The organism is Agrobacterium sp. 16-172Ci (assembly GCF_053522725.1).
On sequence record NZ_JBNWBW010000007.1, the window covers coordinates 1 to 54,735 of the forward strand.

Annotated in this window: 55 protein-coding genes and 3 tRNA genes (1 of these 58 only partly in view); 32 read left to right on the forward strand and 26 right to left on the reverse strand. The window is 60.0% G+C overall.

Annotated features, from left to right (window positions below; translation table 11 throughout):
* Nucleotides 1-187 (forward strand): hypothetical protein (locus tag ACQZ40_RS09185; RefSeq protein WP_448747817.1); only part of this gene is annotated, 187 nt, incomplete at its 5' end.
* Between the two features lie 76 nt (nucleotides 188-263).
* Here the strand turns inward: ACQZ40_RS09185 and ACQZ40_RS09190 are convergent.
* Nucleotides 264-965: a phosphoglycolate phosphatase gene (locus ACQZ40_RS09190; protein ID WP_448747818.1), complete on the reverse strand. Its 702-nt coding sequence runs from the start codon at nucleotides 963-965 to the stop codon at nucleotides 264-266.
* 190 nt (nucleotides 966-1,155) lie between these two features.
* Here ACQZ40_RS09190 and rpiA point away from each other — a divergent pair, with 190 nt between their 5' ends.
* From rpiA to ACQZ40_RS09210, 4 genes are all read left to right on the forward strand, one after another.
* On the forward strand, nucleotides 1,156-1,851 hold the full coding sequence (gene rpiA / locus ACQZ40_RS09195; protein ID WP_003524809.1) for a ribose-5-phosphate isomerase RpiA: 696 nt from the start codon (nucleotides 1,156-1,158) through the stop codon (nucleotides 1,849-1,851).
* Between the two features lie 16 nt (nucleotides 1,852-1,867).
* Nucleotides 1,868-2,437: a DUF2059 domain-containing protein gene (locus ACQZ40_RS09200; protein ID WP_003524811.1), complete on the forward strand. Its 570-nt coding sequence runs from the start codon at nucleotides 1,868-1,870 to the stop codon at nucleotides 2,435-2,437.
* A gap of 146 nt (nucleotides 2,438-2,583) precedes the next feature.
* Complete coding sequence (gene gor, locus ACQZ40_RS09205) at nucleotides 2,584-3,969, forward strand: glutathione-disulfide reductase (protein ID WP_448747819.1); 1,386 nt, start codon at nucleotides 2,584-2,586, stop codon at nucleotides 3,967-3,969.
* Between the two features lie 248 nt (nucleotides 3,970-4,217).
* The gene (locus tag ACQZ40_RS09210; protein WP_448747820.1) at nucleotides 4,218-5,594 is read left to right on the forward strand and encodes a class II 3-deoxy-7-phosphoheptulonate synthase; all 1,377 of its coding nucleotides are present in this window, start codon (nucleotides 4,218-4,220) and stop codon (nucleotides 5,592-5,594) included.
* A 169-nt stretch (nucleotides 5,595-5,763) separates the two neighbouring features.
* Here the strand turns inward: ACQZ40_RS09210 and ACQZ40_RS09215 are convergent, their stop codons facing one another.
* From ACQZ40_RS09215 to ACQZ40_RS09240, 6 genes are all read right to left on the reverse strand, one after another.
* The gene (locus ACQZ40_RS09215) at nucleotides 5,764-7,503 is read right to left on the reverse strand and encodes a TadG family pilus assembly protein (protein ID WP_448747821.1); all 1,740 of its coding nucleotides are present in this window, start codon (nucleotides 7,501-7,503) and stop codon (nucleotides 5,764-5,766) included.
* A gap of 1 nt (nucleotide 7,504) precedes the next feature.
* A complete protein-coding gene (locus ACQZ40_RS09220) occupies nucleotides 7,505-7,927 on the reverse strand; it encodes a TadE/TadG family type IV pilus assembly protein (RefSeq protein ID WP_078053032.1) in 423 nt (140 codons plus the stop codon).
* A gap of 137 nt (nucleotides 7,928-8,064) precedes the next feature.
* Nucleotides 8,065-8,898: a RadC family protein gene (gene radC, locus ACQZ40_RS09225; protein ID WP_065654999.1), complete on the reverse strand. Its 834-nt coding sequence runs from the start codon at nucleotides 8,896-8,898 to the stop codon at nucleotides 8,065-8,067.
* A gap of 14 nt (nucleotides 8,899-8,912) precedes the next feature.
* The gene (gene map, locus ACQZ40_RS09230) at nucleotides 8,913-9,752 is read right to left on the reverse strand and encodes a type I methionyl aminopeptidase (protein WP_448747822.1); all 840 of its coding nucleotides are present in this window, start codon (nucleotides 9,750-9,752) and stop codon (nucleotides 8,913-8,915) included.
* 31 nt (nucleotides 9,753-9,783) lie between these two features.
* Nucleotides 9,784-10,503 (reverse strand): DNA/RNA nuclease SfsA, encoded by a 720-nt coding sequence (gene sfsA, locus ACQZ40_RS09235; protein ID WP_174036022.1) that lies wholly within the window; start codon nucleotides 10,501-10,503, stop codon nucleotides 9,784-9,786.
* A gap of 32 nt (nucleotides 10,504-10,535) precedes the next feature.
* Nucleotides 10,536-12,395 carry a PHA/PHB synthase family protein gene (locus ACQZ40_RS09240; RefSeq protein ID WP_448747823.1) on the reverse strand — a complete coding sequence of 620 codons (1,860 nt, stop codon included), beginning with the start codon at nucleotides 12,393-12,395 and terminating at the stop codon, nucleotides 10,536-10,538.
* Nucleotides 12,396-12,534: 139 nt separating this feature from the next.
* On the opposite strand from ACQZ40_RS09240, the gene ACQZ40_RS09245 reads away from it, so the two are divergent.
* Nucleotides 12,535-12,960 carry a hypothetical protein gene (locus tag ACQZ40_RS09245; protein ID WP_223215599.1) on the forward strand — a complete coding sequence of 142 codons (426 nt, stop codon included), beginning with the start codon at nucleotides 12,535-12,537 and terminating at the stop codon, nucleotides 12,958-12,960.
* A gap of 549 nt (nucleotides 12,961-13,509) precedes the next feature.
* Here ACQZ40_RS09245 and fnrN read toward each other — a convergent pair.
* On the reverse strand, nucleotides 13,510-14,235 hold the full coding sequence (fnrN, locus tag ACQZ40_RS09250) for a transcriptional regulator FnrN (RefSeq protein WP_448747824.1): 726 nt from the start codon (nucleotides 14,233-14,235) through the stop codon (nucleotides 13,510-13,512).
* Nucleotides 14,236-14,448: 213 nt separating this feature from the next.
* Here fnrN and hemN point away from each other — a divergent pair, with 213 nt between their 5' ends.
* The 8 genes from hemN to ACQZ40_RS09290 all read left to right on the forward strand — a co-directional run bounded on the left by hemN (nucleotide 14,449) and on the right by ACQZ40_RS09290 (nucleotide 22,549).
* Entirely contained in the window at nucleotides 14,449-15,798 is a 1,350-nt protein-coding gene (gene hemN / locus ACQZ40_RS09255) for an oxygen-independent coproporphyrinogen III oxidase (RefSeq protein ID WP_065655004.1), read from the forward strand.
* Nucleotides 15,799-15,912: 114 nt separating this feature from the next.
* Nucleotides 15,913-16,197 (forward strand): acyl carrier protein, encoded by a 285-nt coding sequence (locus tag ACQZ40_RS09260; RefSeq protein ID WP_003495848.1) that lies wholly within the window; start codon nucleotides 15,913-15,915, stop codon nucleotides 16,195-16,197.
* A gap of 88 nt (nucleotides 16,198-16,285) precedes the next feature.
* Nucleotides 16,286-16,765, forward strand: coding sequence for a 3-hydroxyacyl-ACP dehydratase FabZ family protein (locus tag ACQZ40_RS09265; protein ID WP_065655005.1), 480 nt, complete (start codon nucleotides 16,286-16,288; stop codon nucleotides 16,763-16,765).
* A 209-nt stretch (nucleotides 16,766-16,974) separates the two neighbouring features.
* Complete coding sequence (locus ACQZ40_RS09270; RefSeq protein ID WP_080856386.1) at nucleotides 16,975-18,171, forward strand: beta-ketoacyl-ACP synthase; 1,197 nt, start codon at nucleotides 16,975-16,977, stop codon at nucleotides 18,169-18,171.
* 11 nt (nucleotides 18,172-18,182) lie between these two features.
* Nucleotides 18,183-19,466, forward strand: coding sequence for a beta-ketoacyl-ACP synthase (locus ACQZ40_RS09275; RefSeq protein ID WP_059758707.1), 1,284 nt, complete (start codon nucleotides 18,183-18,185; stop codon nucleotides 19,464-19,466).
* Between the two features lie 144 nt (nucleotides 19,467-19,610).
* Nucleotides 19,611-20,639 (forward strand): zinc-binding dehydrogenase, encoded by a 1,029-nt coding sequence (locus ACQZ40_RS09280; RefSeq protein WP_059758710.1) that lies wholly within the window; start codon nucleotides 19,611-19,613, stop codon nucleotides 20,637-20,639.
* Between the two features lie 5 nt (nucleotides 20,640-20,644).
* A complete protein-coding gene (locus tag ACQZ40_RS09285) occupies nucleotides 20,645-21,574 on the forward strand; it encodes a lipid A biosynthesis lauroyl acyltransferase (protein WP_065655008.1) in 930 nt (309 codons plus the stop codon).
* Nucleotides 21,575-21,853: 279 nt separating this feature from the next.
* Nucleotides 21,854-22,549 (forward strand): hypothetical protein, encoded by a 696-nt coding sequence (locus ACQZ40_RS09290; protein ID WP_035240634.1) that lies wholly within the window; start codon nucleotides 21,854-21,856, stop codon nucleotides 22,547-22,549.
* A 31-nt stretch (nucleotides 22,550-22,580) separates the two neighbouring features.
* Here ACQZ40_RS09290 and ACQZ40_RS09295 read toward each other — a convergent pair whose 3' ends face one another.
* A complete protein-coding gene (locus tag ACQZ40_RS09295; protein ID WP_448747825.1) occupies nucleotides 22,581-23,384 on the reverse strand; it encodes a TSUP family transporter in 804 nt (267 codons plus the stop codon).
* 183 nt (nucleotides 23,385-23,567) lie between these two features.
* On the opposite strand from ACQZ40_RS09295, the gene ACQZ40_RS09300 reads away from it, so the two are divergent.
* The 5 genes from ACQZ40_RS09300 to recJ all read left to right on the forward strand — a co-directional run bounded on the left by ACQZ40_RS09300 (nucleotide 23,568) and on the right by recJ (nucleotide 29,736).
* A complete protein-coding gene (locus tag ACQZ40_RS09300; protein WP_448747826.1) occupies nucleotides 23,568-24,527 on the forward strand; it encodes a nucleoside hydrolase in 960 nt (319 codons plus the stop codon).
* Between the two features lie 302 nt (nucleotides 24,528-24,829).
* Nucleotides 24,830-26,050, forward strand: a complete 1,221-nt coding sequence (locus ACQZ40_RS09305) for an LL-diaminopimelate aminotransferase (protein ID WP_059758717.1) — start codon at nucleotides 24,830-24,832, stop codon at nucleotides 26,048-26,050.
* Between the two features lie 60 nt (nucleotides 26,051-26,110).
* The gene (locus ACQZ40_RS09310; RefSeq protein WP_080856383.1) at nucleotides 26,111-27,421 is read left to right on the forward strand and encodes a homoserine dehydrogenase; all 1,311 of its coding nucleotides are present in this window, start codon (nucleotides 26,111-26,113) and stop codon (nucleotides 27,419-27,421) included.
* A gap of 187 nt (nucleotides 27,422-27,608) precedes the next feature.
* Nucleotides 27,609-27,833, forward strand: a complete 225-nt coding sequence (locus ACQZ40_RS09315) for a hypothetical protein (protein ID WP_161987935.1) — start codon at nucleotides 27,609-27,611, stop codon at nucleotides 27,831-27,833.
* Nucleotides 27,834-27,927: 94 nt separating this feature from the next.
* Nucleotides 27,928-29,736: a single-stranded-DNA-specific exonuclease RecJ gene (gene recJ / locus ACQZ40_RS09320; protein ID WP_080629749.1), complete on the forward strand. Its 1,809-nt coding sequence runs from the start codon at nucleotides 27,928-27,930 to the stop codon at nucleotides 29,734-29,736.
* Between the two features lie 142 nt (nucleotides 29,737-29,878).
* Here the strand turns inward: recJ and ACQZ40_RS09325 are convergent.
* The 7 genes from ACQZ40_RS09325 to ACQZ40_RS09355 form a co-directional block, all read right to left on the reverse strand.
* A tRNA-Glu gene (locus ACQZ40_RS09325) sits at nucleotides 29,879-29,953 on the reverse strand.
* A 218-nt stretch (nucleotides 29,954-30,171) separates the two neighbouring features.
* Entirely contained in the window at nucleotides 30,172-30,366 is a 195-nt protein-coding gene (locus ACQZ40_RS09330) for a hypothetical protein (protein WP_448747827.1), read from the reverse strand.
* A 38-nt stretch (nucleotides 30,367-30,404) separates the two neighbouring features.
* Nucleotides 30,405-30,479: transfer RNA gene (locus tag ACQZ40_RS09335), tRNA-Glu, on the reverse strand.
* A 303-nt stretch (nucleotides 30,480-30,782) separates the two neighbouring features.
* Nucleotides 30,783-31,556, reverse strand: coding sequence for an amino acid ABC transporter ATP-binding protein (locus ACQZ40_RS09340; RefSeq protein ID WP_003524857.1), 774 nt, complete (start codon nucleotides 31,554-31,556; stop codon nucleotides 30,783-30,785).
* 11 nt (nucleotides 31,557-31,567) lie between these two features.
* The gene (locus ACQZ40_RS09345) at nucleotides 31,568-32,725 is read right to left on the reverse strand and encodes an amino acid ABC transporter permease (protein ID WP_065655013.1); all 1,158 of its coding nucleotides are present in this window, start codon (nucleotides 32,723-32,725) and stop codon (nucleotides 31,568-31,570) included.
* A 2-nt stretch (nucleotides 32,726-32,727) separates the two neighbouring features.
* Nucleotides 32,728-33,924, reverse strand: a complete 1,197-nt coding sequence (locus ACQZ40_RS09350; RefSeq protein WP_065655014.1) for an amino acid ABC transporter permease — start codon at nucleotides 33,922-33,924, stop codon at nucleotides 32,728-32,730.
* 106 nt (nucleotides 33,925-34,030) lie between these two features.
* Complete coding sequence (locus ACQZ40_RS09355) at nucleotides 34,031-35,053, reverse strand: amino acid ABC transporter substrate-binding protein (protein ID WP_065655015.1); 1,023 nt, start codon at nucleotides 35,051-35,053, stop codon at nucleotides 34,031-34,033.
* Between the two features lie 376 nt (nucleotides 35,054-35,429).
* On the opposite strand from ACQZ40_RS09355, the gene ACQZ40_RS09360 reads away from it, so the two are divergent.
* Complete coding sequence (locus ACQZ40_RS09360; protein WP_448747828.1) at nucleotides 35,430-36,617, forward strand: cystathionine beta-lyase; 1,188 nt, start codon at nucleotides 35,430-35,432, stop codon at nucleotides 36,615-36,617.
* A 2-nt stretch (nucleotides 36,618-36,619) separates the two neighbouring features.
* Here the strand turns inward: ACQZ40_RS09360 and ACQZ40_RS09365 are convergent, their stop codons facing one another.
* Nucleotides 36,620-37,801, reverse strand: a complete 1,182-nt coding sequence (locus ACQZ40_RS09365) for an FAD-dependent monooxygenase (protein WP_448747829.1) — start codon at nucleotides 37,799-37,801, stop codon at nucleotides 36,620-36,622.
* Between the two features lie 30 nt (nucleotides 37,802-37,831).
* Nucleotides 37,832-38,077 (reverse strand): zinc-finger domain-containing protein, encoded by a 246-nt coding sequence (locus ACQZ40_RS09370; RefSeq protein ID WP_035261222.1) that lies wholly within the window; start codon nucleotides 38,075-38,077, stop codon nucleotides 37,832-37,834.
* Nucleotides 38,078-38,247: 170 nt separating this feature from the next.
* On the opposite strand from ACQZ40_RS09370, the gene ACQZ40_RS09375 reads away from it, so the two are divergent.
* From ACQZ40_RS09375 to ACQZ40_RS09385, 3 genes are all read left to right on the forward strand, one after another.
* Nucleotides 38,248-39,024 carry an alpha/beta fold hydrolase gene (locus tag ACQZ40_RS09375; RefSeq protein WP_448747830.1) on the forward strand — a complete coding sequence of 259 codons (777 nt, stop codon included), beginning with the start codon at nucleotides 38,248-38,250 and terminating at the stop codon, nucleotides 39,022-39,024.
* 202 nt (nucleotides 39,025-39,226) lie between these two features.
* Nucleotides 39,227-40,051, forward strand: a complete 825-nt coding sequence (gene cysE / locus ACQZ40_RS09380) for a serine O-acetyltransferase (protein WP_065115719.1) — start codon at nucleotides 39,227-39,229, stop codon at nucleotides 40,049-40,051.
* Nucleotides 40,052-40,192: 141 nt separating this feature from the next.
* Nucleotides 40,193-40,396 (forward strand): DUF3126 family protein, encoded by a 204-nt coding sequence (locus ACQZ40_RS09385; RefSeq protein WP_003524869.1) that lies wholly within the window; start codon nucleotides 40,193-40,195, stop codon nucleotides 40,394-40,396.
* A 55-nt stretch (nucleotides 40,397-40,451) separates the two neighbouring features.
* Here ACQZ40_RS09385 and ACQZ40_RS09390 read toward each other — a convergent pair whose 3' ends face one another.
* Nucleotides 40,452-41,846, reverse strand: coding sequence for a cytochrome P450 (locus ACQZ40_RS09390; RefSeq protein ID WP_448747831.1), 1,395 nt, complete (start codon nucleotides 41,844-41,846; stop codon nucleotides 40,452-40,454).
* A gap of 111 nt (nucleotides 41,847-41,957) precedes the next feature.
* On the opposite strand from ACQZ40_RS09390, the gene ACQZ40_RS09395 reads away from it, so the two are divergent.
* Nucleotides 41,958-42,617, forward strand: a complete 660-nt coding sequence (locus ACQZ40_RS09395) for a TetR/AcrR family transcriptional regulator (protein WP_080856379.1) — start codon at nucleotides 41,958-41,960, stop codon at nucleotides 42,615-42,617.
* Nucleotides 42,618-42,714: 97 nt separating this feature from the next.
* Here ACQZ40_RS09395 and fdhA read toward each other — a convergent pair whose 3' ends face one another.
* Both fdhA and ACQZ40_RS09405 read right to left on the reverse strand, forming a co-directional pair.
* Entirely contained in the window at nucleotides 42,715-43,905 is a 1,191-nt protein-coding gene (fdhA, locus tag ACQZ40_RS09400) for a formaldehyde dehydrogenase, glutathione-independent (protein WP_448747832.1), read from the reverse strand.
* Between the two features lie 161 nt (nucleotides 43,906-44,066).
* Nucleotides 44,067-44,939 carry an ATP-binding protein gene (locus ACQZ40_RS09405; protein ID WP_003524963.1) on the reverse strand — a complete coding sequence of 291 codons (873 nt, stop codon included), beginning with the start codon at nucleotides 44,937-44,939 and terminating at the stop codon, nucleotides 44,067-44,069.
* 206 nt (nucleotides 44,940-45,145) lie between these two features.
* On the opposite strand from ACQZ40_RS09405, the gene yajC reads away from it, so the two are divergent.
* The 5 genes from yajC (at nucleotide 45,146) to ACQZ40_RS09430 (ending at nucleotide 50,012) form a co-directional block, all read left to right on the forward strand.
* Nucleotides 45,146-45,493: a preprotein translocase subunit YajC gene (yajC, locus tag ACQZ40_RS09410; protein ID WP_003524964.1), complete on the forward strand. Its 348-nt coding sequence runs from the start codon at nucleotides 45,146-45,148 to the stop codon at nucleotides 45,491-45,493.
* An 80-nt stretch (nucleotides 45,494-45,573) separates the two neighbouring features.
* A complete protein-coding gene (gene secDF / locus ACQZ40_RS09415; protein WP_003524965.1) occupies nucleotides 45,574-48,147 on the forward strand; it encodes a protein translocase subunit SecDF in 2,574 nt (857 codons plus the stop codon).
* On the forward strand, nucleotides 48,147-48,539 hold the full coding sequence (locus tag ACQZ40_RS09420; RefSeq protein WP_003524967.1) for an Mth938-like domain-containing protein: 393 nt from the start codon (nucleotides 48,147-48,149) through the stop codon (nucleotides 48,537-48,539). The genes secDF and ACQZ40_RS09420 overlap by 1 nt, the downstream gene beginning before the upstream one ends.
* A 23-nt stretch (nucleotides 48,540-48,562) precedes the next feature.
* Nucleotides 48,563-49,408, forward strand: coding sequence for a phytoene/squalene synthase family protein (locus tag ACQZ40_RS09425; RefSeq protein ID WP_065655021.1), 846 nt, complete (start codon nucleotides 48,563-48,565; stop codon nucleotides 49,406-49,408).
* Nucleotides 49,409-49,553: 145 nt separating this feature from the next.
* Nucleotides 49,554-50,012, forward strand: coding sequence for a hypothetical protein (locus tag ACQZ40_RS09430; protein ID WP_059753108.1), 459 nt, complete (start codon nucleotides 49,554-49,556; stop codon nucleotides 50,010-50,012).
* Between the two features lie 20 nt (nucleotides 50,013-50,032).
* On the opposite strand, the gene ACQZ40_RS09435 is transcribed toward ACQZ40_RS09430, so the two are convergent.
* The 3 genes from ACQZ40_RS09435 to lipB form a co-directional block, all read right to left on the reverse strand.
* The gene (locus ACQZ40_RS09435; protein WP_198939155.1) at nucleotides 50,033-50,968 is read right to left on the reverse strand and encodes a DMT family transporter; all 936 of its coding nucleotides are present in this window, start codon (nucleotides 50,966-50,968) and stop codon (nucleotides 50,033-50,035) included.
* A gap of 88 nt (nucleotides 50,969-51,056) precedes the next feature.
* Nucleotides 51,057-52,124: an NAD(P)-dependent alcohol dehydrogenase gene (locus ACQZ40_RS09440; RefSeq protein WP_271046068.1), complete on the reverse strand. Its 1,068-nt coding sequence runs from the start codon at nucleotides 52,122-52,124 to the stop codon at nucleotides 51,057-51,059.
* A 66-nt stretch (nucleotides 52,125-52,190) separates the two neighbouring features.
* Entirely contained in the window at nucleotides 52,191-52,922 is a 732-nt protein-coding gene (lipB, locus tag ACQZ40_RS09445) for a lipoyl(octanoyl) transferase LipB (RefSeq protein ID WP_448747833.1), read from the reverse strand.
* A gap of 189 nt (nucleotides 52,923-53,111) precedes the next feature.
* Here lipB and ACQZ40_RS09450 point away from each other — a divergent pair.
* Nucleotides 53,112-53,196: transfer RNA gene (locus tag ACQZ40_RS09450), tRNA-Leu, on the forward strand.
* Between the two features lie 199 nt (nucleotides 53,197-53,395).
* Here the strand turns inward: ACQZ40_RS09450 and ACQZ40_RS09455 are convergent.
* Complete coding sequence (locus ACQZ40_RS09455; RefSeq protein ID WP_125145676.1) at nucleotides 53,396-53,641, reverse strand: hypothetical protein; 246 nt, start codon at nucleotides 53,639-53,641, stop codon at nucleotides 53,396-53,398.
* Nucleotides 53,642-53,857: 216 nt separating this feature from the next.
* On the opposite strand from ACQZ40_RS09455, the gene ACQZ40_RS09460 reads away from it, so the two are divergent.
* Complete coding sequence (locus tag ACQZ40_RS09460) at nucleotides 53,858-54,283, forward strand: PAS domain-containing protein (protein WP_003524978.1); 426 nt, start codon at nucleotides 53,858-53,860, stop codon at nucleotides 54,281-54,283.
* Nucleotides 54,284-54,359: 76 nt separating this feature from the next.
* Here ACQZ40_RS09460 and ACQZ40_RS09465 read toward each other — a convergent pair whose 3' ends face one another.
* Entirely contained in the window at nucleotides 54,360-54,527 is a 168-nt protein-coding gene (locus ACQZ40_RS09465) for a Thivi_2564 family membrane protein (RefSeq protein ID WP_003502827.1), read from the reverse strand.
* A 111-nt stretch (nucleotides 54,528-54,638) separates the two neighbouring features.
* Between ACQZ40_RS09465 and ACQZ40_RS09470 the strand changes: the two genes are divergently transcribed.
* On the forward strand, nucleotides 54,639-54,735 hold the start of the coding sequence (locus tag ACQZ40_RS09470; protein ID WP_448747834.1) for an OsmC family protein. The gene runs 329 nt beyond the window's last position; 97 of the gene's 426 nt are visible here — the first part of the coding sequence; its start codon is at nucleotides 54,639-54,641; its stop codon lies beyond the right edge, outside the window.

Genomic DNA, 54,735 nt, shown 5'->3' on the forward strand with positions numbered 1-54,735 from the left:
GCCATCGTCGCAACAATCCGGAAGCTCGTCACTATCCTCAACGCCATCGCAAGGACAGATCCAGCATTTGCTTGATCATCCACGGTTGCTTGATCCGGGGGCCAGCGCGATCAAGGACTTGATCGCAAAAGAGTCTTTTCACCGCGCAGACGCGCCGTGGCTGGATGCCGGATCAAGTCCGGCATGACGGAAGAGAGGTTGTTCAGCTCTCATCGACGTCGGAATCGCCGTTCCCTGGCGCTTTACTTGTCTGGTCCAGCCTCTCAGGCGGCTGCTGCACCCTTCGCAACCAGTTCTTCGAACAGCGCCGGCGTCAATTCAGTGAAATCGTCGATCACGACATCCGGCTCCAATTCAACCATCGGCACATCCGAATAACCGAAGGTCACGCCAATCGACGGGACGGCGGCGTTCCTGGCAGCGAGAATGTCGTTGATGCTGTCGCCGACCATGATGGAGCGCAGGACGTCGCCGCCGGCCTTTTCGATGGTGCCGAGAATATGGCGGGCATCCGGCTTGCGGAAGGAGAAGGTGTCGCCGCAGGTGATGGCGGCGAAATAGCGTGTCAGACCGAGTTCTTCGAGCAGCGGCAGAGCGAGGATTTCAGTCTTGTTGGTGCAGACGGCAAGCGTGATGCCGGCTTCCGAGAGCGCATCCAACGTGTTGATGATGCCGGGATAGGGGCGGCTTTCGCCGGGCATTTCGGCGCGGTAATGGGTGATGAAGCGCTCATAGAGCGGCTCGATTTCGGCTTCCGGCAGTTCCGTCTCGCGAAGCGCGAAGGCGCGCTTGATCATGACCCGCGCACCCTGGCCGACGAGGTGGGTCAGGTCGTCATAGGTGACGGGAGCAAGCCCGGTTGCGGCAATGGTGTGGTTGAGGCTCGAGACCAGATCGGCGGCGGTATCGACCAGCGTGCCGTCGAGATCGAAAATGGCGAGCGGGGAGAGCGGGCGGGATGTCACGGGAACTGGCCTCTCGGGAATGCGTGTAACTGATGTATCGGTGCTTTCATTCACGCCAAGCCTAGGCAAACGGGCCTGTCTTTGCAACCGCGTCACAACGTTCTGTTCGTTGCCTTGAAAAAGGCTTTCGTTTGGCTTTCGACCCGTGTAAACAGCACGGCGACGACAAAGTTACCGGAGTTTCAGGCACATGGATGCCCGCCAGATGAAGATCAAGGCCGCCGAGGCCGCATTGTCCCACGTACAGGATGGGATGCGGCTCGGTATCGGCACGGGTTCGACGGCCGAGGAATTCGTCAGACTTCTGGCCGAAAAGGTCGCCGCCGGTCTGAAGGTCGAGGGCGTGCCGACATCCGAGCGCACAGCGCGCCTGTGCGTCGAGCTTGGCGTTCCGCTGAAATCGCTGGATGAATTGCCGGAACTGGATCTGACCATCGACGGTGCGGATGAGGTCGATCATGCGCTGCGTCTCGTCAAGGGCGGCGGCGGCGCGCTGCTGCGCGAAAAGATCGTGGCGGCGGCATCCGCCCGCATGATCGTGATCGCCGACCAGAGCAAGGTGGTGGAGACGCTGGGCGCCTTTCCGCTGCCCATCGAAATCAACCCGTTCGGCCAGGTGGCGACGCGTATCGCCATCGAAAAACTGGCGTCGCGTTCCGGGCTTTCCGGCACGCTGACGATGCGTTCTTCCGGCGACGGCGCCTTCATGACGGATGGCGGGCACCTTATCCTCGACGCATCTTTTGGCCGTATTCCTGATGCAGAAGCGCTAGCACGCGAGCTGAACACGATTCCCGGTGTCGTCGAGCACGGACTTTTCATAAATTTGGCATCGCTTGCCATTATCGCGGGTCCTGAAGGCGCCCGCGTGATGCAGGCAGTATAACAGGAGCGAGATTTTCATGGTCAAACTAGCGGGACTGGGCAAAGCTGCCGCTGCTTCGATCCTCATTTCCGGCATCGTGTTCGGTACTGCCGCACGCGCTCAGGAAATTTCGGAAGCGCATATCGCTGCCGCACGGCAGGCGATTACCTCTCTTGGCGTTACCGACCGTTTCGACGACATTCTGCCGGGTCTGGCGGAGCGTCTGAAGGCCGAGCTCATTCAGGCTTCGCCGAACGTTCAGGACGCGATCACCGAGACCGTCGATGCGAAGGCTCTCGAGCTTGCGCCGCGCCGCGCCGATCTGGAGCGCGAAGCAGCGCTCACCTATGCGCGCGCCTTCACCGTCGAAGAGCTGAACGCCATTTCCACCTTCTACAGCAGCGAAGCCGGCAAGAAGCTCCTGAAGGACGGCCCGATCGCCACGCGCGAACTGATGAAGGCCGCCGACATCTGGGCCGCCGGCATCAACCGCGACCTCAACGCTTCCAGCATGTCGGAACTGCAGAAGGTTGCCGGCGCCGATCTGAAGCCGCTTCCGGCCGATCAGAACGCCACGGGCGGTGCTCCGGCGGCTCCCAAGCCCTGATTGAATGAACAGACAGTTCAGAAATATTCAAAGCCCGGTCGCAAGACCGGGCTTTTCATTTGTGCGTTGCAGCACCTATATGTGCCGTGAAGACGCCACCGTTCGCCTTGAGGCTGATGGCGTCGTTTTGATCAGGGGTTTTGACTATGACAGCTTATGACTACGATCTTTTCGTCATCGGTGGCGGTTCCGGCGGTGTGCGCAGCGGCCGCGTGGCGGCCTCGCTCGGCAAGCGCGTCGCAATTGCCGAGGAATACCGCTATGGCGGAACCTGCGTCATCCGCGGCTGCGTGCCGAAAAAGCTGTTCGTTTATGCCTCGCAATTCCCTGAGCATTTCGAGGATTCGGAAGGATTCGGCTGGAGTGTCGGCGAGCGCAGCTTCGACTGGAAGAAGCTGATCGCGGCCAAGGACAAGGAAATCACCCGTCTCGAAGGGCTCTACCGGAAGGGTCTGGAAAACGCCAAGGCCGATATTTTCGACAGCCGGGCGGAACTGGTCGACGCCCATACCGTGAAGCTGACGAAAACCGGCGAGACCTTCACCGCCGAGCGTATCGTGATTGCCGTCGGCGGCACGCCGAACGAGCACAGGGCGCTGCCCGGCCATGAGCTGACGATTTCGTCCAACGAGGCTTTCGACCTGGAAGAGCTGCCGAAATCGATCCTGATCGCCGGCGGCGGTTATATCGCGGTCGAATTCGCCAATATCTTCCATGGGCTCGGCGTCGAAACGACCCTGATCTACCGTGGCAAGGAAATCCTGTCGCGTTTCGATCAGGACATGCGCAAGGGTCTGCACGAGGCCATGGAGGCCAAGGGCATCAGGATCCTGCTCGGGGATGTTATCGAAGAAGTGACAAAGGGTGAGGGCGCATTGCAGGCCCGCACCAAGAACCATGGCACGCTTGCCGTCGAGACGGTGATGCTGGCACTCGGACGCGATCCGAATACGAAAGGTCTCGGTCTCGAAAATGCCGGTGTGAAGCTCGATGCGCGGGGTGCGATCGTCGTCGACGATTATTCGCGCACGAATGTGCCGAATATCTTCGCTTTGGGCGACGTCACCGACCGGGTACAGCTGACTCCGGTGGCGATCCATGAGGCCATGTGCTTCATCGAAACCGAATACAAGAACAACCCGACCAAGCCGGATCATGAGCTGATCGCGACGGCGGTGTTCTCGCAGCCGGAAATCGGCACCGTCGGTCTTTCGGAAGAGGAAGCCGGCAAGAAATATCCGGAACTGGAAGTTTATCGCGCCCAGTTCCGGCCGATGAAGGCGACGTTGTCAGGCCGTCAGGAAAAGACGATCATGAAGCTGATCGTCAATGCCGCCGACCGCAAGGTCGTGGGCGCGCATATTCTCGGCCATGAGGCGGGCGAGATGGCGCAGCTCCTCGGCATCACGCTGAAAGCCGGCTGCACCAAGGATGATTTCGACCGCACGATGGCGGTTCATCCGACGGCCGCCGAAGAGCTGGTGACGATGTATTCGCCGAGCTATCGCGTCGTGAATGGCGAGCGTGTGTAACGCCGGTACAGGCGTGATATAATCGTCGCCCACATCAGCCTGCCGCCCTTCGAAAGCGAAGTTTTCGAATGGCGGCGGGGTTGTTAAATCGTTTGAATTGACTTTTGTGCGTCTGGAGCGCTCAAAACGGGCAGAATGAGCCGGATGGCTCGGGGATCGGCTATGCAAAGCCGATGCTTGGAGCTATAAGCCGCTCAATTTTTCGAGGCGGCCGCGCGACGTCGCGTGGGCGAGAAAAGGGTGAGAACATGGCACAGAATTGGACCCCCGGCAGCTGGCGGCAGAAACCGATCCAGCAGGTTCCCGAATATCCGGATGCGGCAGCGCTTGCAGCAACGGAAGCCACGCTTGCGACTTATCCGCCCCTGGTCTTTGCCGGCGAAGCCCGCCGCCTGAAGAAGCAGCTCGCCAATGTGGCGGAAGGCAACGCCTTCCTGCTGCAGGGCGGGGATTGCGCCGAAAGCTTCCTTGAGCATGGCGCGGACAATATCCGCGACTTCTTCCGCGCGTTCCTGCAGATGGCCGTCGTCCTGACCTATGGCGCGCAGCTGCCCGTCGTGAAGGTCGGCCGCATTGCCGGTCAGTTCGCCAAGCCGCGCTCTTCCAACGTGGAAGCGCAGGATGGCGTGACGCTGCCGTCTTACCGCGGCGACATCATCAACGGCATCGAATTCAACGAGGCCTCGCGCATTCCGAACCCGGAGCGCCAGCTCGACGCCTACCGCCAGTCGGCGGCGACGCTGAACCTGCTGCGCGCTTTCGCGATGGGCGGTTACGCCAACCTCGAAAACGTTCACCAATGGATGCTCGGCTTCATCAAGGACAGCCCGCAGGCGGACCGTTACCGCAAGCTGGCCGACCGGATTTCCGAAACCATGGACTTCATGAAGGCGATCGGCATCAGCGCGGACAATAATCCGAGCCTGCGTGAGACCGACTTCTTCACCAGCCATGAAGCCCTGCTGCTCGGTTACGAAGAGGCGCTTACCCGCGTCGATTCCACCTCCGGTGACTGGTATGCCACATCCGGCCACATGCTGTGGATCGGCGACCGCACGCGCCAGCTCGACCATGCGCATGTGGAATATTTCCGTGGCATCAAGAACCCGATCGGCCTGAAATGCGGTCCGTCGCTGACGCCTGACAATCTGATCGAGCTGATCGATGCGCTGAACCCGGCAAACGAGGCCGGCCGCCTGACGCTGATTTGCCGTTTCGGCCACGACAAGGTGGCGGACAGCCTGCCGAAGCTCATCCGCGCCGTTCAGAAGGAAGGCCGCAAGGTCGTCTGGTCCTGCGATCCGATGCATGGCAACACGATCACGCTCAACCACTACAAGACGCGTCCTTTCGAGCGCATCCTGTCGGAAGTGGAAAGCTTCTTCCAGATCCACCGCGCCGAAGGCACGCATCCGGGCGGCATCCATATCGAGATGACCGGCAAGGACGTGACGGAATGCACGGGCGGTGCGCGCGCCGTGACGGCGGATTCGCTGTCCGACCGTTACCACACCCATTGCGATCCGCGCCTCAATGCCGATCAGGCGCTGGAACTGGCCTTCCTGCTGTCCGAGCGCATGAAGAGCGGCCGCGATGAGAAGCGTCTGGCAATCGCCAACGCCTGATCTGACACCATAAACAAAAAAGCCGCCGGGAGACCCTCCGGCGGCTTTTTCGTGCGCGGCGCTGACCTAAGCGCCTTGCGTTTAATCTGATTCATGCGACGCGCTTCATATTTTTGTTTTTACGCATGTCTTTGTCCCGAAACCGCTGCACACTTTTGGGAGACATGCTCTATTGCACCAGCGCCGGCTGCTGGCAGCGGACATCCGTGACCCGCACATCGGCTTCGCCGATCTTAACGCCGAGAACCAGAAGCACGTTGTAGAGCAGCTGATCGACCGGAGCGGTGACTGCCGCAAGCGTGTTGGCAAGCGCCGACTGAATGCCCGCCAGACCTCCCAAATCCAGGTTGAGGAAGAGAAGCCTGATATCCAGGTTGAGGTTTTTCAGCAGTGAACTGACAAGAGTGGTGACTGTGTCCTTGGTGGAGACACTCTTGATCTTGGCCTGGGTAATATCGGACTGCGTGAAGGTCAGCTTGCTCTTGGTCATATTGGTGGCGTTGATGAGGGCGCTGCCATTGATGGCGAGCAGTGCTGAATCCACGATTGCGGCCTTGGTGACGCGCGGGTCCCTGCCGAAATTGGCAAAGGCAGTGGTATCGACATTGCCAAGGGCGATTTCGGCAATGCCGGGAACGACCTCGACATCGACGGTGCCCTGTCCGCCACCCGTGCAGCGAATATCGGCAAGCCGCGCTTCGGCATGGGCGACTTCCACATAAAGCGGGAGATTGACCTTGAGGCCGGCAATGGCCTGAAGCCCGTCCACCACGACACTGACCGCAAGACGGGTCTGTGCGGTACGCACCACGGTGCCCTGACCGCCAACCGCGAGCGACGGCGTTTCGACCGGCGGTTCACCGATGGCGAGCGTTGCCTTGACCGAGGCGAGGCCGAGAAGATTGGCGTTGATATTAAGCCCCAGCTGGTTGCCGCCATTGCCCGCCACGGCGGCGGCATTGATGAGATCGAAGACGCCGGCGGTGACCTTGAGGTTTTCGCCCGTACCGATCAGCTTGTCCGAGAACGGGCCGAGATTGAGGATCTCCTCGAGCTTGATCTTGACGTTGCTCTTGTTGACGGTTTTTTGCAGCGTATTCAAAATGTTGACGACCGCCGGCTGCAAGCCTGCGGTTTTCGTCAGCACGTCGAGGAATTTGCCGTAGCTGATTTCCGTCTTCAGAACATCCTTATAGGTGCTGGCGGTGAGGTTGAGATCGATGGCCAGCGCCTCGACGATTTTGAGCGCATTGACATCGGCGGCGAGAAGCGCCTGATAATCCATGAGTTTCAATGAAACCGTGGTGCCGAGCAGACCGCCGAGCAGGCTGTTGAGAATTCCCTCATCGAGGCTGGCGAGGCGCGATCCCACCGAAAATGCCGCGATCCTTTGGGACGAGGCCGTTCCGACCGCCGAGACCTTTGGCGGCTTGGTGAAGGCGGAAGCGAAGAATATCTGGCCCTGTTCGACGATGTTCACCTTTATCGCATTGGTGGGCAGGGCGTTATCGACGAAACGCTGGCCGACCGGGACAGTCGCATCCGGCTCGTAATGACCTTTGATGACCTCGGCATAACCCTTGCTGTTGGCGAATTCATTCAGCGGGTCGAAGGGTTGCAGGCCCTTTTCGGTCAAAAGTCCCTGCGCCGTCCTGACACCGAGATCCATGCCATTGAGGGCGAAATATTGCTGAACCGCCTTTTCGGCGTCCGTGGCGTTGGCTGCTGCCGATATGGCTGCGAGATCGGCGGTCTGCTGCAATTGCCGTTTTTGCAATGTCAGATAACCGTAGTCGACGCCGAGCGCCAATATGCCGATGAAGAGCGGTGCGGTGAGCCCCGCCGAAATGGCGATGTTGCCCGTTTTGTCCTTGAGGAAGCGGGGAAGCAGGGAATGAAAATCTCGCATGTCATGCTCCTCCGATCCGGATGGTGGAAAAACGCCGGATGACCGGCTCGGGCAGGGTGTAGCTGTAGAGGCTCCAGATCGGCAGATCGCGGGCGTCATATTCGACCTTCACCGTGAACTGGTTGGCATTGGCGGGATCCGTCGCGACATTGACGGTGAAGCGGCTCTTGTCCATGAAGGCGTAGCTGAGGTCGCTTTTGGTGACGAAATCCCGGGCAAGCTGCTGGCGCTCGGTCGTATTGAGGCCGGCAACCGCTGTGCGCGCCGCGTCGGCGGCGATCTGCTGCACCGAATAGGCCGCCATCAGATAAATGCCATAGGCGATCATGGTGAGCAGGACGAGAAAGAATATCGGTGCGACGATGGCGAACTCGACAGCAGACGAGCCAGATCTATCGCGAAAGAAACGCACTCCATTAAACATAAAGCACCCCCGTTCCTTCAGGCATCAAGGTTCGATGCCTTGATTTATTATTTTCGGAAATGCTAATTTATAGGTGTTAATTTTGTGTTGATGCCGCTCCTATGGGTTGCAGCTCTTCTTAAACTTTCGCGTCTACTTCAAATCAACCGAAGGCCTTTGAAACTGGCGTGGCCGTCCTTGCCGATGATGATGTGGTCGTGGACGGTGATGCCGAGCGGCTTTGCCGTATCGATGATGGTCTTGGTCATCTCGATATCCGCGCGCGAAGGGGTGGGGTCTCCACTTGGATGATTATGTATTAAAATCAAGGCGGTAGATGAAAGTTCAAGGGCGCGGCGCACCACTTCGCGCGGGTAGACCGGCGTGTGATCCACGGTTCCCTGGCCCTGCACCTCATCGGCGATCAGGACGTTGCGCTTGTCGAGGAACAGGACGCGGAACTGTTCGCGCGTTTCATGGGCCATGGCGGCGTGGCAATAATCGATGACAGAGGACCAGGAGCCGAGCACCTGCTTGTTGCGGATTTCGCTTTTCAGCATGCGCTGGGAAACGGAGGCGACGAGCTTCAGATCGAGCGCCACGGTTTCGCCCACACCCTTCACCTCCTGCAACAACGGCAAGGGCGCGCCGAGCACGCCGCCAAGCGTTCCGAAACGGGCGATCAGGGCCTTGGCGATGGGTTTGGTATCGCGCCTCGGGATCAGCCGGAAGAGAAGAAGCTCCAGCAATTCGTAATCGGCGAGCGCCGCGTCGCCGCCATCGCGATAACGCGCCCGCAGCCGGTCGCGATGTCCGTGATAATGGGCGGCATCCGTTTCCTGTTCGACCATGGCTGCCGGCCTTTTCGCGCCACTTCGCGATTCGGCGAAAAAGCCGCGCTCATCCGCTCCGTTGAACAGATCGCCTTCGCCCGCCTGAAAGCCGGGAGTTTTGGAAAGATCGGCGGAAGGCGGGGCGGGGCGTTTTGCCATAGGCGGGTCTGGCCTTATGCGGGGGGAAGCGGCGGCAGGCCCGGACGGTCGAAGCCGCCGGGCGACAGTGTGAAGATTTCGCAGCCCGTGGCCGTGACGCCGACGGCATGTTCATATTGGGCGGAGAGCGACCGGTCGCGCGTTACCGCCGTCCAGCCGTCGGAAAGCACCTTCACATGCGGTTTGCCGAGATTGATCATCGGCTCGATGGTGAAGATCATGCCTTCGCGGATTTCCGGGCCTTCGTCCGGGCGGCCGTAATGCAGGATGTTCGGCGTGTCGTGGAACAGGCGTCCGACGCCATGGCCGCAGAAATCGCGCACCACGGAGCAGCGCTCCGCTTCCGCATAGGCCTGGATCGCCGCGCCGATTGCGCCGGTGCGCACGCCGGGCTTCACCGCCGCGATGCCGCGCAGCAGGCATTCATAGGTCACTTCTATCAGCCGCTCGGCGGCGCGCTTGATCTGGCCGACCGGATACATGCGGCTCGAATCGCCATGCCATCCGTCAAGCACATAGGTCACGTCGATATTGACGATATCGCCTTCGCGCAGCGGCTTTTCATCCGGAATGCCGTGGCAGACGACGTGGTTGATCGAGGTGCAGACGGATTTGGTATAGCCGCGATAATTCAGCGTTGCCGGCAGCGCGCCGTGGTCGGCGCCGAATTCGAAGACGAAACGGTCGATGGCGTCAGTCGTCACGCCCGGCTTGACGATTGCGGCGAGTTCATCGAGGCAACGCGCCGTCAGCTGGCACGCCTTGCGCATCCCGTCGAAGTCCTCAGCGGTATAGAGGCGGATGACGCCGGTATTCTTGAGGGGGGCGGAGGCTGCGTCGATATAGGTGACCATCTTGGTGCTTTCTGTCTCTTTACGTCCCTGTTCATAAAACAGCCGGACGCCATTCGTCCATCTTAACCGTTCCGCTGACCGAAATTTGTGTCGGGGAGACCGTGCATTTCACCGCATAGGCCTCCACGCCGCGCGCCATCGCCCGCTGAAACGCCAGCGCATAGACGGGATCGAGATCGTCGCAGATGCGCATCCGGTCGCAATCGTCGCGCTGGATGAGATAGAGCATCACCGAACGGTAACCGGCTTCCGCAGCGTCACCCAGTTCCTCCAGATGTTTCGCGCCGCGTTTGGTGGCGGTATCGGGAAATTCGGCGAGGCCTTGCTCGCGCATGAAATGCACGTTCTTGACTTCCACATAGGCATCTGGCCGGCCGGGCTCGGACAGCAGGAAATCGATGCGGGAATTGCGGCCGTATTTCTGTTCGCGCCGGATCGTCGAATAGCCGCCGAGTTCAGGGATGAGGCCGTTCAGGATCGCTTCTTCCGCCAGCCGGTTCGGCATGCCGGTATTGATGCCGACCGTGGTGCCATCGGCCTCGACCATTTCCAGCATGTGCCGGTACTTGCGGGTCGGGCTGTCATGTTCCGACAGCCATATGCGGGAGCCCGGAGCCGTGAGCCCGCGCATGGAGCCGGTATTGGGGCAGGAGCCGGTGATCGCGGTGCCGTCTTCCAGAATGGCGTCGAACAGGAAACGCTTGTAGCGGGCGATCAGCGTGGCGGGAGTAAGCGGGGGCGTGAAGAACATGTGGCCTGAAAGATGAGAAATGACGGGCGCAGTCAGGAAAGGACATAGGTTCCCGGCGCATCGCCGAGTACGGGGCGCTTGCCGTCTTCCGGTTTTCGCGCCTTCACCTTTTCAGCGCTCTGGCTTTCGATCCAGTTCTGCCAGTGCACCCACCAGGAGCCCTTATGCGGGGTGGCGGCGGCCTGCCAGCCGTCAAAGTCTCCGGCCGGTGACAGGCCTGTCCAATATTGGTATTTTTCAAGCTGCGGCGGATTGATGACGCCGGCTATGTGGCCGGAAGCGCCAAGCACGAATTCCACCGGCCCGCCAAACAGGGCGGCACCCGTGAAGACCGATTTCGCCGGGGCGATATGGTCGTCTCGGGTGGCGAGGTCATAGACCGGGATTTTGATATCGCCGAGATTGATCCGCTTGCCGGCGACCCGCATCAGCCCGCGGGCGAGATTGTTCTCGAGGTAACAATTGCGCAGATAAAAAGAGTGGCTGGCGGCCGTCACCCGGGTCGAATCGGAGTTCCAGTAGAGCAGGTCGAAGGGCAGGGGCTCGGCGCCGCGCAGGTAATTATCGACCACATAGGGCCAGATGAGATCGGAGGCGCGCAGCATGTTGAAGACGGTGGCCATGATCGAGCCGTCGAGATAACCGACCGCCTGCATGTGCTTGTCCAGCGCCGCCAGCTGGCCTTCATCGATGAAGACCTTGAGATCGCCGGCATGGACGAAATCGGTCTGGGCGGCCAGCAGCGTGGCGCTGCGGATGCGCTCATCCCCTTGCTGCGCATGCAGCGCCAGCGCCGAGGATAAAAGCGTGCCGCCGACGCAATAACCGATGGCGTTGATTTCTTTTTCGCCGGTCCGCTCCTCGATGGTATCCAGCGCAAAATCGATGCCTTCGCGAACGTAATCAACCCAGCCCTTGTCGGCGAGGCGGGCATCCGGGTTAATCCAGGAGACCATGAAGACGCTGTGGCCCTGCTCGAGGCACCAGCCGACGAAGGATTTCTGCGGGTTGAGATCGAGGATGTAGAATTTGTTGATCCATGGCGGCACGATCAGCAAAGGCCGTTTGAAGGCCTTCTGCGTCGTCGGCGCATAATGGATGATTTCGCAGAGCGGGCTTTTCGCCACCACCTTGCCCGGCGTGACGGCGATATTCTGGCCGATGACGAATTTGCTGTAATCGGTCTGGCGCAGTTTCAGGTGGCCGTTTCCGGCCGCGACATCCTCCGCCAGCTGCGCCATGCCCTTGACGAGATTGGCGCCGCTGGAGGCGACCGTTTCGCGGAAGACCTGCGGATTGGTGAAGACGAAATTGGCCGGCGAAAGGGCCTCCGTCACCTGGCGCATATAAAACAGCGCCTTGGTGCGGGTATGTTCGTCCAGCCCATCGGCCTCCGTCACCATCCGGTCGGCGAAACCAACGGTGGTCTGGTAGGCTTTCAGGAGAAAATCGAAGAACGGATTGGCCTGCCAGTCGGCATCTGCAAAACGCCTGCTCCTGCGTTCCGCAGGGCCGCTTTCGGCGGGTTTTTGCGGGGCCGAATCGGCATCGCCGGAAAACTGCGCCACCGATTTTGCCCAGAGATCGTAATAGCTGGAAAGCAGATGGGTCTGCGCCTCGAGCGAGCGCTTCGGTTCGGCCATCCAGTATTCGGCGACATCGGAGAGCGTCCTGACGAGATCGGTTACCGGATCGGCGCTGGTGTGGGGAACCTCACCGCGTTCGCGCGGGGCGAGCCATTCGGATGCGGCCTTGCCGAGATTTTCGAGCGCACGGGCAATGTTGATCGCGAAGGTTTCCGGGTCGCGGATCAGGTAGGCCTCGGCGGAGCTGGCGTCGAAGCCGGGCGTTTTGCCGCCCTTTTTCGTGTCCCCGCCGTCAACACCTGCCATGCACCATCCTCCACCAAATTTGTGTTTGCACATTCTGCATGAAAACGAATACAAGTTCCACCAGCAAGGGGAGGCCGCAAACGGCCGAACCGTGGTCGAATTCGATATCTGCAGATATCCTTACAGGCGGAACATGACGATGGGCAAGCACATGGGCACATGGGGAACATATGCGGAAAATGCGGCAAGAATCGCTGTGCTTTCGCTCTCCGGCGCAATGCTCGCCGCCACGCTTGCCGCCTGCAAGGCTCCGGAGCCGATCGTCGCGCCCGCCCATATGCGCCGCCCGACGGCCGAAATCGTCGGCCCGCGCCCGGTCAGCGACACTGCGGTGAGCCAGAAGCGCGACACCGGCACCTATCCGACCTTCTCGCAGCCGCTGACGGCCGCTGGCACCCAGATGGGCGAAGATGAGGCCTCCACCATGGAATCGAGCCTCTCGCGCCTCGGTGCGGCACGGCGCAACGGCCAGATTTCGGAAGCCGAATACAAGCGCCGCGTGGCGGAGCTGCGGGCGCTTGCCGAAAACCAGAAGCCGGTTGCGACGCCTGCCGCCTCGCAGTGAGATCACGCCGCGCAGTTTGCGCGGTCTCAGCGACGGACCAGATTATCTTTGATTGACAAAACATGCCCCCAAACGCGCCATTCCATATGGAGCGAGCGGGTGCCTCTGTTTCTTCTCCCCGCCGGGGAGAAGTCCGCGGCAGCGGGATGAGGGGGCAAGCTCTCCGCATATCTCTGCGCTTGCCCCCTCATCCGACCCTTCGGGCCACCTTCTCCCCGGCGGGGAGAAGAAACAAGCGGGGATGCCGAACTTGCTACAGCGACAATCACGGTTGAGGCCCTGTCGGCCCGGCAATCATAACCCCTTCTTTACCCTGCCTCTGAACCATCTGCTTACCCAAGATGTTAAGCGGATGGATTAGGTTTGCCGCTTATGATGCAGCCATAACAAACAGGCCGCTGAAAAAGCGGGGTACGGGGTGAAATATCATGAAATGCATCGCCGCTTTGCTGGTTCTTGCCGGTTTTGCGCTCGCACCCGCTCAGGCGCGGGCGCCGCACATCAATTTCGGGACATCTGCACTTCAGGGGCAGTGAGAGGCAACGTCCGTCAGTCGTTGCCGGCGGCGTCACTCAGCACGTCGAGATCGGGCACGGTGATGTGGCGATTGTTCTCGATGCGGATAATGCCTTCCTTGCGCAGCTTGGTCATTTGCCGGCTAACCGTTTCGATGGTGAGCCCGAGGAAATCGGCGATATCGGCGCGTGAGAGCGGCAGGTCGAAGCAGGATTTGTCGTCGTTTTCCGGGTCGATATGGGTGGCGATCATATAAAGGAAGCTGGCAACCTTTTCCTGCGCCGATTTGCGCCCCAGCGTCAGCATCCAGTCGCGAGCCTCGTCCAGTTCCTTCAGGGACTGGCTGTGGAGCTTGCGTTCCATATCGGGCACTTCGGCAACCATCCGGTCGACGACGCGGCGCGGGAAGAGACAAATCTCCACATCGGTTGCGGCTTCCGCCGTCATCTTGCTTTCCGCCATGAAGGGTCGGCCGAGAAAGTCCGGTGCGAATTGCAGACCGACGATCTGCTGGCGGCCATCCGACATCATTTTCGACAGCTTCACCACACCGTTCAGGATATTGCCATAAGAGGTCACGAGTTCGCCCTGGCCAAGAAGCTCGTTGCCCGCCTCCAGTTTCTTGCGGTTGGAATGGCGATTGAGGTCACAGAGCTGCTGCGGCGTCAGCGTGCTGCAAAGACCGCCGTGACGCGCCTCGCAGGAGCGGCAAACAACGGGTTCTTCCGAATTGTGGATGGTCTTCTGCAGCGTGTCCATAAGCCTTTTCCAATGCTGGCTTTTTCGGGACGATTGCGACCGTGGGTGTCAAATCCGGTCTGATGCAAGGCTTTCGCCACGTAGCCGTCGCCCCTGCGTCTACTTTAGCAAGAACTTACGGTGCAATTTGATTGAAGTCAAAGTTGCAAACTGTCGCAGCCGTTACTGAAAGAGAGGAAATCGACATTTTCTTGATAAAAGGCAAATCGGGCGATGAATACCGAACTTCTTTACAAATATTCGGGTGCAGTGCCGCGCTACACAAGCTATCCGACCGCGCCGCATTTCCACGAGGGAATCGATAATGGCACCTATCGCCGCTGGCTCGGCGCGCTCGGTCACAGGAATCGCCTGTCGCTTTATCTGCATATTCCCTATTGCGACCGGCTGTGCTGGTTCTGCGCCTGTCACACCAAGCACACGCTGAAATATGAGCCGATTGCCGTTTATCTTGAAGCACTTAAGCAGGAGATCGAGGCCGTCGGCGCGCTTGTTTCGCCGGATGCGGTGGTGGGTGCCGTGCATTTCGGCGGCGGCTCGCCCACCATGTTGAAGCCGGAGGACATGCAGAGCCTGATGGACTGTCTGCGGCGTCATTTCACCTTCGGCCTTGCACCCGAGATCAGCGTCGAGATGGACCCCAACGATCTGGATGACAGCCGCTACGATGCGCTTGCCGCCATCGGCATGTCGCGGGCGAGCCTCGGGGTTCAGGACTTCGATGACAAAGTGCAAAAAACCATCAACCGCATTCAGTCCTTCGAACAGACGAAATCCGTGGTGGATGCGGTGCGGGCGAGGGGCGTTCATTCGGTCAATTGCGACATTCTTTATGGGCTGCCGTTCCAGACCTGCGGGACATTGGAAAAGACGGTGAACCAGATCGTGTCGCTCGACCCCGATCGCATCGCGCTTTTCGGTTATGCGCATGTTCCGTGGATGAAAAAACACCAGTCGCTGATCCCGGAGCATGCCCTGCCGGATATTGCCGAACGCTACCGCCAGATGACGATGGCGGCGGAGATGCTGAAACAGGCGGGTTACGAGGCCATCGGCATCGATCATTTCGCCAAGCCGACCGATACATTATGCCAGGCCGCCGAAGCGGGCGCCCTGCGGCGGAATTTTCAGGGCTATACGACCGATACGGCCGATGCGCTGATCGGACTTGGTGCATCGTCCATCGGCAGGCTGCCGCAGGGTTATGTGCAGAACATGGTGGCGACGGGGGAATATCAGCGGATGGTGGGCGAGGGCGGTCTTGCCGCCGTCAAGGGCATAGAGTTGTCTGAGGACGACCATCTGCGCTCGCATGTCATCGAAAGGCTGATGTGCGATTTCGCTATCGATCTTTCGCAGTTGCAGCACCGTTTCGGCAATGTGAGCCATTCCGTGACAGCCCAGGCGCAGCATTTTGCCGCAAGCGACAAGGATGGCGTGGTGCGGATGGACGCCGATATTTTTGCGGTGACGGAGGCTGGAAAGCCCTTCGTGCGTAATATCGCGGCAATCTTCGACGCCTATCTCGGCAATGGACGCGGCCGCCATTCGGTTGCTGTTTAGGCAACAGTTTTGGGGCAAATTTCAAAGTTACGTCACGAAACCATTGGCTTTTTTGTGCGACTTGCCTATGTGGTGCGTCAGACAGGATAATTCATACGAACGACAATAAGGATTATGGGCGTGACAGCTACATTCGACAAGGTTGCCGACATTATCGCCGAAACCAGCGAAATCGACCGCGAAACCATTACGCCGGAGAGCCACACGATCGACGATCTGGGCATCGACAGCCTCGACTTTCTTGATATCGTTTTCGCGATCGACAAGGAATTCGGCATCAAGATTCCGCTCGAGCAGTGGACGCAGGAAGTCAACGAAGGCAAGGTTTCCACCGAAGAATATTTCGTGCTGAAGAACCTTTGCGCCAAGATCGACGAATTGCGCGCAGCCAAGGGCTGATCTGACAGTGCCCGCTTCAGGCGGGCATTTTCTTTTGATGCCGCCTGCGGGCAAACCATGACTAACCGACCAGAGACGGGCCGGACGGATGCTGCTTGAATATTTTCAGATGATCGACAAGGTCGAGGCCGTGGACATGACGACGCGCACGTTGAAGGCGCAGTCTGTCGTTCCCGACAAAAGCCCGGTTTTCGAAGGCCACTTTCCCGGCATGCCGCTGGTTCCGGGCGTGCTTCTGATCGAGACAATGGCGCAGGCGTCCGGCATGATGGTTCTGGCGTTTTCCGATTTCGCCTCCATGCCGTTCCTGATGTCGGTCGACGGCGCCAAGATGCGGACCTTCGTGGAGCCGGGCGCTGTTCTCGACATCGAGGCGGTGCTGGAGCATGACGGTTCCGGCTTTGCAGTTACCAAGGCGAAGATCACCTCGGATGGCAAGAAGGTCTGCGACGCGCAGCTTAAACTCAGGACCATGCCCTTCAGCGAAATCCCGCTTGGGCCTATCGTCAAGAAGCGGGCCGAGGAAGTCGGCCTGATGGCGGCGATTGCCGCGGATGCGCAGAAATAAGCGTTTCCGTCCGTTTCGAAGGAGAGCGTTTTTCCTGCCGGCCCGGTTTTTGAGCACGAAAATCGCGGGCTCGCGACGGCGGATCAGGCCTTCACCATTGCCAATCCGCATCGCGCGCTTTATTCCGCAACGCATGAAGTGGTTGTTCGCGACCGCTGTTGGATAGCCGTGACCGTTTCGACGGGGCCGGCTGCAAAGGATGACAGACGATGAAATCTGACAATGATGTGGTGATAACAGGGGTCGGCATCGTGACCTGTCACGGCGTCGGCAGCCAGGCGCATGTGGCGCTTCTTTCGGGAACCGCCGTGCCGGAGCCGGTGGTCGAGACCGAAAAGTTCAAGCCTTATCCGGTCCATCCCATGCCGGAGATCGACTGGTCCGCGCAGATCGCCAAGCGCGGCGACCAGCGCCAGATGGAAAACTGGCAGCGTCTCGGCGTTTTCGCCGCCGGTCTCGCACTCGACGATGCCGGGCTGAAGGAAGATGCAGAAGCCTGCGCCACCATGGACATGATCGTTGCCGCCGGCGGCGGTGAGCGCGACATCAATGTCGACACGCTGATCGTCGACGAGGCGCTGAAGCGCAATGACCGCGAAAAGCTGCTCAATGAGAAGCTGACGACGGAGCTGCGCCCGACGCTGTTTCTCGCCCAGCTTTCCAACCTGATGGCCGGCAATATTTCTATCGTGCACAAGGTTACCGGATCTTCCCGCACCTTTATGGGCGAGGAAGCGGCCGGCATTTCCGCCGTCGAAACCGCGTTCCACCGCATCCGCTCCGGCGAATCGAGCCACGCGCTGGTGGGCGGCGCCTTCTCGGCGGAACGTCCCGACATGATCCTGCTGTTTGAGGCCATCGGCGCACATGCACAGGGCGGCTGGCAGCCGCTGTGGTCGCGTCAAGGTCAGGAAGGCGGCGGCATGGTTTCCGGTTCGCTCGGTGCGTTCCTGGTGCTGGAATCGCGCAAGCACGCCAGCGAGCGCGGCGCGCGCATTTACGCCCGCATCGACGCCATCGAGGGCGACCGCGGCAGCCGTGACGAAGGCAAGATGGAAAAGCGCATGGAGCGGCTGCTTGCTCCCGCCAAGGACAGTGCGGCGACCGTCGTGTTTTCCGGCGCGAGCGGTTATGACGGCGTGACGGCCCGCGAGAAGGACATTCTCGAAAAGGCCCTGCCGAATGCCGTCATTCGCGGTTTTGGCGGTGTCACCGGTCATGGGCTGGAGGCGCAGTTTCCGCTCGGGCTGGCGCTTGCCGCGCTGACGCTTGAAAGTGGCGCGAAGGTGCCTACCTTCGATGCGGCTGAGGAAAAGCCCATGGGCGAGGCGGCCAGCGAAGCCGTCGTCACCACCGTCGGCCATGTGCGCGGCGAAGGTGTCGCCGTTCTGTCCCGCGACGTTTGAGGAGAAAGACCATGACTTCCAATTTCAGGGATCATCTCGGTCGTCCCATCGTCGCCGTCACCGGCATGGGCATCATCACCTCGCTCGGGCAGGGGCTCGCCGATAACTGGGCGGCGCTGACATCGGGCAAATCGGGCATCCACAAGATCACCCGTTTCCCGACCGAGGGGCTTTCGACCCGCATCAGCGGTACGGTGGATTTCATCGATATCCCGGTTCCGAATTCCGTCGAGCGTTCCTATGCCTTCGCGCGCGAAACCACCATCGAGGCACTGGCGCAGGCCGGTATCTCCGGCGATTTCGATGGCCCGCTGTTTCTCGCGGCGCCGCCTATCGAGCCGGAATGGAGCGCCCGTTTCGAGCTTGCCGACCGGTCTCCGCCGGCCGCCCAGCCGGGTGACGCCTATGAACGGTTCCTGACGGCCTTCCGCCAGCGTCCCGACCCGGCATTCCAGGAAGCCGCCCTGTTCGGCGCAATTTCCGAGCGTCTTTCCGACCGTTTCGGCACACGCGGCCTGCCGGTAACGTTGTCTACGGCCTGTGCATCGGGCGCGACCGCGATCCAGCTCGGCGTCGAGGCAATCCGCCAGGGCCGCACCGAGCGGGCGCTGACGGTGGCCACCGACGGTTCGGTCAGCGCCGAGGCGCTCATTCGCTTCTCGCTTCTCTCCGCGCTTTCCACCCAGAACGATCCGCCGGAAAAGGCCTCCAAGCCGTTCAGCAAGGACCGCGACGGTTTCGTGATCGCCGAGGGTGCTGCGACGCTGGTGCTGGAATCGCTGGAAGCCGCCGTTGCGCGCGGCGCGAAGGTACTCGGCATCATCAAGGGTGCGGGCGAGAAGGCCGACAGCTTCCACCGCACGCGGTCTTCGCCCGATGGCGGCCCGGCGATTGCAACGATCCGCGCGGCACTGGCCGATGCGGGCGTGGCAGAAAGCGATATCGGTTACATCAACGCCCACGGCACTTCGACGCCTGAGAACGACAAGATGGAATATGGCTCCATGCTCGCCGTCTTCGGCGAGGGTCTGAAGAATATTCCGCTGTCGTCCAACAAGTCGATGATCGGCCATACGCTCACCGCCGCCGGCGCCGTGGAAGCGGTGTTCTCGCTGCAGACCATGTTGACCGGCACGCTGCCGCCGACGATCAACTACAACAATCCCGATCCGACCATCACGCTCGACGTGGTGCCGAATGTGAAGCGGGATGCTCAGGTGAGTGCGGTTCTGTCCAACTCCTTCGGGTTCGGCGGGCAGAATGCAAGCCTTGTCATGACGCGGGAACCGGCTTAACCGGTTTCGCCACAACAGGGGCGTTTCCAAATGAATTGTGGAAACGCTCTCGCTTCTTTGATTACGCATTCCGGCCGCAAAACGGTTACAGAGTTTTGCTGGAATCGCACTAGAGATTAACGCCTTCGGGCGAAGGACTGATATATGCGCGCTCTTCAACTCGTGGACGACCGGAAGCTCGAAAAAGTGGACCTGCCCGAACCGGATGCGCCGGCGCCGGGTGAGGTGACGCTGCGCGTCAAGGCGGTTGCGCTCAACCACATCGACGTATGGGGCTGGCGCGGCATGGCTTTCGCCAAGCGCAAGATGCCGCTCACCATCGGTGCCGAGGCTTCGGGTGTGGTCGAAGCCATCGGTCCGGGCGTTTCGAATGTGCTGCCCGGTCAGCTCGTTTCGATCTACGGCGCGCGCACCTGCGGGCTGTGCAAGCCCTGTCGCGAAGGCCGTGACAATCTGTGCGAACATGTTCAGGGCGTGCACGGTTTCCACCTTGACGGTTTCGCGCAGGAAAAGATCAATATTCCCGCCCGCCAGCTCGTGCCTGCGCCGCATGGCGTCGATGCCGTTGCTGCGGCTCTCGCACCGGTGACCTTCGGCACCGTCGAGCACATGCTGTTCGACAATGCCAAGCTGGAGTCCGGCGAAACCATTCTCATCCATGCCGGCGGTTCCGGCATCGGCACGGCGGCGATCCAGCTTGCCAAGAAGATGGGCTGCACCGTCATCACCACTGTCGGTTCTGATGACAAGATCGAACGGGCGAAGGCGCTGGGCGCCGATCACGTCATCAACTACCGGACTGACCGTTTCGAAGGCGTCGTGCGCAAGCTGACGAAAAAGAAGGGCGTCGACGTCGTGTTCGAACATGTCGGCAAGGACACCTGGGCGGGTTCGATGTTCTCGCTGAAGCGCGGCGGCCGTCTCGTCACCTGCGGTTCGACGTCGGGCGTCTCCACCGATATCAACCTGATGATGCTGTTCCAGCAGCAGCTGAAGCTGCTCGGCTCGTTCGGCTGCCGCATGGAAAACATGGCCAACGCCATGCAGAAAATGGCGCGCGGCATCGTTCATCCCGTCATCGACACCGAAGTGACCTTCGACGATATCGACCGGGCGCTGGAGCGCATGGAGACACGCCAGGTGTTCGGCAAGATCGTTCTGCGAATGGACTGAGCATCTTGAAGCTGTTCCTGACACGGATTGTCCTGAAACTGGACCACTTCCGGCAGTGGCTGATTGCGACATTCGCCTTCGGCCTTCTCAACCTGCTGAAGCTTTTTCCCGCTGATGCGGGTATTCGCGCCGCCGACCGGCTGGCGCGCTGGGTGGGGCCGAAAACCGGACGCCACAAGCTGATGCTCCATAATCTGGCGCGCGCTTTTCCGGAGAAATCCGAAGAGGAGCGGCTTGAGATCGCCATGGACAGCTGGGCCAATATGGGCCGGCTCGCGGCGGAATATGTGTTTCTCGACCGGCTGTTCGATTTCGATCCGGAAAAGAACGAAACGGGCCGCATCGAGGTCGAGGGCATTCCGACCTTCCTAGAGCTGCGCGACAATCCGCGACCCTTCATCGTCTTTACCGCCCATAGCGGCAATTTCGAATTGCTGCCGGTGGCCGGCTCCGCGTTCGGTCTCGATGTAACGGTGCTGTTCCGTCCGCCGAACAATCCTTTCGTGGCCGACAAGGTGTTCAATTTCCGCAAGGAGCGCATGGGCAATCTTGTACCGTCGCACGCCGGTTCCTCTTTCGCGCTTGCCCGGCAGCTGGAAAAGGGCGGCGGCGTGGGCGTGCTCGTCGACCAGAAGTTCGGCAAGGGGCTGACGACAAAGTTCTTCGGCCTTGAAGTCCGCACCAATCCGCTGCTTGCCAAGCTGGTGCGACAGTTCAACTGCGATGTCTATCCGGCCCGTTGCGTGCGTCTTCCCGACAATCGCTACAGGCTGGAAATAGAGCCCAAGGTTGAAATTCCGCGCGATGAGAAGGGTAATGTCGACATTCAGGCGACGGCGCAGCTTCTGAACGACAAGGTGGAAAGCTGGGTGCGCGAATACCCCGGACAATGGCTGTGGTATCACGACCGATGGGACGTGAAGCACCAGATTTAAGGTGATGCCGTGCGGCCCGATCCTCGGCGATTTTTACGAAATTCGGCCGTAGAATGATGTGTTCCGATGTTTTTTCCATATTAATGGAACCTCATTTTTCGTTCATGGATTATCGAAATTGAAAAATTGGCGGCTGCTGTGATATTTTGGACAACAATCCTCGCAGCGTTCCTGCGTTTCGTTACGTCATTTTTAAGCGCAAAGACGCTATAATCAGGGGGCAAAGGGTTAATCCGTTCGCATTGGGAACTGGGTTATGCCCGTTCAGGGAGAGTTGGGTTGAAAGATTTGATTGAGTTGTTCTGGCTGCGTTATACGGAACTGCAATCTGCCGTTGGTAAGAACGAAGCCGACAAGATCGCAGTGCTGGAGCGTGAACTGGAGCAGCTTCTCGAGCGGGTCGTCGGACGCAAGACAGAAAATTCCGAAGATATTCGCGAGCAGTTCCGTTTCGCCATCGACCTCCTCAACCACGAGGCGGAGGATCTGGGCTGCGTGCAGCGCAACTCCGAGCTTCTGCGGACACTCGTTGATCGTTATGTCGGGATGCCTTCGAAGGCCAAAGTCGTTGGTGACGAGGACGAGGACACGCTGGAGTGGCATCATCGCCACCTGATCCTCGATGAAGACATGCTGAACGATCTGGACGATCCCGTCGTGATCGTTACGCCCGGCTACCGCGTTTCGTTCGCCAATTCTCTTGACGCGTTTCAGCGCAATGCGCCGGAAGGGCTTGTGGGTTGCCATATTGCGGAGCTGGTCGGCGTCCACCGTTTCCAGAACGACCTCAGGGACAAGCTCGACAATTGTTTCAAGGGCGATACGTCGAAGTATACCTACGCGGAAGACCAGAACGGCCGCACGATCGTGAAATCGTTGGAAATGTCGCCGTGTTATTCATCTGCCTACAAACTTGTTGGCGCGATGGTCGTCATCCGTGAAATCGAGGATCGGAGACGCCGCGCCACGGCGTGACGTTACACGTCCGTCTCTGACGACCATCCTTTTACGTCGGGAATATCGTTTCCCATATCGTCGCGATGGACCATGCGGAAGATGCATCCGCAAGGAGCTTCGTCGCCATGGCCAGGCAGGAAATCACCAGCAGCGGGCGGATGATCTTCGCGCCGTTCTTCATGGCGAAGCGGGAGCCGATCTGTGCGCCGATGAACTGGCCGACGCCCATGGCGAGGCCGAGCTTCCACAAAACCGCACCACCTATCGCAAACACAACGAAACCGCCGAAGTTCGAGCCGAGGTTCAGAAGCTTGGTGTGGGCGGTTGCTTTCAACATGCCGAAACCGGCAAGCGCCACGAAGGCGAGCATGTAGAAGGATCCCGCACCGGGGCCGAAAACACCGTCGTAGAAGCCCACCAGCGGCGCGACGGTGAAGCCGAACACGAAGGGTGTGATGCGGCGGTGGCTGTCGATATCGCTGAGCTGCGGCTTGAAGGCGAAATAGATTGCAATCGCGATCAGCAGGAACGGCATGATGGTACGCAGCACGCTCGAAGGCACGAAGCCGGCGGTGACCGCGCCGAGCCCGCCGCCAAGCATGGCCATGACGGCCATGGGCAATTGTTCCCTCAGATTGACATGGCCGCGCCGGGCATAAGCGATGGTGGCGGAGGCAGAGCCGAATTGCGATTGCAGCTTGTTGGTGCCGAGCGTATCGAGCGGTGCAATGCCCATGATCAGCATCGCCGGAATGGTGATGAGGCCGCCGCCACCGGCAATGGAATCGATAAAGCCGGCAAAAATGGCGACGCAGAAAAGGACGAGAAAAACGTTGAGGGCGATGTCTTGCACTGGGGATGTCCGGGCAGCGGCGGGAGAGGGCTTCTTCTTTCACTGAAAAGACCGCCACGCAATATTTTTCTGCATGATATGCCGCCTGCGGGGGGATTGCGGTGTTGCCGCTTATCGTTATGTTTCCGTGGCGCGTCGCCGGCAGAAGCGGATGGCGCTTGAAGACATACGGATGAGGGCATTATGCATAAAGTGATATTCGATACGGATCCCGGTGTAGACGACGCCATGGCGCTTCTGTTCCTGCACCGTCACCCCGATATCGATCTGATCGGCGTCACCACGGTTTTCGGCAACGCTCCCATCGATATCACCACCCGCAATGCGCTCTTCCTCAAGCGGGAATGGCAGATGACCGCACCGGTTGCGAGAGGCGCGGGCGTGACCTTTGATCCTGCCCGCAAGGAAGGCCATTGGCCGACCTTCATCCACGGCGAAAACGGCCTCGGCGATATCGATATCCCTGAAACCATCGATCTGCCGCTCGATCCGCGCCCCGCACATCGCTTCATCATCGAGACGGTGAAGGCCAATCCAGGTGAGGTGACGCTGATCGCCGTCGGCCGCATGACAAATCTGGCGCTGGCACTGCGTGAGGAACCGGATTTTGCGGCGCTGGTGAAGGAAGTCATCGTCATGGGCGGCGCCTTCGACATTAACGGCAATGTCTCGCCGGCGGCCGAGGCCAATATTCATGGCGATCCGGAAGCGGCCGATCTTGTCTTCACCGCGCCGTGGCGCGTGGTCGTCGTCGGTCTGGACGTGACGACGAAAACCGTGATGACCAGCGCCTTCATGTCGGAGATGGCAGAGGCGGGCGGTAAGCCGGTGCAGCTGCTTTCGGACCTGTCGCAATTCTATATCGATTTCTACAAGACCCGCACCGGTGACGGCATGGTGGTGCATGACAGCTGCGCCTGCGTTTATCTCGTCGCGCCGGAACTGTTTACCACCCGCAGCGGCCCGGTGCGTGTCGTTTGCGGCGGGCTTGCCGATGGCCAGACGATCCAGAAGCCTGACGGACGCGCCTTTCCGCCGGGCGACTGGGACGGGCATCCGAGCCAGCTCGTCTGCACGGATATCAAGCCGGAGCGCGTGCTTTCGGTCATCCGCGCGGCAATTGTGAAGGGTGAGCGCGGCTGAAGGGCAGGAATGGCCGTTCTTGAGCATGGCTTGCCTTGCATTTTCCAAGAATCTGGCGTTATGCAAGTTCCCTGATCATAGTGCGCGATCCGCCTTGCCGGAGGAGCTGAGAAGGCCGTGCCGGAAGGACGGGCGGATCACCGCTATGCGGCGTGGGCCGAGAAAAGCCTTGTAGGTTTTCCCGTGCTTTGCGCTACAATGAATAACGCCTGCCGGGTCGGTTCGTGTCGGCGGCGTTTAACAACAAAAAACGAACCTTCGTTATGGGCCGGCAGAACCGGTCCATTCCCATGAGGAAAGAGATGGAAGAGTTTCACAAGGTCCGGCGTCTGCCGCAATACGTCTTCGAACAGGTCAACCGTTTGAAAGCGAGCGCGCGAGCGGCCGGGGCCGATATCATCGATCTCGGCATGGGCAATCCCGACCTTCCGACCCCGAAGGCCATCGTCGACAAGCTTTGCGAGGTCGTTCAGGACCCGCGCACCCATCGTTATTCCTCGTCCAAGGGCATTCCCGGCCTTCGCCGCGCGCAGGCAGCCTATTATGCCCGCCGTTTCGGCGTGAAGCTGAACCCCGACACGCAGGTCGTCGCCACGCTCGGCTCCAAGGAAGGCTTCGCCAATATGGCGCAGGCCATCACCGCACCGGGTGACGTGATCCTGTGCCCGAACCCCACCTATCCGATCCATGCCTTCGGCTTCCTGATGGCGGGCGGGGTTATTCGTTCGATGAATGTCGAGCCGGATGACAGCTTCTTCGGACCCCTGGAGCGCGCCGTGCGCCATTCCATTCCGAAGCCGCTGGCGCTGATCGTCAACTACCCGTCGAACCCGACGGCGCATGTCGCCTCGCTGGATTTCTACAGGGACGTCATCGCCTTTGCGAAGAAGCACGAGATCATCGTGCTTTCCGACCTTGCCTATTCGGAAATCTATTTCGACGAAAACAATCCGCCGCCCTCGGTTCTCGAAGTTCCCGGCGCAATCGACGTTGCGGTAGAGTTCACCTCCATGTCGAAGACCTTCTCCATGCCCGGCTGGCGCATGGGCTTTGCCGTCGGCAACGAGCGGCTGATCGCGGCGCTGACGCGCGTGAAGTCCTATCTCGATTACGGCGCCTTCACGCCGATCCAGGTTGCGGCGACCCATGCGCTGAACGGTGACGGCTCCGACATCGCCGAAGTGCGCAATGTCTATCGCCGCCGCCGTGACGTCATGGTCGACACCTTCGGCAAGGCGGGCTTCGAAGTTCCGCCGCCGGCGGCGACGATGTTCGCCTGGGCGAAGATCCCGGAAAAATTCCGCCATCTCGGCAGCCTGGAATTCTCCAAGCTTCTGGTCGAGAAGGCAGATATTGCCGTTGCTCCCGGCATCGGCTTTGGCGAGATGGGCGACGATTACGTCCGTCTCGCGCTCGTGGAAAACGAGCATCGAATTCGTCAGGCAGCGCGCAATCTGAAGCGTTTCCTGTCGAGCGCAGACGAAACGATGCATAACGTCGTTTCGCTCAACGCCCACAGATAAGGGCAACCCAAGGCGGCCGGGTCCCGGCCGCCACCATCAACAGCAATCAGGAACATACCCATGGCAGATTCATTGAGAATCGGCATAGCGGGGCTCGGCACTGTCGGCGCTTCGCTCGTGCGCATCCTCCAGCAGAGAAGCAACGAACTTGCGATTACCTGCGGACGCGCGATTGAGATTATTGCCGTGAGCGCGCGCGACCGTTCGCGCGACCGCGGCATTGATCTTGCGGGTATTACCTGGTTCGACACGCCCGAGCAGCTGGCGAGCGAAGCCGAGATCGACGTCTTCGTCGAACTGGTCGGCGGTGCTTCCGGTCAGGCGGAAAATGCGGTGCGCGCCGCACTCGCACGCGGTCTCCATGTGGTGACAGCCAACAAGGCGCTGCTGGCCAAACATGGCGTCGAATTGGCGACCATTGCCGAAGACAAGGGCGCGCTTCTTAATTTCGAAGCGGCGGTGGCCGGCGGTATCCCCGTCATCAAGGCGCTGCGCGAATCCTTGACCGGTAACCATGTGTCGCGCATCTACGGCATCATGAACGGCACCTGCAACTACATCCTGACCAAGATGGAGAAGGAAGGGCTGTCCTTCGAGGCCTGTCTGAAGGAAGCGCAGCGGCTCGGTTACGCGGAGGCCGATCCGGCCTTCGATATTGAGGGCAACGATACGGCCCACAAGCTGGCAATCCTGACGACGCTTGCCTTTGGCAACAAGATTTCGGCCGATGACATCTATCTGGAAGGCATCACCAATATCTCCAGCGAGGACATTCAGGCGGCCGCCGAACTCGGTTATCGCATCAAGCTTCTCGGCGTGGCGCAGGTGACCGAATCCGGCATCGAGCAGCGCGTGCATCCGACCATGGTGCCGCTCGATTCCGTTATCGCCCAGGTGGATGGCGTCACCAACGCGGTGGCGATCGAATCCGACATTCTCGGCGAATTGCTGATGGTTGGTCCGGGTGCGGGCGGCAACGCCACGGCGTCCGCCGTACTGGGCGACATTGCCGATATCGCCAAGAGCCGTCCGGGCGCCCAGCAGGTGCCGGTTCTCGGCCGTCCGGCGAAATCGCTGACGGAATACCGCCGCGCCAAGATGAAGAGCCATGAGGGCGGTTATTTCATTCGCCTGACGGTGAAGGATCAGGCCGGCGTCTTTGCCTCCATCGCCACCCGCATGGCGGATAACAACATCTCGCTGGAATCCATCGTGCAGCGCCAGCGCGTGCATGTGGAAGGCGCGCCGCAGACCATCATTCTCGTTACCCATGCGACGATGGAAGATGCGATCCGCAAGGCCGTGAAGGCGATCAAGAACGAGAAATATCTCGTCAGCGAGCCGCAGGTCATCCGTATCGAGCGGACCTGAGACGCTTCGTGATCTTGATGTTATCGAGGGCCGCGCTTCCGGATGGAGGCGCGGTTTTTCGTTCTATGGCTGCCCGCATCGTGTCGGTAGTCTCGCGCCCATAAAATTTGGGGGGACGGCGTCGGAAGCGCTGGAAAACAAGGCGATTCGGCACTATGGTTAATCCTGTTCACCAAGCGAGGGAGGCGTGGCCGTGACATCGATCATCCTGTTCAAGGACAATAAGCGCGCAGGCTTTGCGGCCGCCCATCACCGGGCGCGGCCTCACAATGCCAATGACAATATTCGCAGCATGGAATTCGATATGGGGAAGCATGAGCGCAACTGGTGTTCGCTTGCCGTGTTCTCACTGCTGCTGCTTGTTGGCGCTGTCTCGATCGTCAGCCCGTTTTTCTCGATTTTTTCGGTGTGAATCCTCATAAGCGCGTTTTTGCTTGAAAAACGCGCCATCGCCATTTAGCCCGTTTTAAAGCGCGATTGGGCGCATGACAGGATGAATGGACAGGATGGCAATGATGGAGCCGGCCGATACCGTGGCCCGCGCGTTTCTAAGCGTGGAGCGGTCGGCGACAGAACAGCGCTGGGTGTCGCGGCTGGATCAGGCCGGGCAGAACCGCGCGCTGGCCATGTCCCAGATTCACGCCATCCCCGAATTGATCGCACGGGTGCTTGCCGGGCGCGGTGTGGGTGTGGATGACGCCCTGGCGTTCCTCGATCCGACCATTCGTTCCCTGATGCCCGATCCGCATGTGCTGACCGATTGCGAAAAGGCCGCCGAGCGGTTGGTGCGGGCCATCGAGACAGGGGAGAAGGTGGCAATCTTTGGCGACTACGACGTCGACGGCGCTGCTTCCTCCGCTTTGATGTACCGGTTTCTCGCGCATTTCGGTCTGACACCGGAAATCTATATTCCCGACCGCATTTTCGAGGGCTATGGGCCGAACCCGGCGGCGATGCAGCAGCTTGCCGCCAATGGTGCGACGCTGATCGTGACGGTCGATTGCGGCTCCACCAGCCATGAATCGCTGAAGGCTGCCAAAGATGCGGGAACGGATGTGGTGGTGATCGACCACCATCAGGTCGGCACGGAGCTGCCGCCGGCCGTGGCGCTGGTCAATCCCAACCGCGAGGACGATCTTTCGGGGCAGGGGCATCTCTGTGCCGCCGGCGTGGTATTCCTCGTGCTGGTGGCCACCCTGCGGCTGTTGAAAGAGAAGCGGCACAGGCAGGCCTTCACGCTCGATCTGCTGTCGCTTCTCGATATCGTCGCGCTTGCCACCGTGTGCGATGTGGTGCCGCTGAAAGGGCTCAACCGCGCCTATGTGGTAAAGGGGCTGATTGCCGCGCGCCATATGAACAATGCCGGGCTTGCCGCCTTGTTTAAGAAGGCGGGGCTGGGCGGGCCGGTGACGCCCTATCATTTCGGTTTCCTGATCGGGCCGCGCATCAATGCTGGCGGCCGCATCGGCGACGCTGCGCTCGGCAGCCGTCTCCTGACCATCGACGATGCTTCGCAGGCCGAAGTCATTGCCGAGAGGCTGGATGAGCTGAACCGCGAGCGACAGGCCATGGAAGCGGCCATGCTGGCGGAAGCCGAAGCGGAGGCGCTGTTCGAATATGGCGACGGCTCGGGTGCGGGCGTCATCGTTACTGCGCGTGAAAACTGGCATCCCGGCATTGTCGGTCTGCTTGCCTCGCGTCTGAAGGATCGCTTCCGTCGCCCCGCCTTCGCCATTGCCTTCGATCCCTCCGGCAAGGGCACCGGTTCAGGCCGTTCGATCAACGGCTTCGATATGGGGCGCATGGTGCGCGCTGCCGTGGAGGCCGGCTTGCTTGTCAAAGGTGGCGGTCACGCCATGGCAGCCGGCCTGACGGTGGAGCGCGCCAATCTCGGCAAGCTCAGGACTTTCTTCGAGGAAGCGGCGGCAAAGACCGTGAACGAGCTGGTGGAAAGCAGCGTGCTGAAGATCGACGGCGCTATCGGCGCGTCGGGTGCCACCTTGCAGCTTGTCGACCAGCTGGAGCAGGCCGGTCCATATGGCTCCGGCCATTCGCAGCCCATCTTTGCCGTGCCGGCGCATCGTCTGCGCGATGTGCGGCTTGTGGGTACAGCTCACGTCAAGATAACGCTGGAGGCCATGGACGGCTCGCGACTGGACGGTATCGCGTTCCGCGCCGCAGAAGCGCCTCTGGGGCAGATGCTGCTGAATGCGCGTGGCCGGAACATTCACGTCGCCGGCACCGTGGGCGCCGATCTCTGGCAGGGCCAGAGGCGCGTTCAACTGCGCGTCCTGGACGCGGCTTTCGCGCCCTGACTTTGCGCAATGACAGGGCCTTCCAGCTATCTTGGAATTTCACCGGACACCAGCCCAGGCGAGCGGATGAGACACAACGAGACTTCTTTACGCGATGCGTGAAGATTTTCGTGCAGGCAGCTGATTTTTAAGGAGAAGCAAGTGGCACGCCCTAGGGGAGTCGAACCCCTCTTTTCAGAATGAAAATCTGACGTCCTAACCGATAGACGAAGGGCGCGTGCGCTTGTGGTGTGGCGCCCTTATAGTCAGGCTCCGGTTGGTCCGCAAGCGGAAAAATTGATTTTTCTCGCTTCGTGACGAGTTTTTTTATGGAGGCCGGAAGGGCTGTGGAAAACTGCGCGAGAAATGGCCAAGGCCTTGAAATATCGCCCCTATCGCTGCGCTTCAGTAATGCCCCCATGTCTTGCAGGAGGCCGGGGACGCAGTCTCTAACCCTTAGCTGGCAAAGGCGGCCGGCTCGATGAAGCGGATGCTGTGGGGAGAGCTGAAGGGGAAAGGCAAGCCGGTCGATTTGCCTGTTGGCGTTTCGTCCGGCTTGCCTTCCATCGGGGGGGACAGCATTCTAACGTGCCCGACGGGAATCGGTTCCGGCACATTGATCACGCGTGACGAATTTGCCAGCTGATGCATTGTGGTCATATTCTGAGGGGGAAAAACACGAAGGCAAGTGGCACGCCCTAGGGGAGTCGAACCCCTCTTTTCAGAATGAAAATCTGACGTCCTAACCGATAGACGAAGGGCGCGTGCGCTTGTGGTGTGGCGCCCTTATAGTCAGGCTCCCGAAGGTCTGCAAGCGGAAAAATGCATGATTTGACAAAAAAATGACATGGGCCCCCAGAAGCCCTGAAAAACAAGGATTCCTGTTTCGTAACAAATGGTTAAACTGCGACGCCGCGCCCATTTTTGTGCTCTTGGCGCTTCGAGAGCGGTGGAATCACGGAATCGAAATCGTCGCGCGCGTGCATGGAGATAAAGATTTCAGCAGGTCTCCAGAAACGAAAACGGGGCCGAAACGGCCCCGCTCGATATATATGTCGATCGCAGTCTCAGTGCAGAATCTGGCTGAGGAACAGCCGGGTGCGCTCGTGCTGCGGATTGTCGAAGAATTCGGCGGGCGAGTTCTGTTCGACGATCTGGCCCTGGTCCATGAAGATGACGCGGTTTGCCACCTGGCGGGCGAAGCCCATTTCATGGGTCACGCACAGCATGGTCATGCCGTCTTCGGCGAGGCTGACCATGGTGTCGAGCACTTCCTTGACCATTTCCGGGTCGAGCGCCGAGGTCGGCTCGTCGAACAGCATGATCTTCGGCTTCATGCAGAGCGAGCGGGCAATCGCCACGCGCTGCTGCTGGCCGCCGGAGAGCTGGCCGGGATATTTGTTCGCCTGCTCGGGGATCTTGACGCGCTTCAGATAGTGCATCGCCACTTCTTCGGCTTCCTTCTTGGGCATCTTGCGAACCCAGATCGGCGCCAGCGTGCAGTTTTCGAGGATCGTCAGATGCGGGAAGAGGTTGAAGTGCTGGAACACCATGCCGACTTCACGACGCACCTCGTCGATCTTCTTTAGGTCGTTGGTGAGTTCGATGCCATCGACATTGATCGTGCCCGACTGATGTTCTTCAAGGCGGTTGATGCAGCGGATCATGGTCGATTTGCCCGACCCGGAAGGACCGGCGATAACGATGCGTTCGCCCTTCATGACCTTCAGGTTGATATCGCGCAGCACGTGGAAGTCGCCATACCACTTGTTCATGCCGATGAGTTCGATCGCCACGTCCGTAGTCGAGACGGTCAGTTTTTTTGCTTGGGTTTCTGCCATTTGAGCGTCCCTTATCGTTTATGCCCGGTGTCGAGGTGCCGTTCCATGAACAGCGAATAACGCGACATGCCGAAGCAGAATATCCAGAATACGAAGCCTGCGAAAATATAGCCAGTCATGGCGGTGACGGGCGTGGCCCAGTTCGCATCCGATTGGTTGAGTGTGACAATGCCGAGCAGATCGAACATGCCGATGATCGAGACCAGCGACGTGTCCTTGAACAGCCCGATGAAGGTGTTGACGATGCCCGGAATGACGAGCTTCAGCGCCTGCGGCAGCACGATCAGCCGCGTCTTCTGCCAGTAGTTCAGGCCGAGCGAATCCGCACCTTCATATTGTCCCTTAGGAATGGCCTGCAGGCCGCCGCGGATCACCTCCGCCATATAGGCCGAGGAGAACAGCGACACGCCGACGAGCGCGCGCAGGAATTTGTCGAAGGTCCAGCCGTCGGGCAGGAACAGCGGCAGCATGATGCTTGCGAAGAACAGGACGGTAATCAGCGGAATGCCACGAATGACCTCTATGAAGAGCACGCAGAGCATCTTGATCACCGGCAGGTTCGACCGCCGGCCGAGCGCCAGAAGAATGCCGAAGGGGAGCGACACCGTGATCCCGAAGAACGACAGGATGAGGGTCACCATCAGGCCGCCCCACAGCTGCGTTTCCACCTTCGGCAGGCCGAAGACGCCGCCGATGAGCAGGAAGAACGCAATGAAGGGCAGGATGATGAAAAGCGCCAGCGCATTCAGTCGCTTGAACGGCGCTTTTGGAATCAGCATCGGTATAAGCAGGATGGCGAACGTCACCATCACCAGGATGGGACGCCAGCGTTCGTCGATCGGATAGCGACCGAAGACGAATTGGCCGAGCTTTGCCGAAACGAAAGCCCAGCACGCACCGGACTGGCCGTCCGGCAGCGCGCCGCCCTGCGAAGCGGTCAGGCAGGCGATACGATCGCTGCCGGTCCATACCGCGTCGATGAACAGCCACTTGATGATCGGCGGCACCAGATAGGCGAGCAGGGCAAGGGCGATAACCGTGAGAACGGTGTCCTTAGGCGTGGCGAAGAGTTTGGTGCGCAGCCAGTGGCCGAAGCCGACGGCGCTCGAGGGCGCGGGTTTGGCGTCCTCAATGGTCTGTCGCACGAATGCGTGATTGCTGATCGTCATCGTTATCGCTCCACCAGGGCCATTTTCGCATTGAACCAGTTCATGACCACGGCCGTGAGCAGGGACAGCGAGAGATAGATGACCAGCCAGATTGCAACGACTTCGACTGCCTGTCCCGTCTGGTTCAGGATCGTACCGCCAACGGAGACGATGTCGGCAAAGCCGACAGCGACCGCAAGCGAGGAGTTCTTGGTCAGGTTGAGATACTGGCTCGTCAGCGGCGGGATGATGATGCGCATCGCCTGCGGAACGACGATCAGGCGCGTCGTGGTGCTGGAGCGAAGTCCCAGTGCATCCGCAGCTTCCGTCTGACCCTTCGCTACAGCCTTGATGCCGCCGCGAACGATTTCGGCGATAAAGGAGGCGGTATAGAAGGAAAGCGCCAGGAACAGCGACATGAATTCAGGTGCGACAACCGCGCCGCCCGACAGGTTGAACCGCCCGGCAATCGGATAGTCGAATGTCAGCGGCGCCCCGAGCGCCAGAAACGTCGCCAGCGGCAGGCCGATGATGAGAAGCGTCACCGTTATGCCGGTGCGGAACTGCTGTCCGGTTCTTTCCTGTCTGGCCTTCGCCCAGCGGTAAACAAAGACGCTGAGAACGATGGCGACCAGGAAGGCCAGCGGCACGAGCCAGGTGCCTTCTCCCCACAGCGGCTTGGGATAGAAGAAGCCGCGATTGTTGAGGTAGGCTCCAAGCGGAAGCTCGAGCGACTCGCGCGCCTGCGGCAGAACCGAGATGACGCCCTTGTACCAGAAGAAGATGACGAGCAGCGGCGGGATGTTGCGGAAGATTTCCACATAGGCCTGCGCAAGTTTCGAAATCAGCCAGTTATTGGACAGCCGGGCGATGCCCACGATGAAACCGATGATCGAGGCGGCGATGATGCCGAAAAATGCAACCTGGATCGTGTTGAGAATGCCAACGAGCAATGCCCGGCCATAGGTCGCGTCGCTGGTATAAGCGATCAGCGACTGGCCGATATCGAAACCGGCTCTTCCGTTGAGGAAGCCGAAGCCGGACGAGATGTTTGACCGTTGAAGATTGGTGATCGTATTCGTCACGATGATCCAGACGAAGGCGGCCAGGACGACGACTGTCAGGACCTGATAAAAAATGCCGCGTATGCGTGGATCGTAGATAAGTGACGACGCGCTCTGCGCGCGCGATCGTTGCGAACTGACCGCGTTGCCTGCCATAGGCACCTTTCCCTTTTATGTGCTCTTTGCGAGCTTATTTATATAATTTGAAGCGGAGGCCGGGCGTTGCCCAGCCTCCTTATGATCTAGCCGGTAATGGGGCCGATCAACGGACCGGCGGTGCGTATTGCAGGCCGCCCTTGGTCCACAGCGCGTTCTGGCCACGCTCGATCTTCAGCGGAGAGCCAGCGCCGACGTTGCGGTCGAAGACTTCGCCGTAGTTACCCACCAGCTTGATGATGTTGTAGGCCCAGTCGTTGGTCACGCCGAGATCGGTACCGATCTTGGTGCCTTCTTCCGTGCCGAGCAGGCGCTTCACATCCGGATTGGCGCTGTTCTTCTGCTCATCGACATTCTTGGAGGTGATGCCAAGCTCTTCGGCGTTGACCATCGCATAGTGAACCCAGGTCACGATGTCGAACCACTGGTCGTCACCCTGGCGAACGGCCGGGCCAAGCGGTTCCTTGGAGATGACTTCCGGCAGAACGACGTTTTCGTCCGGGTTCTTCAGCTTCAGGCGGATCGCGTAAAGGCCAGACTGGTCAGTGGTGTAGACGTCGCAACGGCCAGCATCATAAGCAGAGGTCGCGTCGGCTTCCTTTTCGAAAACCACCGGGTTGTATTGCAGATTGTTGGTCTTGAAGTAGTCGGCGAGGTTGAGCTCCGTAGTCGTGCCGGTCTGCACGCAGACGGCAGCGCCGGAAAGCTCGAGAGCGGACTTCACGTTGAGGCTCTTCTTGGCGATGAAGCCCTGGCCGTCGTAGTAGTTGACGGTACGGAAGTTGAAGCCCAGCGACGTGTCGCGGCTGATCGTCCAGGTGGTGTTACGGGTCAGAACGTCGACTTCACCGGACTGGAGAGCCGGGAATCGGTCCTTGCTCGAAAGTGCGACGAACTTGGCTTTCGAAGGATCACCGAAAACCGCAGTGGCAATACCACGGCAATAGTCCACGTCGATACCGGACCATTCGCCCTTGTCATCGGGATTGGAGAATCCCGGAATGCCGGCGCTGACGCCGCAGGTGACGAAACCCTTGCCCTTCACATCCTGAAGCGTCGCAGCCGAAGCGACCGAGGCTCCTCCCAAAACTGCTGCGCCGATGGCGGCCGACAGAATTGCCTTTTTCATTTTTCCCAACCTTTGTTTGTTATCGTCACTTGGAAGGGGACCGGCATGTTTGTCTTCCCCAGCTCCCCCTTCAGCGAGATCTTTTTCGATCCGCTTTTTCTATCACAATCGCAATTGGCAGCGGGGTCAAGACGTGCGGGCAATAATTGTGCCTATAAAACGGAATTTTCCAAATTTTGGTCGGGAAGTGTGCAAAGGGTGAAAATATAAGCATATTTTTGCGGAAATTTGCACTTGCACAGTATTTGTATACTTCTTGTATTCTGATTGGCGATGCGTCAATCCGACCTGCCCAGGCGTCCCTGCGGGACTTGACCTTGCGTTGCGCTCTTAGCATTGTCGCACGCGTCAATGTTCCTTCGAAAGCTGATCTGAAATGACCAAGACAAATGACCTGCTTTCCGCCGCAGGTGTGAATACGCGCCTGACCCATGGCGGCAACGATCCCGCGGACTGTTGCGGTTTCGTCAATCCGCCCATCGTGCGCGGTTCGACCGTGCTTTTTCCCGACGCGGAGACGCTTTCGACCGAAAACCAGAAATATACCTATGGCACGCACGGCACGCCGACGACGGACGCTTTGTGCAATCTCGTCAACGAGCTGGAAGGGTCTGCCGGAACCATTCTCGTGCCCTCGGGCCTTGCGGCCATCACCGTGCCGTTCCTTGCCTATCTCGGCGCCGGCGATCATGCGCTGATCGTCGATTCCGTCTATTTTCCGACGCGCCGTTTCTGCAACACGATGCTGAAGAAGCTCGGTGTCGAGGTGGAATATTACGACCCGGCAATCGGGGAGGGCATTGAGGCTCTCATCCGGCCAAACACCAGGCTGGTACATCTGGAAGCGCCGGGCTCCAACACCTTCGAGATCCAGGATGTCAGGCTGATCACCGATATCGCTCACCGCCATGATTGCGTGGTGACGATGGACAATACCTGGGCGACTCCGCTTTATTTCAAGCCGCTCGATTTCGGCGTCGATGTCTCCATTCACGCCGCCACCAAATATCCTTCGGGTCATTCGGATGTGCTGATGGGGTTCGTTTCGGCCAATGAAAAGCACTGGAAGGCGCTTTATCAGGCCAATACCAATCTCGGCATCTGCGTCACCTCCGACGATGCCTACCAGATCCTGCGCGGCATGCGCACCATGGGAATAAGGCTGGAGCACCACCAGAAAAGCGCGCTCGATATTGCCACATGGCTGGAGAGCCGTGACGACGTCGTCCGTGTGCTGCATCCGGCGCTGCCGAGCTTTGCCGGGCACGAACTCTGGAAACGCGATTTCAAGGGCGCAAGCGGTGTCTTCTCCTTCGTGCTGAAGGCGGAAGAAGGCAAATACAAGCAGGCGGCGGTCGCCTTCCTCAATGCGCTGACCTTCTTCGGGCTCGGCTATTCCTGGGGCGGATACGAATCGCTTGCCGTTTCGGTGTCGCTTGTCGACAGAACCATCGCCAGGGGCCCCTCGGAAGGGCCGGTTATCCGCCTGCAGATCGGGCTTGAGGATATCGCCGACCTCAAGAAGGACCTTGAGGCCGGGTTTGCGGCAGCGGCCGGGGTTTGACCTCAGCCTTTGGCGCGATAGCCGTAGAGCCAGTCGAAGTCCTTCAGGAAGGCGTCGGTGGGGCGCGTGGAAAACACGAAGTCCCGCGCAATACGCACCGGGCCTCTCGCGTGATAGGCAAAACGATTGAGAGAGGCCCGCTTGCGGGCCTTTTCTATGCGCGGCGAGCGCAGGGCCTCGAAGCTGGCAAGGGCCTGCGGCAAGGGCAGGGGCCTTTCGGCATTGCCGCCTGCCGTCGCTCTCGCAAGTTCGAAAGCATCCTCTATCGCCATGGCCGCGCCCTGTGCGGCGAAGGGCATCATGGCATGCGCCGCATCGCCGATCAGCACCGTGTCGCGGCCATTGTGCCAGCGGCCCGAGCCGGCCTGATAGAGCGGCCAGAAGGTCGGATTCTCTGACGAATCGAGCAATCGGACGATATCCGGGCTGAAGCCGCGAAACTGTTCCAGCAACATGGCTTTCTGCCGCCCGCTCGATTCCGCCCGCCAGGTTGCGCCGGGGTCGGCACCGAGCGCGATGGCGACGATGTTGAAACCGCCGACTTCCTTCAGCGGATAGGCGACGATATGGCCGCCGGAACCGAGATAGGCGGTCACTGCGCTCTTGTTGATGGCTGACGGCACGTCATTTGCGGCAACGGTGAAGCGCCAGGCAATATTGCCGGAGAAGGTGGCCGTGGGGGCGGAAGGGACCGCGAAGCGGGCCGCCGACCAGACGCCGTCCGCGCCGACGATAAGATCATGGTCACGGAAGGTGGTTGCGGCAATCACGTCCACCGTCGCGTTTTCAATGCGCTTGCCGAGATGCAGGCGGCAGAGCGGGTTTCGTGTCACCGCCTGGAGAAGCGCATTCTGCAGCGTCGAGCGGTGCAGCACGCCATAGGGTGCGCCCCAGCGTTTGCGCGCCACCGCGCCCATCGGCAGCGAGAGCAGCGTGGCAAGCGATTTTCCGGAGGCGAGTTCAACGCTGACCGGTTCGGTCCAGCGCTCTTCGATTTCCGGCAGCACGCCGAGTTCGGCGAGAATGCGGGCGGCATTGGGCGAGAGTTGCAGGCCTGCGCCCACTTCCGTCAGCTCACCGGCCTGTTCGATAATGTCACAGTCGACACCGTACCGGGCAAAAGAAAGGGCAGCGGTGAGACCGGCGATGCCGGCACCGACAATGGCTACGGATTTGATGGGCATTGGTGCGCCCCGATCAGGAAAAGTGGAAGGTCAGGCGGCCTTCACATGGAAGACGCAGCCCGGAGGATTGGTCTGCTCGGCCTTCAGCGACGGATTGTAGCGGTAAAGGGTGGAGCAGTAGGAACAGACCTTCTCGTTGTCGTCGCCCATATCGATGAAGATATGCGGATGATCGTAAGGAACGGAAGCGCCGGTGCACATGAATTCCTTGACGCCGATCTCGATCATGCGGTGTCCGCCATCGTTCTGGAAGTGGGGAATGGAATGCCCGGCCATGTTCGTCTCCAAATGCAATATCGTTATCGAGCCGCAATCCGTCTTCGCGTGCCGGCTCGTCGTTGCGGATATGTAGCCTCAAACGCATTGCATCTCCATAAAAATCGTCAGCAAAACATGTTCAACATTGCTAATTCCTGCCATATGGTCCGGCAAAAAGGATGTCCTTGATGAATCTCAACACGCCGCAGTTTTCCGATTTTTCCCATGACGGCCTTCGCCTTGCCTATTTCGACGAGGGCGATCCGGCGGGCGAACCGGTTCTGCTGATCCACGGCTTCGCCTCCAGCGCCAATGTCAACTGGGTGCATCCCGGCTGGCTGAAAACATTGGGGGATGCGGGCTACCGGGTGATAGCCATCGACAATCGCGGCCACGGCGCAAGCGACAAGCCGCACGATTCCGAAGCCTATTATCCTCCGGTCATGGCCGAGGATGCGGTGGCGCTGCTCAACCATCTCGGCATCGCCGAAGCGCATGTGATGGGCTATTCCATGGGCGCGCGCATTTCCGCCTTTCTGGCCATGGCGCATCCGGAGCGCGTGCGTTCGCTGGTCTTCGGCGGGCTCGGCATCGGCATGGTCGAAGGTGTCGGCGACTGGGACCCGATTGCCGAGGCGCTTCTCGCACCTTCGCTCGATGTCGTCACCCACGAGCGCGGCCGCATGTTCCGCGCCTTTGCTGACCAGACGAAAAGCGACCGGCTGGCGCTGGCCGCCTGTATCGAGACGTCGCGGGTTCTCGTCACCCGCGAACAGGCTGGGAAAATCGATGCGCCAACGCTGATAGCGGTTGGAACGAAGGACGATATCGCCGGTTCCGCTGCGGAGCTTGCCGCGGTCATGCCGCATGCGCGGGCGATCGATATCCCCGGCCGCGACCACATGCTGGCCGTCGGCGACCGGGTGTTCAAGGCGGCGGTGCTGGAATTTTACCGCTCGCTTTGATCAGGAGCATTTTCAGGAAAAGTGGAGCCCGGTTTTCCGTCCGGAAATGTGGCAACGCTGACGGCACGGCAAGAAACGGTTTTTCATGCTGCATGAAGAAAAACTGAAGCCTTGTCGCCTTTAAAGTCGTCATTCGAATCCCATTTCTAATGCACGTCTTTTTCTGTATAAAGAACGACCACTGCAAACGAGGAGACCATTCATGGTCGCACGTACCGAGGCCCGTCAGCCCGAACAGCTGGCGATCGTCGATCCCATCTGGGGCAGCCTGCTCAATGAAGCCCGCAGCGCCGCGGCACAGGACCCGCTGCTTTCGGCCTTCCTTTATTCGACGATCCTCAATCACCGGTCTCTCGAAGAATGTGTGATCTACCGCATCTGCGAACTCCTCGATCATCCCGACATGCAGGCCGTGCTTCTGCGCCAGACCTTCCAGGACATGCTGGATGACTGGCCGGAATGGGGAAGCGTGCTGCGCGTCGACATTCAGGCCGTTTACGACCGCGATCCGGCCTGCACGCGCTTCATGGAGCCGCTCCTCTATTTTAAGGGGTTTCAGGCCATCCAGACCCACAGGCTCGCCCACTGGCTGCTGCAGAAGGGCCGCAAGGACTTCGCGTTTTACCTGCAAAGCCGCTCCTCGAGCATTTTCCAGACGGATATCAATCCGGCCGCGCGCATCGGCAAGGGCATCTTCCTCGATCATGCCACCGGGCTGGTGGTCGGTGAGACCGCCGTGATCGGCGACAACGTTTCCATCCTTCACGGCGTCACGCTCGGCGGTACCGGCAAGGAAGGGGCGGACCGCCATCCGAAGATCGCCAATGGCGTGATGATCGGGGCCGGGGCGAAAATCCTCGGCAATATCGAGATCGGCAGCTGCTCGCGCATCGCCGCCGGTTCGGTGGTGCTGAAGCCGGTTCCGCCCAAGACGACCGTTGCCGGCGTGCCGGCGCGTGTGGTGGGAGAAGCAGGGTGTTCCGAACCCTCGCGCCTGATGGACCAGCTTATCGGGGCCGATATCTGACCGGCCCTGTCGCGCCCCGATGGGGCCGGCATTTTCACGGTCGTCCGTGTGGAAGACACGGATGACTTGCCGCTTTCACTTTACTTTGGCCTTTGTCCCATGCCAAAAGCGGGCCAACGCGAACCGCACAGGAGAATAGTGGTGAAAGCCGACGAAATCAAAAAACTCGACGCCTATTTCAAGCGCACCTTCAACCCGACGATGGTGGTCAAGGCGCGTCCGCGCAAGGACGATTCCGCCGAAGTGTATCTTGGCGAAGAGTTTCTCGGCGTCGTTTATATCGATGACGAAGACGGCGACCGCTCCTACAACTTCTCCATGGCGATCCTCGACGTCGATCTGTGATCGTCACCATCCGGTGACGGATGGAGTTTCGTACTGAACCAGTCGCCCGTGGCGGTTACGCCGCGGGCGATTTGTTTTTTCGGCTGCTGACCTGCATCATCAGACGGTTTTCCGGCCGCAAGGTGACCCGCATCAGCGGCTCGGTATTTGCCGGGCTTTTGTTCCTGAGGTGGTCGTTCTGCAAAAGCACGGCGAGGATTGCGACAGCCTCCATCATGGCAAAGGCATTGCCGATGCAGACGCGCGGGCCAGCGCCGAAGGGCATATAGGCATAGCGGTGGCGCGCCTTGACCTTTTCGGGCTCGAAGCGCGACGGGTCGAAGCGGTCGGGTTCTTCCCACAGCGTCGTGTGCCGGTGGACGGCGTAGATCGGCACATAAAGAACGGTGCCGGCCGGGATATCGTGTTCGCCGAGCCTGAAGTCCTGCAATGCCGTGCGTGTCACCACAGGGGCGGGCGGGTAAAGCCGCATCGCTTCCGAAAATACCTGCCTGGTATAGGTCAGGCGGGCGATATGGTCGGCCGCCACCGGTTCACCGGCGGTAACGGTTTCAATCTCGTCGATGACCTTGCGCTCCACGTCGCTGTTTTGCGAGAGCAGATGGAAGGTCCAGGCAAGGCCGAGAGCCGTGGTTTCATGACCGGCGGTGATGAAGGTAAGGAGATTATCGATGATTTCCGTGTCGCTCATCATGCGCCCGGTTTCCGGATCTTTCGCTTCTAGCAGCATGGAAACCAGATCGTTCCTCTCAATCGGATTTTGTCGCCTTTCGGAAATGACGGTTGCAAGGCTGGAGCGAAGATAATCCACCGCCGCGCGCGCCTTGCGCCGGCCCGGATGCGGAAGCCACTCCGGTGCGCCCAGCATGGCGAGTGCGAAGGTCCAGCCCGTGGGTTTCAGATAATCGGTGATGCTTTGCTCGACGCGGGCTATATCGATGCCGTGGCCGCCGGACATCATGGTTTCGACGATGATATCAAAGGTCGTCCGCATCATCTCATGGCCGATATCGATGTCGCCGGCAGGCGATGAGCGCCAGCGCTGTTGCGTGCGGCGCGCGGCTTCGATCATGACCGGCAGCAATTCCAGCAGCGTCTCGTGCCGGAATGCTGCGGCGACGGATTGCCTTTGCCACTTCCAGTGATCGCCATCGGCCGTCAGAAGTCCCTGGCCGAGCGCGGGGCCGAGGGCGCGGCGCACATCTTCGCCCTTGCCGAGCAGATGGGCGTTCTTGACAAGCGCCTCATGGATAAGCGCGGGATCGGCAAGATGAACCCGCATGACGCCGCCGAGACGGGTAAAGACCGCCGGCTCGCTGAAAATTTCCGGCGGCAGAGCCTTCAACGGATTGCGGATGAGCGACAGCGCGACGCGGGCGGTTGCGAATTTGGAGACGGGAGCGATTCCGGGCGTATCCGGGGAGGCGGTGCGAAGGTCGGTTCCGGTCATTTTACAGGTCCTTTGTCCGCGTTGAACACTTACATTTCCTGTTAAGGTGTATACCTTATTGTGGGTATTTAAGGTGCATACCTTAGATTTCAATGGTCGGGTTCGAAATCAATGAAGAAAAGCAGTACCGCGCGGACGGCAGCACGTCCCACACGCCAGAGAATTCTCGACGCCGCTCTTACTCTGTTTAACGAGCGCGGGCCTGACCATGTGACGACCGCCGAAATCGCAAGGGCGGTGGAGATCAATGAGGGCAATCTCTATTATCACTTCCGCACCAAGGAAGCACTGGTTCTAGCGCTGTTTGCCCGGTTCGAAGCCGATGCGCTGGCAATTGTCGGAAAGATTGACGGGGCCGATGAGGGAGCGGCGGCAACCTATGCCGGTTTTCTGCGGCTATGGTTTTCGCTGGTGTGGGACTACCGGTTCCTGTTTCGCGATCTGGTCGGTCTTGTCTCTTCCGCCCCGGCGCTGGTGGAGCCCGTGCGAACCATAAGCGCCGCGATGCGCCTTGCCGTCGGCGATATCGTCGCGCGCATGGAGAAAGCGGGCCTCGCTGCGATACCGGAGGAAGAACGGCCTGCCGTTTTGACGAACCTATGGATCGTCTCCACCTATTGGGCGTCCTATCTCAACCTTCAGGAAGGCATCACCGAGTTCGGTCCGCCGCAGCTGGACTGGGGATTGAAGCAGGTCTCAAGCCTGTTCAGGCCCTATCTCTCCCCGGAAGCGAAAGCCGAGCTGGAGGCGCTGCTGGTAGGGGAGCCGTAAGTTTCACCGGGTAGTGACAGGGCCGGAAAACAGGGACGCCCGCGACGATATCCGTCGCGGGCGCCTTTACAATTATCAGCCATATGCCGCTGAAGTATCAGGCAGCCTTCAAGAGATCGCCATGCGGATCGAGGACGAACTTGGTGGCCGCGCCCTGATCGAAGCTTTCATAGCCCTGCACTGCATCGTCGAGCGCGATGATCTTGGCGTTGACGATATCGGCAATCGGCAGGCGGTCGTGCAGGATCGCCTGCATGAGCTGGCGGTTATATTTCAGCACCGGCGTCTGTCCGGTGTGGAAGGATTGCGCTTTTGCCCAGCCGAGGCCGAAGCGCAGCGACAGGCTGCCCTGTTTCGCCGCCGCATCCACCGCGCCGGGGTCTTCGGTGACGTAGAGGCCCGGAATGCCGATGGAGCCGGCGGCGCGGGTGATTTCCATCATCTGGTTGAGAACGATGGCCGGCTGTTCGCCGCCCGCATGGCCGCGCGCTTCGAAGCCGACGGCGTCGATGGCGCTGTCGACTTCGTTGGTGCCGACGATCTGCGCAATCATGTCGCCCAGCCGGTCGCCCTTGGAAAGATCGACGGGTTCAAAACCGACTTTTGCCGCGTGCGCAAGGCGATCCTTGTTGAAATCGCCGATCATGACGACCGCAGCACCGAGAATGCGGGCGGATGCGGCGGCGGCAAGGCCTACCGGGCCGGCGCCCGCAACATAGACCGTGGAGCCGACGCCGACGCCCGCCTTGACCGCGCCGTGGAAGCCGGTCGGCAGAATGTCGGAGAGCATGGTGAGGTCGCGGATCTTCGACATCGCCTTGTCGCGGTCCGGGAACTTCAGCAGGTTGAAATCGGCATAGGGAATGGTGACATAACGGGCCTGTCCACCGATCCAGCCGCCCATATCGACATAACCGTAAGCGCCGCCGGCGCGGGACGGGTTCACCGTCAGGCAGACGCCGGTATCCTGCGACTTGCAGCAGCGGCAGCGGCCGCAGGCGACGTTGAAGGGCACCGAGACGATATCGCCGATTTCCAGCATCTCGACATCGACGCCTTTTTCGATGACTTCGCCGGTGATCTCATGGCCGAGGACGAGGCCCGGCATCGCCGTTGTGCGGCCGCGCACCATATGCTGGTCGGAGCCGCAGATATTGGTGGAAATCACCTTGAGAATGACGCCGTGCTCGATGCGGCGGCCATCCGGCGCCTCAAGCTTCGGGTCATCGATATCGCGAACCTCGACCTGACCCGGCCGCATGTAGACGACGCCTCTGTTCCTGCTCATATCCATCTCCTCCATGGTTTGAACACCGTACCTGTCCGCTCCTCCGGAAACAGGTGACTTCATGGGTGCAGCAAACCATGTGAGGGGAGATGTGGCGTTCGGGAATACGACACGCGGTGTGGTCGTAACGACACCGCGTTTCGCCCGATGTCACGGTGGCGTTATCTGTCGAGCGGTTTTCTGAGACGGCCGGCGGCGTCCTGAATATATTGCCAGGCGACACGGCCCGAGCGGCCGCCGCGCGTGGTCGCCCATTCCAGCGCCTCGTGATGCAGCGTTTCGCGGTCAAGACCCAGATCGAAATGCGCCGCATAGCTGTCGATCATCGTCAGATAATCTTCCTGGCCGCATTTGTGGAAACCGAGCCACAGGCCGAAACGGTCCGAGAGCGAAACCTTCTCCTCCACCGCTTCCGAAGGGTTGATGGCGGTGGACTGCTCGTTTTCCATCATGTGGCGCGGCAGAAGATGGCGGCGGTTGGACGTCGCATAAAACAGCACATTGTCCGGCCGGCCTTCGATGCCGCCGTCGAGCGCCGCCTTCAGCGATTTATAGGCCGTATCGTCATGGTCGAAGGAGAGGTCGTCGCAGAAGACGATGACGCGATGGCCGGAGGCTTTCAATATATCGAGCAAAGCGGGCAGGGTGTGGATGTCCTCGCGGTGCACTTCCACGAGTTTCAGCGAAACGCCGCTTGCCGCGCGCACATCTTCGTGAACGGCCTTGACCAGCGAGGATTTGCCCATGCCGCGCGCACCCCACAACAGCACGTTGTTGGCGGCAAAACCTTCCGCGAAACGCAGCGTGTTTTCGTGAAGAATGTCGCGGACGTGGTCGACGCCACGGATGAGCTTCAGGGCGATGCGGTTGGGGCGGGGAACCGGCTGGATAAAGGAGTTGACTGGCGCCCAGACGAAACAATCGGCCGCATTCCAGTCGTTTACGGCGGGCGCCGGTCCGGCCAGACGTTCCACGGCGATGGTGAGCCGGCGCAGCTCTGAAAGAAGCAGGGAGGCCGTTTCTTCTCGAATCATGGTGTTTCTTCCGCTTGTCTGGTGTTCAAAACTCTGTTTTGCGCTCGGCCTAGCATGGCGTTTCAGGCCCATAAAGGTTAAGAGGTCCGGAATCGGTACGGCGTGGGCCCTGCATCTGTTGCAATCCCGGCGTTCCCCACTATATTCCGGCGGCTTGAAAGCTGGGGCGGCATCCAAGGTCGTGCCGTAATTCTGAGGAGTTTTATATGTTCATTAGTCAAGCTTTTGCCCAGGACGCAGCGGGCGGCGCATCGGCCTTCGGTTCCGGCCTTGAAATGCTTTTCCTGTTTGCGCCGCTTATGGTGGTCTGGTACTTTTTCCTTATCCGCCCGCAGCGCGCGCAGATGAAGAAGCGCCAGGAAACGCTGACCAATATTCGCCGTGGCGATCAGGTCGTTCTCGGCGGCGGCATCGTCGGCAAGGTGACCAAGGTCATCGATGACAATGAACTCGAAGTCGAAATCGCCGAAGGCGTGAAAATCCGTGCCGCCCGCGCCTACATTGCCGAAGTGCGTGTGAAGGGCGAAGTGGTCAAGACGGAAGCCGCTTCCTGATCCTGCCGGATTATCGAATGCCCGATTGCGAATTTTGACGGGTTGCGCAAAGCGCTACCCCAACCCTGACCGAGATCGAAATGCTTCATTTTTCCCGTTGGAAAACAGTCTTCATCTGGCTGCTTGTGCTGGCAAGCGTCTTCATCGCCTCTCCCAACCTGTTTACGGACAAACAGCTGGAGGGCATGCCTGCCTGGTACAAGGACAACAAGGTAACGCTCGGTCTCGACCTTCAGGGCGGTTCGCACATCATGCTCAAGATCGAGCGTTCCGACATCGTCAAGGAACGGCTCGAAACGATCGTGGGCGATGTGCGCACGCAGCTTCGCGACGCCAACATCCGCTATTCGGGGCTTACCGGCAACGGCCAGCAGATTCAGGTCCGCATCAGCGATCCCGCGCAGGTGGAAGCCGCCAAGAACGCGCTTCGCGACCTGACGCAGCCGGTGTCCGCCGGCACGCTGGTCGGCGGCTCCATCACCGAAGTGACGATGAATGACGGCGGCGATAATCTGCTCAGGCTCAACCTGACGGATGAAGGCATCGATTACCGCCTGTCATCCGCCGTTTCGCAGTCCATCGAAGTCGTGCGCCGTCGCGTTGACGAAGTCGGCACCACCGAGCCGCTCATCCAGCGTCAGGGTTCGGACCGCATCATCGTGCAGGTGCCCGGCCTTCAGGATCCGCAGCGCCTGAAGTCGCTTCTGAACCAGACGGCAAAGCTCTCCTTCCGCATGGTCGATACGACGATGCCGGTACAGGAAGCCATGAACGGCCGTCCGCCCGCGACCTCCGAGGTTCTCTATTCGCAGGACGATCCGCCGGTTCCCTATCTGGTGGAACGCCGCGCGCTCGTTTCCGGCGATAATCTCGTCGACGCGCAGGCAAGCTTCAACCAGCAGACCAACGAACCCGTCGTCACCTTCCGCTTCGACAGCCGCGGCGCGCAGCGCTTCGCGCAGGCGACGCAGCAGAATGTCGGCAAGCCTTTCGCCATCGTGCTCGACAATCAGGTCATCTCCGCACCTGTCATCCGTGAGCCGATCATCGGCGGTTCGGGGCAGATTTCCGGTAATTTCTCGGTGCAGGGCGCCAACGACCTCGCGGTTCTGCTGCGCGCCGGTGCGCTGCCGGCCACGCTGACCGTGGTTGAAGAACGCACGGTCGGCCCGAGCCTCGGTAACGACTCCATCACCGCCGGTCTGACGGCCAGCGCCATTGGCGCGGTCGGCGTCCTCATCTTCATGTTCGTCTTTTATGGCTTCTTCGGCCTGCTGGCGAATATCGCCCTCATCGTCAACGTCATCATGCTGCTCGCTGTGTTGAGTGTGATCGGATCGACGCTGACCTTGCCGGGTATTGCCGGTATCGTCCTGACCATCGGCATGGCCGTGGATTCGAACGTTCTGATCTATGAGCGAATACGCGAGGAGGTGAAGAGCGGCAAACCGCTGATCCAGTCACTGGATAACGGCTTTACCCGCGCCTTCGCCACTATCATCGACGCCAACCTGACGACGCTGATCGTCGCAAGCGTGCTGTTCTACATGGGTACCGGCCCGGTCAAAGGCTTCGCGGTTACGCTGGCCGTCGGTATCATCACGACCGTCTTCACGGCCTATACGCTAACAGCGTGGATGTTCGGCTACTGGGTTCGCCGCAGCCGTCCGAAACACCTGCCGAAGGGTGTCCGCACCGCCATGTTCGACGGTCGCGACATTCCCTTCATGCGTTATCGCCGCGTGGTGTTCATGATCACCGGCGCCATCATGCTCGCCTGCGTCGGCGGTTTCGTGGCCAAGGGTCTGAACCTCGGCATCGATTTCCAGGGCGGTTCGGTCATCGAAGTGCGCGCCAAGCAGGGTGAAGCCGATCTGGCCGATATTCGCGATCGTCTGAACCAGCTCAACCTCGGTGAAATCCAGGCGCAGAATTTCGGTACGCCGCAGGATGTTCTCATCCGCATTCAGGCGCAGGACGGCGGCGAAAATGCTGAGCAGTCCGCCATCACCATGGTACGCGGCGAGCTTGAGGACAAATACGACTTCCGCCGCGTGGAAGTGGTGGGTCCTGCCGTTTCCGGCGACCTGACCGTTACCTCCACCATCGGCGTTATGCTCGCCATGGCGGCGATCATGGTCTACATCTGGGTTCGCTTCGAGTGGCAGTTTGCACTCGGCGCGGTCATCTCCATGGTGCATGACGTTGTCTTCACGATCGGACTGTTCGTCTTCCTGGGGATAGAGTTCAATCTGACCAGTATCGCGGCGATCCTGACGATCATCGGTTATTCACTGAACGACACCGTCGTCATCTACGACCGTGTCCGTGAAAACCTCAGGCGATACAAGAAGATGCCGCTTTCCATGATCATCGACGTGTCGCTGAACCAGACTCTGTCGCGTACGATCCTTACCGGTCTGACCGTACTTCTGGCACTGCTGGCACTGTATCTCTTCGGCGGCGAGGTCATCCGTTCCTTCACCTTCGCCATGCTGTTCGGTGTCGGTATCGGCGTGTTCTCCTCGGTCTACATCGCCGCTCCGGTGCTGATCGCCTTCAAGCTGCGTCCTGATAGCAAGGATGCGGAAGACGAGAAGGACGACAAGAAAGAAAACAACACCGGCGCCATTGGCGGCAAGCCTGCCGTCTGATGGCCGGCGGGATTGAAATACGCCCGGCCCATTTTCCCGGCCGGGCGCCCATCGATGCCTATGGCAATGGCGGGTTCCGTTTTGCCGACATGTCGCATCGCGGTTCGCTTCTGCTCCTGCCTTCGGGCATCTATGGGTGGGAGCCTGTCGATGCGAAAGAACTGACGGTCGGACATTTCGAAAAGGTTCTGGCGGAAGCGCAGGATATCGAAGTGCTGCTGATCGGCACGGGCGACGGCATGCGGGTTCTGCCGAAGGAATTGCGCGCCGCCTTCAAGGAAGCGGGCATTTCCGTCGACCCGATGAGCACGGGTGCTGCCGTGCGCACCTATAACATCATGCTGTCGGAATCGCGTGCCGTGGCCGCGGCGCTGATTGCCGTCGAAGGCTGACAGGACGTTTCGCGCGGGGAACCATGGCACCCACAGAAAATCTCGACGTCTGCCTCGCGACGCTGCGCGATACCGATCGCGACCGCTATCTCGCCTGTCTTCTGTCGCCTGCCGACAGGCGTAATGCGCTTGCGGCGCTATACGCCTTCAATGCCGAAATTGCCCGCATCCGCGATTCCGTGCGCGAAGCGCTGCCCGGCGAGGTGCGCATGCAATGGTGGCGCGATCTTCTCGACGGCAATCCACATGGCGACAGCCAGTCCCACCCGGTGGCTGCAGCGCTTTTGACGACCATCGAGCACTATCGCCTGCCGCGCCCGGTTCTCGCCAATATGATCGAGGCGCGCATCTTCGATCTCTATGACGACCTGTTCGAGGATCGCAATGCGCTGGAAGGCTATGCCGGAGAGACCGCATCCGCATTGATCCAGCTTGCAAGCCTCGTGCTTTCCGCTGAAGACGCCGCATCCAGCGCGGAGGCGGCAGGGCACGCGGGCGTGGCGCAGGCCATGGCGGGCATGCTGCTGCTCATGCCGCTGCACCGGCGTCGCGGGCAGGTCTATATTCCCGCCGATATGCTGGCTGCGGCCGGGCTCGACCGCGAAACATTTCTTGAAGGGCAGGACAGGCAGCGCATCGGCATCGCCATCGAAATTTTCGCGGCCCATGCGCTGGATCATATCGAGAAGGCGAGACGCTTGAAGATTTCGAAAAATGTCTTTGCCGCCTATCTTCCCGTCGCCCTGTCCGCGCCGGTCATCGCTGCCGCGAGAAAGGCTGGGAGCGGCGTATTCGACGGAGACCTGCAACTGTCGCAGCTTCGCCGGCAATGGCTGCTGGCAAAGGCTTCCTTCCTCAAGCGTTTCTGACGGTGCGGACCGTGCCAGGCTGCGAAACGACGTCGATCCCGCAAAGCCACACTTCACACAAGCCTCGGCCTATATGAACCTGAACCGAGTTCGCATCGTTTCGATTCGCGAATCTTGATGTTTCGATGCTGAGGGAGCGTCCCGGATGAGTATTGCGATCTGGATTATCGTTTTCGTGCTGCTTTCGGTCTTCGCTGTTTATGCCTGGCGCATGTCGCGGGCGACGGATGAGGATAACAGTCATGATGTGGGGCAGGCGATCATGGATTTCGCCCGCGCCTTTCCCAATGAGGCGATCAGAAGTCTGCATATGACGGCGGATGGCGGCGCAGCCTTCGTGCGGCTGCACGACAACAAAGCCGGCTTCATGCGCAATATGGGATCGCATTATGTGTGCGTGATGATCGATCCCGAGCGGATCCGGGTCGAAAGTCTTGAAAGCGGCGACGGTTTCGTCGTCACCTTTTTCGACATGCCGAAATATAGCGGCTCATACCGGTTCAAATCGGCCGGAGAGGCGGCCGAGGTTTCCCTCTGGCTGCTCGGCAGTCTCGTGGAGGCGCAGGACCATCACGACGAAGGCCCGCTGCCCTCGAACGGTTGAGGCACGTCAGGTGTCGGCTGTCACTGCCCGTCAAGCGGCGGGGTCGCACCGGCCTGCTGGCGCTCGCGCCAGATGATGAACAGGCCGGATGCGACGATGATGAGGATGCCGAGCCATTTCGACGGCGTCGGGAAATCCGAAAACAGCGCATAACCGAGGATCGTCGCCGAGATGATCTCGAAATACTGGAACGGCGCCAGCAGAGAGAGCGGCGCCAGCCGGAAGGCCCTGACAATCAGCAGGTGCATGTAGCCGGATATCGATCCCAACAATACGAGCAGGGCAAGTGCGAAGCCGGATTGCGGCAGCGAGACGGCAAAATCCTTGTCGCCCAGCGCATCGCCGGCGAAAAGTGCCGCCCCCATGAACACGGTTCCCGCAATGCCGGACATTGTCTGCATGACCAGCGGGCTGTCGGCATCGCCGATGGCGCGGTTCAGGAAAAGGTAGAGCGTATAAAGAAAGGCGCAGGCGACCGGCAGGAGCGATGTCCAGCCGAAGATTTCGAAACTCGGCTGTATGACGATCAGCGCGCCGCCGAAGCCGACCGCAATCGCCGTCCAGCGCTTCCAGCCCACCTTGTCACCGAGGAAGAGGGCCGACATCATCGTCAGCATGAAAGGCTCGACGAAATAGATCGCGAAGACATCGGCGAGCGGCATGTATTTGACGGCGGCGAAAAACATCAGGCTGGCCGAGGCGTGCAGCACGCCGCGCAGGCAGTTCATCCACGGCCGCCTGGCGCTGAACAGCGCTCTGGGCGACACCACGATCAGCAGCGGTAGGGTGCAGAGCACCTGGAAAAAGAAGCGGTAGAAGGTCACCTGCGCCGGCGACATGCCGCCGCTCACCGCCATGTATTTGGCAATCGCATCCATGACCGGCAGCACCAGCATGCAACCCGCCATGATGGTCATGCCCTTGGCGATATCGTTGAAACCGGTCTGGCTGGTCATGGATCGGGGAGTCATGGGTCAGGCTGCGCTTTCGACCGAAAGGTCCAACGGGAGAGGGGACGCCCGCAAGGTCGCCCCCCTTCCGGGGTCAGGCAGCCTTCTGGCGCGGCAGGCTCTTCATATCAATGACGAAACGATAACGCACATCGCTTTTTATCATGCGTTCATAAGCGTCGTTGATCTGATCGATATCGATCATCTCGATTTCGGCAGCGATGCCTTTTTCGGCGCAGAAATCCAGCATTTCCTGCGTCTCGGGAATGCCGCCGATCATCGAGCCGGCAAAGGTCTTGCGACCGGGAATGAGGCTGAAGGCCATAACCGAGAGCGGCTTTTCAGGCGCGCCCACCTGCACCAGCGCGCCGTCACGTTTCAGCAGCGCCAGATAGGCGTTGATGTCATGGTCGGCGGCCACGGCGTCGATGATGAGATCGAGGCTCGAAGCGGCTTTTTTCATCTGCTCGGCATCGCGCGAGACGATCACCTCGTGTGCGCCGAGCTTTTTCGCATCCTCCGCCTTGCCGGGCGAGGTGGTGATCATCACCACGGTTGCGCCCATGGCATTGGCGAGCTTGACCGCCATATGGCCAAGACCGCCAAGACCGACAACGCCGACACGCTTGCCGGGTCCGGCGTTCCAGTGGCGCAGCGGCGAGTAGGTGGTGATACCCGCGCAGAGCAGGGGTGCTGCTGCCGCCGGATCGAGGCCTTCGGGAATATTGAGGACGTAACGGTCATCGACGACGACGTGGGCGGAATAACCGCCGAGCGTATGCGCGCCGCCGCCCATCGCTTTGTCGGGCGAATTATAGGTGCCGGTCATGCCGTTTTCGCAATATTGCTCCAGCCCCTCGGCGCAGCTTGCGCATTCCCGGCAGCTATCGACGATACAGCCGACGCCGACGCGGTCGCCCGCCTTGAACCGGGTGACCTGCGCGCCGACACGGCCGACGCGGCCGATGATTTCGTGGCCTGGAACGCAGGGATAGAGGGAGCCCGGCCATTCGCTGCGGGCAGTGTGGATATCGGAGTGGCAGACGCCACAGAATTCGATCTCGATTTCGACATCGCGCGGGCCGGGATCGCGACGCGTGATGGTCGCGAGCTTCATCGGCGAAGAACCGTCATCGCAGGCATAGGCGGACGTTGTGAACATGATCGTTCCTCCTCTTGTGGTGATCGATGCTGGAAACACCGGCCTGCGGCAAAGGTTGCGGTGGGATCAGCCGCTTGCGCCGGTTTCGGGCACTGCCTCGCCAAACACCTCCTCAAAGGCCTCGCGCAGCAGAACGTCGACGTCGCCGATCATAACCGGCAATCCAAGATCGACAAGGCTGGTGACGCCATAGGCGCTGATGCCGCAGGGAACGATGCCGGAAAAATGCGAGAGGTCCGGATCGACGTTGATCGAGAGCCCGTGGAAGCTCACCCATTTGCGCAGCCTGATCCCAAGTGCCGCGATCTTGTCCTCGGCAATGCCGCCATCGGGAAGCAGCGGTTTTTCCGGCCGCCGGACCCAGACGCCGACGCGGTCCTCGCGCCGCTCGCCACGCACATTCATCTTGTCGAGCGTGCGGATGATGACATCCTCCAGCGCCGCCACATAGGCGCGGACATCCTGCCGCCGCCGCTTCAGGTCGAGCATGACATAGACTACCCGCTGTCCCGGCCCGTGATAGGTATATTCGCCCCCACGACCCGTGGCGAAGACGGGAAAACGCTCCGGTTCTATGAGGTCGGCGGCATCGGCGCTGGTGCCGGCGGTATAGAGCGGCGGATGTTCCAGAAGCCAGACGAGTTCGTCGGCCTCGCCGCTGGCAATGGCGGCGACTTCACGCTCCATTTCCTCAATCGCCTGCTCATAAGGGACGAGGCCTTCCGAGATTCGCCAGCGAACGGGCGGCGAACCGGCGGCGGGGAGCATGTTTGTCTCGATATCGGTGCGTGTGAGCATGAAAAAGTCCTTTCCACAGCCTTCTCGCAAAATGGCGACAGGGCCGCAACCCCAGCATTTCCGGGCTTCCTGCATATAGGATGGTGCGGTGCGATTTTTAATTTCAAAAAACTGTCACGACGCTCTTGTGCACCGAAAATCCTTTTGCTACATGCACCCCCGTCGGCGCAAGTCGACGCCTACCACGATGCGGTCGTGGCGGAATTGGTAGACGCGCAGCGTTGAGGTCGCTGTGGGGCAACCCGTGGAAGTTCGAGTCTTCTCGACCGCACCAAAGAAACCCGCTTCGGCGGGTTTTTTCTTTTTTAGCCAGTCGTTTAGCTTGCCTTCTGTTTCCTGTCCCAGGTTCGTTGGACCGTATTGGATGTGTCCCAAACCACACCAATCTGCTTTATCCCGCGGCCAGAGCGCCACGAATTAACGGCGGCAAATTATCGACCTGCCGCCGTTCGAATTGAATGCACGAGGTGGGATCAGCGTCGGTTGCGCTGGCCGTCACCGACACGGTAGGGGTCACCATCCATGACCTGATCCATGCGCCACTCGTTTCCACGATATGGACTATGCCACGTCTGGCACCCGGCCAGAAAGACGGTTGCGGTCAGCAATCCGAACGTGAGGGCGGCTCGCACCATATTGAACTCCTTCGACATGTCATCACAAGCCATGTAGGCGCAGGCAGGTGGTTTTGCGATGCCTCTTCGAAATTTATCGTCCATTTCGGAAACCTGGAGCACGTCCGGTCAAAACGGAATCGTGGGGCGTGCTCTATCGCTTTGTTTTTTCGCATTCCGGGACGTAAAACCGCTACGCACTTTTACTGGAAATGCTCCAGCTGGATTCGGTCATCGTCAAATTTCAGTGGATATCGATGCACGCTGTAGTAGTCGTGCGTTTCCCCCTACAAAAAGGAGGGGTGGAATATTAGAGGTCCGATGTTAGCTTTTGTCAGGAAAATATGTCTGGGGGTTTTCGTGCAGGGGGACAAAACGGATTCAGACAATGCGCTTGGCTATTACATGTGGAGTATTTCCGATAACAGGCTGATCATGGATGCGGTCACTGCGGAATGCCATGGGTTTTCGGAGCCGGTTGCGTCGCGTGGGGTGACGATCGAGGAGATTCTCGAAAGAATCGATGTCGAGATGCGCGATCAGGTGGCGCAAGCCATTTTTGAGAGCATCACTACCGGGGTGTTTTTCGACCAGCGCTACAAGGTCAATCTGCCGGATGGGTCGGATCGGTGGATCGTGGCGAAGGGCAGGGCGATTTTCGATGCCGACAATACACCGTTTCTGGGTATTGGCAGCGTTCGGGATATTACCCTGAAAAAAACCTATCAGTTCGAGCCTCGGCAATAGCGACCGGATGGGTGAAAACCGCGCATAAAAAGAGGCGGCTTTCGCCGCCTTTTTTCGTCTGCACCGTGCGGGGACATCAGAAGACGGCGAGATATTTCAGCAGCGAAATAATGCCGATGATGATGACGATCACCTGTGCGATCTGTTTCGCACCGCCGCCGACCGGCAGTCGCGCGATAAGCCACAAGACGAGCACAATCACCAGGAAGGTGATCAGAATGCTGACGAGCGTAGATGTAACCATATGTCCCAGCTCCCTTTTCAATCAATACTCAACGGTCGTTCACCGTTGCGTGAGTAAAAGCGCGAGGCTAATTTTGGTTCCATCGGGCGAAATCGCAGTGTGAGGTCGGGTATGAATCAGTTCAGGGTTAAAAAGCGGCCGACGGGCGCTGTCGTCACTCTTGGCCGTCTCGGGCATCCCGATGTCGTCACGGCCACCGGAGGCGCCC

Excerpts from the sequence above, each read along its gene's own strand:
- rpiA (WP_003524809.1), top strand. The coding sequence starts at position 1,156 with ATGGATGCCCGCCAGATGAAGATCAAGGCCGCCGAGGCCGCATTGTCC.
- ACQZ40_RS09200 (WP_003524811.1), top strand. The coding sequence starts at position 1,868 with ATGGTCAAACTAGCGGGACTGGGCAAAGCTGCCGCTGCTTCGATCCTC.
- gor (WP_448747819.1), top strand. The coding sequence starts at position 2,584 with ATGACAGCTTATGACTACGATCTTTTCGTCATCGGTGGCGGTTCCGGC.
- ACQZ40_RS09210 (WP_448747820.1), top strand. The coding sequence starts at position 4,218 with ATGGCACAGAATTGGACCCCCGGCAGCTGGCGGCAGAAACCGATCCAG.
- ACQZ40_RS09215 (WP_448747821.1), bottom strand. The coding sequence starts at position 7,503 with ATGCGAGATTTTCATTCCCTGCTTCCCCGCTTCCTCAAGGACAAAACG.
- ACQZ40_RS09220 (WP_078053032.1), bottom strand. The coding sequence starts at position 7,927 with ATGTTTAATGGAGTGCGTTTCTTTCGCGATAGATCTGGCTCGTCTGCT.
- radC (WP_065654999.1), bottom strand. The coding sequence starts at position 8,898 with ATGGCAAAACGCCCCGCCCCGCCTTCCGCCGATCTTTCCAAAACTCCC.
- map (WP_448747822.1), bottom strand. The coding sequence starts at position 9,752 with ATGGTCACCTATATCGACGCAGCCTCCGCCCCCCTCAAGAATACCGGC.
- sfsA (WP_174036022.1), bottom strand. The coding sequence starts at position 10,503 with ATGTTCTTCACGCCCCCGCTTACTCCCGCCACGCTGATCGCCCGCTAC.
- ACQZ40_RS09240 (WP_448747823.1), bottom strand. The coding sequence starts at position 12,395 with ATGGCAGGTGTTGACGGCGGGGACACGAAAAAGGGCGGCAAAACGCCC.
- ACQZ40_RS09245 (WP_223215599.1), top strand. The coding sequence starts at position 12,535 with ATGGGCAAGCACATGGGCACATGGGGAACATATGCGGAAAATGCGGCA.
- fnrN (WP_448747824.1), bottom strand. The coding sequence starts at position 14,235 with ATGGACACGCTGCAGAAGACCATCCACAATTCGGAAGAACCCGTTGTT.
- hemN (WP_065655004.1), top strand. The coding sequence starts at position 14,449 with ATGAATACCGAACTTCTTTACAAATATTCGGGTGCAGTGCCGCGCTAC.
- ACQZ40_RS09260 (WP_003495848.1), top strand. The coding sequence starts at position 15,913 with ATGGGCGTGACAGCTACATTCGACAAGGTTGCCGACATTATCGCCGAA.
- ACQZ40_RS09265 (WP_065655005.1), top strand. The coding sequence starts at position 16,286 with ATGCTGCTTGAATATTTTCAGATGATCGACAAGGTCGAGGCCGTGGAC.
- ACQZ40_RS09270 (WP_080856386.1), top strand. The coding sequence starts at position 16,975 with ATGAAATCTGACAATGATGTGGTGATAACAGGGGTCGGCATCGTGACC.
- ACQZ40_RS09275 (WP_059758707.1), top strand. The coding sequence starts at position 18,183 with ATGACTTCCAATTTCAGGGATCATCTCGGTCGTCCCATCGTCGCCGTC.
- ACQZ40_RS09280 (WP_059758710.1), top strand. The coding sequence starts at position 19,611 with ATGCGCGCTCTTCAACTCGTGGACGACCGGAAGCTCGAAAAAGTGGAC.
- ACQZ40_RS09300 (WP_448747826.1), top strand. The coding sequence starts at position 23,568 with ATGCATAAAGTGATATTCGATACGGATCCCGGTGTAGACGACGCCATG.
- ACQZ40_RS09305 (WP_059758717.1), top strand. The coding sequence starts at position 24,830 with ATGGAAGAGTTTCACAAGGTCCGGCGTCTGCCGCAATACGTCTTCGAA.
- ACQZ40_RS09310 (WP_080856383.1), top strand. The coding sequence starts at position 26,111 with ATGGCAGATTCATTGAGAATCGGCATAGCGGGGCTCGGCACTGTCGGC.
- recJ (WP_080629749.1), top strand. The coding sequence starts at position 27,928 with ATGGCAATGATGGAGCCGGCCGATACCGTGGCCCGCGCGTTTCTAAGC.
- ACQZ40_RS09330 (WP_448747827.1), bottom strand. The coding sequence starts at position 30,366 with ATGCATCAGCTGGCAAATTCGTCACGCGTGATCAATGTGCCGGAACCG.
- ACQZ40_RS09340 (WP_003524857.1), bottom strand. The coding sequence starts at position 31,556 with ATGGCAGAAACCCAAGCAAAAAAACTGACCGTCTCGACTACGGACGTG.
- ACQZ40_RS09345 (WP_065655013.1), bottom strand. The coding sequence starts at position 32,725 with ATGACGATCAGCAATCACGCATTCGTGCGACAGACCATTGAGGACGCC.
- ACQZ40_RS09350 (WP_065655014.1), bottom strand. The coding sequence starts at position 33,924 with ATGGCAGGCAACGCGGTCAGTTCGCAACGATCGCGCGCGCAGAGCGCG.
- ACQZ40_RS09355 (WP_065655015.1), bottom strand. The coding sequence starts at position 35,053 with ATGAAAAAGGCAATTCTGTCGGCCGCCATCGGCGCAGCAGTTTTGGGA.
- ACQZ40_RS09360 (WP_448747828.1), top strand. The coding sequence starts at position 35,430 with ATGACCAAGACAAATGACCTGCTTTCCGCCGCAGGTGTGAATACGCGC.
- ACQZ40_RS09365 (WP_448747829.1), bottom strand. The coding sequence starts at position 37,801 with ATGCCCATCAAATCCGTAGCCATTGTCGGTGCCGGCATCGCCGGTCTC.
- ACQZ40_RS09370 (WP_035261222.1), bottom strand. The coding sequence starts at position 38,077 with ATGGCCGGGCATTCCATTCCCCACTTCCAGAACGATGGCGGACACCGC.
- ACQZ40_RS09375 (WP_448747830.1), top strand. The coding sequence starts at position 38,248 with ATGAATCTCAACACGCCGCAGTTTTCCGATTTTTCCCATGACGGCCTT.
- cysE (WP_065115719.1), top strand. The coding sequence starts at position 39,227 with ATGGTCGCACGTACCGAGGCCCGTCAGCCCGAACAGCTGGCGATCGTC.
- ACQZ40_RS09390 (WP_448747831.1), bottom strand. The coding sequence starts at position 41,846 with ATGACCGGAACCGACCTTCGCACCGCCTCCCCGGATACGCCCGGAATC.
- ACQZ40_RS09395 (WP_080856379.1), top strand. The coding sequence starts at position 41,958 with ATGAAGAAAAGCAGTACCGCGCGGACGGCAGCACGTCCCACACGCCAG.
- fdhA (WP_448747832.1), bottom strand. The coding sequence starts at position 43,905 with ATGAGCAGGAACAGAGGCGTCGTCTACATGCGGCCGGGTCAGGTCGAG.
- ACQZ40_RS09405 (WP_003524963.1), bottom strand. The coding sequence starts at position 44,939 with ATGATTCGAGAAGAAACGGCCTCCCTGCTTCTTTCAGAGCTGCGCCGG.
- yajC (WP_003524964.1), top strand. The coding sequence starts at position 45,146 with ATGTTCATTAGTCAAGCTTTTGCCCAGGACGCAGCGGGCGGCGCATCG.
- secDF (WP_003524965.1), top strand. The coding sequence starts at position 45,574 with ATGCTTCATTTTTCCCGTTGGAAAACAGTCTTCATCTGGCTGCTTGTG.
- ACQZ40_RS09420 (WP_003524967.1), top strand. The coding sequence starts at position 48,147 with ATGGCCGGCGGGATTGAAATACGCCCGGCCCATTTTCCCGGCCGGGCG.
- ACQZ40_RS09425 (WP_065655021.1), top strand. The coding sequence starts at position 48,563 with ATGGCACCCACAGAAAATCTCGACGTCTGCCTCGCGACGCTGCGCGAT.
- ACQZ40_RS09430 (WP_059753108.1), top strand. The coding sequence starts at position 49,554 with ATGAGTATTGCGATCTGGATTATCGTTTTCGTGCTGCTTTCGGTCTTC.
- ACQZ40_RS09435 (WP_198939155.1), bottom strand. The coding sequence starts at position 50,968 with ATGACCAGCCAGACCGGTTTCAACGATATCGCCAAGGGCATGACCATC.
- ACQZ40_RS09440 (WP_271046068.1), bottom strand. The coding sequence starts at position 52,124 with ATGTTCACAACGTCCGCCTATGCCTGCGATGACGGTTCTTCGCCGATG.
- lipB (WP_448747833.1), bottom strand. The coding sequence starts at position 52,922 with ATGCTCACACGCACCGATATCGAGACAAACATGCTCCCCGCCGCCGGT.
- ACQZ40_RS09455 (WP_125145676.1), bottom strand. The coding sequence starts at position 53,641 with ATGGACGATAAATTTCGAAGAGGCATCGCAAAACCACCTGCCTGCGCC.
- ACQZ40_RS09460 (WP_003524978.1), top strand. The coding sequence starts at position 53,858 with ATGTTAGCTTTTGTCAGGAAAATATGTCTGGGGGTTTTCGTGCAGGGG.
- ACQZ40_RS09465 (WP_003502827.1), bottom strand. The coding sequence starts at position 54,527 with ATGGTTACATCTACGCTCGTCAGCATTCTGATCACCTTCCTGGTGATT.